54 protein-coding genes and 7 pseudogenes (1 of these 61 running past the window's edge) are annotated in these 56,669 nt (G+C 67.9%); 41 read left to right on the forward strand and 20 right to left on the reverse strand.

Annotated elements, in window-relative coordinates; translation table 11 throughout:
• Positions 1–146: 146 nt before the first annotated feature.
• From BW737_RS18515 to dnaE, 10 genes and pseudogenes are all read left to right on the forward strand, one after another.
• Positions 147–401 (forward strand): laccase domain-containing protein, encoded by a 255-nt coding sequence (locus tag BW737_RS18515; RefSeq protein ID WP_257210745.1) that lies wholly within the window; start codon positions 147–149, stop codon positions 399–401.
• A complete protein-coding gene (locus BW737_RS18520) occupies positions 398–529 on the forward strand; it encodes a hypothetical protein (RefSeq protein ID WP_257210746.1) in 132 nt (43 codons plus the stop codon). The genes BW737_RS18515 and BW737_RS18520 overlap by 4 nt, the downstream gene beginning before the upstream one ends.
• Positions 520–993 carry a purine nucleoside phosphorylase YfiH/LACC1 family protein gene (locus BW737_RS18525; RefSeq protein WP_257210747.1) on the forward strand — a complete coding sequence of 158 codons (474 nt, stop codon included), beginning with the start codon at positions 520–522 and terminating at the stop codon, positions 991–993. The genes BW737_RS18520 and BW737_RS18525 overlap by 10 nt, the downstream gene beginning before the upstream one ends.
• Before the next feature lie 94 nt (positions 994–1,087).
• Positions 1,088–1,555 carry a cell division protein SepF gene (locus tag BW737_RS10975; protein WP_086615136.1) on the forward strand — a complete coding sequence of 156 codons (468 nt, stop codon included), beginning with the start codon at positions 1,088–1,090 and terminating at the stop codon, positions 1,553–1,555.
• Positions 1,556–1,575: 20 nt separating this feature from the next.
• Positions 1,576–1,863 (forward strand): YggT family protein, encoded by a 288-nt coding sequence (locus BW737_RS10980; protein WP_086615135.1) that lies wholly within the window; start codon positions 1,576–1,578, stop codon positions 1,861–1,863.
• 232 nt (positions 1,864–2,095) lie between these two features.
• Positions 2,096–2,698 (forward strand): DivIVA domain-containing protein, encoded by a 603-nt coding sequence (locus BW737_RS10985; RefSeq protein ID WP_180272205.1) that lies wholly within the window; start codon positions 2,096–2,098, stop codon positions 2,696–2,698.
• Between the two features lie 241 nt (positions 2,699–2,939).
• Positions 2,940–3,410 (forward strand): annotated as a pseudogene (gene lspA, locus BW737_RS10990) (signal peptidase II); the annotation flags it as partial.
• 29 nt (positions 3,411–3,439) lie between these two features.
• Positions 3,440–4,360, forward strand: a complete 921-nt coding sequence (locus BW737_RS10995) for an RluA family pseudouridine synthase (RefSeq protein WP_086615133.1) — start codon at positions 3,440–3,442, stop codon at positions 4,358–4,360.
• Positions 4,361–4,365: 5 nt separating this feature from the next.
• Positions 4,366–4,929, forward strand: coding sequence for a GNAT family N-acetyltransferase (locus BW737_RS11000; protein WP_086615132.1), 564 nt, complete (start codon positions 4,366–4,368; stop codon positions 4,927–4,929).
• 19 nt (positions 4,930–4,948) lie between these two features.
• On the forward strand, positions 4,949–8,554 hold the full coding sequence (dnaE, locus tag BW737_RS11005) for a DNA polymerase III subunit alpha (RefSeq protein WP_086615141.1): 3,606 nt from the start codon (positions 4,949–4,951) through the stop codon (positions 8,552–8,554).
• A 24-nt stretch (positions 8,555–8,578) separates the two neighbouring features.
• Here dnaE and BW737_RS11010 read toward each other — a convergent pair whose 3' ends face one another.
• The gene (locus tag BW737_RS11010) at positions 8,579–8,809 is read right to left on the reverse strand and encodes an RNA-binding S4 domain-containing protein (RefSeq protein WP_086615131.1); all 231 of its coding nucleotides are present in this window, start codon (positions 8,807–8,809) and stop codon (positions 8,579–8,581) included.
• A gap of 74 nt (positions 8,810–8,883) precedes the next feature.
• Here BW737_RS11010 and BW737_RS11015 point away from each other — a divergent pair, with 74 nt between their 5' ends.
• The gene (locus BW737_RS11015; protein WP_086615130.1) at positions 8,884–9,288 is read left to right on the forward strand and encodes a hypothetical protein; all 405 of its coding nucleotides are present in this window, start codon (positions 8,884–8,886) and stop codon (positions 9,286–9,288) included.
• Positions 9,289–9,358: 70 nt separating this feature from the next.
• Here BW737_RS11015 and BW737_RS11020 read toward each other — a convergent pair whose 3' ends face one another.
• On the reverse strand, positions 9,359–10,945 hold the full coding sequence (locus tag BW737_RS11020) for a xylulokinase (protein ID WP_086615129.1): 1,587 nt from the start codon (positions 10,943–10,945) through the stop codon (positions 9,359–9,361).
• Between the two features lie 277 nt (positions 10,946–11,222).
• Here BW737_RS11020 and BW737_RS11025 point away from each other — a divergent pair, with 277 nt between their 5' ends.
• A complete protein-coding gene (locus BW737_RS11025; RefSeq protein WP_086615128.1) occupies positions 11,223–11,984 on the forward strand; it encodes a hypothetical protein in 762 nt (253 codons plus the stop codon).
• A 134-nt stretch (positions 11,985–12,118) separates the two neighbouring features.
• Here BW737_RS11025 and BW737_RS18530 read toward each other — a convergent pair whose 3' ends face one another.
• Positions 12,119–12,427, reverse strand: coding sequence for an ADP-ribosylglycohydrolase family protein (locus tag BW737_RS18530; RefSeq protein WP_257210748.1), 309 nt, complete (start codon positions 12,425–12,427; stop codon positions 12,119–12,121).
• The gene (locus BW737_RS11030) at positions 12,355–13,224 is read right to left on the reverse strand and encodes an ADP-ribosylglycohydrolase family protein (protein ID WP_086615126.1); all 870 of its coding nucleotides are present in this window, start codon (positions 13,222–13,224) and stop codon (positions 12,355–12,357) included. The genes BW737_RS18530 and BW737_RS11030 overlap by 73 nt, the downstream gene beginning before the upstream one ends.
• A 148-nt stretch (positions 13,225–13,372) precedes the next feature.
• On the opposite strand from BW737_RS11030, the gene BW737_RS16995 reads away from it, so the two are divergent.
• The 11 genes and pseudogenes from BW737_RS16995 to BW737_RS11075 all read left to right on the forward strand — a co-directional run bounded on the left by BW737_RS16995 (position 13,373) and on the right by BW737_RS11075 (position 26,471).
• Positions 13,373–14,182, forward strand: coding sequence for an oxidoreductase (locus tag BW737_RS16995; RefSeq protein ID WP_218961902.1), 810 nt, complete (start codon positions 13,373–13,375; stop codon positions 14,180–14,182).
• The gene (locus tag BW737_RS17000) at positions 14,179–15,369 is read left to right on the forward strand and encodes an FAD-dependent oxidoreductase (RefSeq protein ID WP_218961903.1); all 1,191 of its coding nucleotides are present in this window, start codon (positions 14,179–14,181) and stop codon (positions 15,367–15,369) included. The genes BW737_RS16995 and BW737_RS17000 overlap by 4 nt, the downstream gene beginning before the upstream one ends.
• A 109-nt stretch (positions 15,370–15,478) precedes the next feature.
• A complete protein-coding gene (locus BW737_RS17005; RefSeq protein ID WP_218961904.1) occupies positions 15,479–17,014 on the forward strand; it encodes a glycoside hydrolase family 3 N-terminal domain-containing protein in 1,536 nt (511 codons plus the stop codon).
• Between the two features lie 77 nt (positions 17,015–17,091).
• Positions 17,092–17,835 (forward strand): hypothetical protein, encoded by a 744-nt coding sequence (locus BW737_RS17010; protein ID WP_218961905.1) that lies wholly within the window; start codon positions 17,092–17,094, stop codon positions 17,833–17,835.
• A 65-nt stretch (positions 17,836–17,900) separates the two neighbouring features.
• Positions 17,901–19,255: pseudogene (hisD, locus tag BW737_RS11045) on the forward strand (histidinol dehydrogenase).
• 267 nt (positions 19,256–19,522) lie between these two features.
• Entirely contained in the window at positions 19,523–19,771 is a 249-nt protein-coding gene (locus BW737_RS11050) for a hypothetical protein (protein WP_086615125.1), read from the forward strand.
• Positions 19,768–21,144, forward strand: a complete 1,377-nt coding sequence (locus BW737_RS11055; protein ID WP_086615124.1) for a glycosyltransferase — start codon at positions 19,768–19,770, stop codon at positions 21,142–21,144. Before BW737_RS11050 ends, BW737_RS11055 begins: the two co-directional genes overlap by 4 nt.
• Positions 21,141–21,824, forward strand: a complete 684-nt coding sequence (locus tag BW737_RS11060) for a hypothetical protein (RefSeq protein ID WP_086615123.1) — start codon at positions 21,141–21,143, stop codon at positions 21,822–21,824. The genes BW737_RS11055 and BW737_RS11060 overlap by 4 nt, the downstream gene beginning before the upstream one ends.
• 109 nt (positions 21,825–21,933) lie before the next feature.
• Positions 21,934–23,097, forward strand: a complete 1,164-nt coding sequence (gene wecB / locus BW737_RS11065) for a non-hydrolyzing UDP-N-acetylglucosamine 2-epimerase (RefSeq protein WP_086615140.1) — start codon at positions 21,934–21,936, stop codon at positions 23,095–23,097.
• A complete protein-coding gene (locus BW737_RS11070) occupies positions 23,098–25,008 on the forward strand; it encodes a DUF2334 domain-containing protein (protein WP_086615122.1) in 1,911 nt (636 codons plus the stop codon).
• Positions 25,009–25,235: 227 nt separating this feature from the next.
• On the forward strand, positions 25,236–26,471 hold the full coding sequence (locus tag BW737_RS11075; RefSeq protein ID WP_086615121.1) for a hypothetical protein: 1,236 nt from the start codon (positions 25,236–25,238) through the stop codon (positions 26,469–26,471).
• Between the two features lie 182 nt (positions 26,472–26,653).
• On the opposite strand, the pseudogene BW737_RS11080 reads toward BW737_RS11075, so the two are convergent.
• Positions 26,654–28,982: pseudogene (locus tag BW737_RS11080) on the reverse strand (RecQ family ATP-dependent DNA helicase).
• Positions 28,983–29,172: 190 nt separating this feature from the next.
• Between BW737_RS11080 and BW737_RS11085 the strand changes: the two are divergent.
• The 12 genes and pseudogenes from BW737_RS11085 (at position 29,173) to BW737_RS17015 (ending at position 39,694) form a co-directional block, all read left to right on the forward strand.
• Complete coding sequence (locus BW737_RS11085; protein WP_086615120.1) at positions 29,173–30,369, forward strand: cobalamin-independent methionine synthase II family protein; 1,197 nt, start codon at positions 29,173–29,175, stop codon at positions 30,367–30,369.
• A 33-nt stretch (positions 30,370–30,402) separates the two neighbouring features.
• Positions 30,403–32,070: a cation:proton antiporter gene (locus BW737_RS11090; protein ID WP_086615119.1), complete on the forward strand. Its 1,668-nt coding sequence runs from the start codon at positions 30,403–30,405 to the stop codon at positions 32,068–32,070.
• Positions 32,071–32,114: 44 nt separating this feature from the next.
• Positions 32,115–33,310: pseudogene (locus BW737_RS11095) on the forward strand (histidinol-phosphate transaminase).
• Entirely contained in the window at positions 33,307–33,906 is a 600-nt protein-coding gene (gene hisB, locus BW737_RS11100; protein WP_086615118.1) for an imidazoleglycerol-phosphate dehydratase HisB, read from the forward strand. The pseudogene BW737_RS11095 and the gene hisB overlap by 4 nt, the downstream one beginning before the upstream one ends.
• The gene (locus BW737_RS11105; protein ID WP_257210749.1) at positions 33,906–34,691 is read left to right on the forward strand and encodes a hypothetical protein; all 786 of its coding nucleotides are present in this window, start codon (positions 33,906–33,908) and stop codon (positions 34,689–34,691) included. Before hisB ends, BW737_RS11105 begins: the two co-directional genes overlap by 1 nt.
• A complete protein-coding gene (gene hisH, locus BW737_RS11110; RefSeq protein ID WP_086615117.1) occupies positions 34,688–35,353 on the forward strand; it encodes an imidazole glycerol phosphate synthase subunit HisH in 666 nt (221 codons plus the stop codon). The genes BW737_RS11105 and hisH overlap by 4 nt, the downstream gene beginning before the upstream one ends.
• A 40-nt stretch (positions 35,354–35,393) precedes the next feature.
• Complete coding sequence (gene priA, locus BW737_RS11115) at positions 35,394–36,134, forward strand: bifunctional 1-(5-phosphoribosyl)-5-((5-phosphoribosylamino)methylideneamino)imidazole-4-carboxamide isomerase/phosphoribosylanthranilate isomerase PriA (protein ID WP_086615116.1); 741 nt, start codon at positions 35,394–35,396, stop codon at positions 36,132–36,134.
• A 71-nt stretch (positions 36,135–36,205) separates the two neighbouring features.
• A pseudogene (locus BW737_RS20025) lies at positions 36,206–36,972 on the forward strand (SseB family protein).
• 320 nt (positions 36,973–37,292) lie between these two features.
• Positions 37,293–37,919: a translation initiation factor IF-3 gene (gene infC, locus BW737_RS11125; protein ID WP_257210757.1), complete on the forward strand. Its 627-nt coding sequence runs from the start codon at positions 37,293–37,295 to the stop codon at positions 37,917–37,919.
• 116 nt (positions 37,920–38,035) lie between these two features.
• Positions 38,036–38,230, forward strand: coding sequence for a 50S ribosomal protein L35 (rpmI, locus tag BW737_RS11130; RefSeq protein ID WP_086615114.1), 195 nt, complete (start codon positions 38,036–38,038; stop codon positions 38,228–38,230).
• 30 nt (positions 38,231–38,260) lie between these two features.
• A complete protein-coding gene (gene rplT / locus BW737_RS11135) occupies positions 38,261–38,641 on the forward strand; it encodes a 50S ribosomal protein L20 (protein ID WP_073333160.1) in 381 nt (126 codons plus the stop codon).
• A 453-nt stretch (positions 38,642–39,094) separates the two neighbouring features.
• The gene (locus tag BW737_RS17015; protein ID WP_420835745.1) at positions 39,095–39,694 is read left to right on the forward strand and encodes a TrmH family RNA methyltransferase; all 600 of its coding nucleotides are present in this window, start codon (positions 39,095–39,097) and stop codon (positions 39,692–39,694) included.
• Positions 39,695–39,716: 22 nt separating this feature from the next.
• On the opposite strand, the gene BW737_RS11145 is transcribed toward BW737_RS17015, so the two are convergent.
• From BW737_RS11145 to BW737_RS11155, 3 genes are read right to left on the reverse strand one after another with little or no spacing between them, the layout of a single operon-like run.
• Positions 39,717–40,373: a toll/interleukin-1 receptor domain-containing protein gene (locus BW737_RS11145; RefSeq protein ID WP_086615113.1), complete on the reverse strand. Its 657-nt coding sequence runs from the start codon at positions 40,371–40,373 to the stop codon at positions 39,717–39,719.
• Positions 40,366–40,794, reverse strand: a complete 429-nt coding sequence (locus tag BW737_RS11150; RefSeq protein WP_143233378.1) for a hypothetical protein — start codon at positions 40,792–40,794, stop codon at positions 40,366–40,368. Before BW737_RS11150 ends, BW737_RS11145 begins: the two co-directional genes overlap by 8 nt.
• Positions 40,761–42,764 (reverse strand): TIR domain-containing protein, encoded by a 2,004-nt coding sequence (locus tag BW737_RS11155; protein ID WP_086615111.1) that lies wholly within the window; start codon positions 42,762–42,764, stop codon positions 40,761–40,763. The genes BW737_RS11150 and BW737_RS11155 overlap by 34 nt, the downstream gene beginning before the upstream one ends.
• Positions 42,765–43,071: 307 nt before the next feature.
• Between BW737_RS11155 and BW737_RS11160 the strand changes: the two genes are divergently transcribed.
• From BW737_RS11160 to BW737_RS11175, 4 genes and pseudogenes are all read left to right on the forward strand, one after another.
• Positions 43,072–43,839 (forward strand): amino acid ABC transporter ATP-binding protein, encoded by a 768-nt coding sequence (locus tag BW737_RS11160; RefSeq protein WP_086615110.1) that lies wholly within the window; start codon positions 43,072–43,074, stop codon positions 43,837–43,839.
• A gap of 84 nt (positions 43,840–43,923) precedes the next feature.
• Positions 43,924–44,916, forward strand: coding sequence for a glutamate ABC transporter substrate-binding protein (locus tag BW737_RS11165; RefSeq protein WP_086615109.1), 993 nt, complete (start codon positions 43,924–43,926; stop codon positions 44,914–44,916).
• 122 nt (positions 44,917–45,038) lie between these two features.
• Positions 45,039–45,665 carry an amino acid ABC transporter permease gene (locus tag BW737_RS11170; RefSeq protein ID WP_099330377.1) on the forward strand — a complete coding sequence of 209 codons (627 nt, stop codon included), beginning with the start codon at positions 45,039–45,041 and terminating at the stop codon, positions 45,663–45,665.
• Positions 45,662–46,515: pseudogene (locus tag BW737_RS11175) on the forward strand (amino acid ABC transporter permease). The gene BW737_RS11170 and the pseudogene BW737_RS11175 overlap by 4 nt, the downstream one beginning before the upstream one ends.
• Positions 46,516–46,803: 288 nt before the next feature.
• Here BW737_RS11175 and BW737_RS11180 read toward each other — a convergent pair.
• Positions 46,804–47,163, reverse strand: coding sequence for a DoxX family protein (locus BW737_RS11180; protein WP_086615108.1), 360 nt, complete (start codon positions 47,161–47,163; stop codon positions 46,804–46,806).
• Entirely contained in the window at positions 47,160–47,771 is a 612-nt protein-coding gene (locus BW737_RS11185; protein ID WP_086615107.1) for a TetR/AcrR family transcriptional regulator, read from the reverse strand. Before BW737_RS11185 ends, BW737_RS11180 begins: the two co-directional genes overlap by 4 nt.
• 260 nt (positions 47,772–48,031) lie before the next feature.
• Here BW737_RS11185 and BW737_RS11190 point away from each other — a divergent pair, with 260 nt between their 5' ends.
• Complete coding sequence (locus BW737_RS11190) at positions 48,032–49,111, forward strand: inositol-3-phosphate synthase (RefSeq protein WP_086615106.1); 1,080 nt, start codon at positions 48,032–48,034, stop codon at positions 49,109–49,111.
• 88 nt (positions 49,112–49,199) lie between these two features.
• On the opposite strand, the gene BW737_RS11195 is transcribed toward BW737_RS11190, so the two are convergent.
• From BW737_RS11195 to BW737_RS11205, 3 genes are all read right to left on the reverse strand, one after another.
• Entirely contained in the window at positions 49,200–49,595 is a 396-nt protein-coding gene (locus BW737_RS11195) for a type II toxin-antitoxin system VapC family toxin (RefSeq protein ID WP_086615105.1), read from the reverse strand.
• Entirely contained in the window at positions 49,592–49,855 is a 264-nt protein-coding gene (locus BW737_RS19525) for a type II toxin-antitoxin system prevent-host-death family antitoxin (protein WP_180272200.1), read from the reverse strand. Before BW737_RS19525 ends, BW737_RS11195 begins: the two co-directional genes overlap by 4 nt.
• Positions 49,856–49,943: 88 nt before the next feature.
• Positions 49,944–50,336: a MarR family winged helix-turn-helix transcriptional regulator gene (locus BW737_RS11205; RefSeq protein ID WP_086615103.1), complete on the reverse strand. Its 393-nt coding sequence runs from the start codon at positions 50,334–50,336 to the stop codon at positions 49,944–49,946.
• A gap of 134 nt (positions 50,337–50,470) precedes the next feature.
• Here BW737_RS11205 and BW737_RS11210 point away from each other — a divergent pair, with 134 nt between their 5' ends.
• Positions 50,471–50,809: a hypothetical protein gene (locus BW737_RS11210; protein WP_338063914.1), complete on the forward strand. Its 339-nt coding sequence runs from the start codon at positions 50,471–50,473 to the stop codon at positions 50,807–50,809.
• Between the two features lie 88 nt (positions 50,810–50,897).
• Here the strand turns inward: BW737_RS11210 and BW737_RS18540 are convergent, their stop codons facing one another.
• The 7 genes and pseudogenes from BW737_RS18540 to BW737_RS11235 form a co-directional block, all read right to left on the reverse strand.
• Complete coding sequence (locus tag BW737_RS18540) at positions 50,898–51,839, reverse strand: hypothetical protein (RefSeq protein ID WP_257210751.1); 942 nt, start codon at positions 51,837–51,839, stop codon at positions 50,898–50,900.
• A 107-nt stretch (positions 51,840–51,946) separates the two neighbouring features.
• A complete protein-coding gene (locus BW737_RS18545; RefSeq protein ID WP_257210752.1) occupies positions 51,947–52,480 on the reverse strand; it encodes a hypothetical protein in 534 nt (177 codons plus the stop codon).
• 23 nt (positions 52,481–52,503) lie between these two features.
• Positions 52,504–53,364 carry a MerR family transcriptional regulator gene (locus tag BW737_RS11220; protein WP_086615101.1) on the reverse strand — a complete coding sequence of 287 codons (861 nt, stop codon included), beginning with the start codon at positions 53,362–53,364 and terminating at the stop codon, positions 52,504–52,506.
• Between the two features lie 217 nt (positions 53,365–53,581).
• Positions 53,582–54,085 carry a hypothetical protein gene (locus BW737_RS18550; RefSeq protein WP_257210753.1) on the reverse strand — a complete coding sequence of 168 codons (504 nt, stop codon included), beginning with the start codon at positions 54,083–54,085 and terminating at the stop codon, positions 53,582–53,584.
• Positions 54,082–55,086 carry a hypothetical protein gene (locus BW737_RS18555; protein WP_257210754.1) on the reverse strand — a complete coding sequence of 335 codons (1,005 nt, stop codon included), beginning with the start codon at positions 55,084–55,086 and terminating at the stop codon, positions 54,082–54,084. Before BW737_RS18555 ends, BW737_RS18550 begins: the two co-directional genes overlap by 4 nt.
• Positions 55,083–56,041, reverse strand: a pseudogene (locus BW737_RS11230) (ABC transporter ATP-binding protein). Before BW737_RS11230 ends, BW737_RS18555 begins: the two are co-directional and overlap by 4 nt.
• A 70-nt stretch (positions 56,042–56,111) precedes the next feature.
• Positions 56,112–56,669, reverse strand: partial view of a MerR family transcriptional regulator gene (locus BW737_RS11235; RefSeq protein ID WP_086615100.1) — the 3' portion only. It continues 291 nt past the right edge of the window; 558 of the gene's 849 nt are visible here — the last part of the coding sequence; the start codon falls outside the window, past its right edge — the gene reads right to left on this strand; it ends in the stop codon at positions 56,112–56,114.

The raw sequence follows: 56,669 nt of genomic DNA on the forward strand, positions 1-56,669 counted from the left end.
CCGGCCGTCCCCGCCCCACCACGGCGGAGGTGCCACCTACGTCGACGACACCCAGCCCGAGGCGGAGCCGGAGCTGACCGTGCCGCGGTCATCGGCGTCGACGCGAGAAGGACGACATCGACCTGCCCGACTTCCTGCGCTGAACCGTGGCGGAGGCAGTAGCGGACGCGCTGATCGCCGTCGACATGGGCGACGGCGCCCGCGGCTACTTCACCACCCGCGCGCCGGCACCGGCGGAGGAGGGCGGCCCGTATGCGGGCTTCAACCTCGCTCTCCACGTCGGTGACGACCCCGTCCGGGTCGAGGCCCACCGCCACCGCCTCGCCCGGGCGCTCGGCATCGCCTCCGATGCGGCGGAAGACGCATCCGGCGCCGACGGCCGGGCCGGCATCGCTGGATGAACCAGGTGCACTCCGCCCGCATCGCCGGCGCCCAAGCCGACGCCGCGCCCACCGCCGATGCGCTGGTACTGGATGTCCGTACGCCGCCCGCCGGCCCGAGGCGCCGGCGGCCGCAGCCGTGCTCGTAGCCGACTGCCTACCACTCCTGCTGGCCGGCGCCGACGGCACCGTCGTGGCCGCCGTCCACGCCGGCCGCCGCGGATTCCTCGCCGACATCGTCCCGGCGGTGGTGGCCGCCCTGGTCGCCGCCGGCGCGGAGCCGGACGGCATCCACGCCGCCATCGGTCCATCCATCTGCGGCGCCTGCTACGAGGTGAGCGCCGAGCTGCGTGCCGAGGCCGCCGCCCATGAACCCGCCTGTGCCTGCACCACCCGCTGGGGCACGCCCGGCATCAACCTGGCCGCCGGTGTGACCGCCCAACTCGAACGCGCCGGTGTGCGCCACATCCTCGATGTCCACCGGTGCACCTACGAGCAACCCGACCTGTACTCCTACCGGCGTGACGGCGTGACCGGTCGTCAGGCCGGAATTGTGCTTCCGACGCCGGTGTCGAAACCGGCAAGGCCATGCTGGCGCGCCGATATCCGATGACACGCCGCAGTGAATCAGCCGCCAGGCCGCCGGCTCCCGATACCGTCAACTACGTCCGGGCCGCAGGGAACCGGACGGACAAGGAGCAACTCTCATGAGCGCACTGCGCAAGATGACCAATTTCCTCGGCTACTCCGAGCCGATCGAAGAGGCCTACGTCGACGCCCCCGAGGACACCCACGTCGACTTCACTCAGGGCCTGGCCGACGACTACGCCGACGACGCCGGCAACGTCTACGAGGCCCCCTTCGAGGAGACACCCGCTGCTGCGGCGGCCCCGGATCTGCGTCGCATCGTCACCGTGCACCCGTCCACCTATAACGAGGCCCGCGTGATCGGCGAGTCCTTCCGGGATGGCGTACCGGTCATCGTCAACCTCACCAACATGAGCGAGTCAGACGCTCGCCGCATGGTCGACTTCTCTGCCGGGCTCGTCTTCGGCCTGCATGGGGCGATCGAGCGGGTCACCCCGCGGGTGTTCCTGCTGACCCCGACCTCGGTCGAGATCGACGACGGCGATAGCGCCGAGGACGCCCACGGCCGCTTCTTCAACCAGAGCTGATCGGGCCGGCTGCGCTGCCTATGGTCGCAATCATCTCGATCATTTCGAGCCTGCTCAACCTCTACGTCCTGATCCTGCTGATCCGCGTGGTGCTGGATTGGATCCAGCTGTTCGCCCGCAGTTGGCGTCCCACCGGCGTGGTGCTGGTCCTGGCCAATATCGTCTACGGGCTCACCGACCCGCCACTGCGGCAGATCCGCCGATTCGTGCCGCTGGTGCGCTTGGGCGGCGTCGGTATAGACCTGGGCTTCCTGGTCCTGTGGTTCGGAATCGTCATCATCCAGTATCTGCTCCTGCTGCTGGTGTGAGAATCCGACGGACCCGACAAAGCCGCAAAACATCACAATAATGACACAACGTCTCCGTCTATGTGATGGTAGCGTTATTACCAGGGCGGCTATGTAACGCCGATGTGACATCATGGGCGTGACATGCCCCTCCGAATATGGCCTGAACCTAGAGTTCAGGTATCCTGCCCGCATGAGTCGCCGGTCATCCGGTGCTCGTGGCATCTTCCGTAACGACACCGAGGTGACGACTATGACGCTGCTAACCGCAGACGACGTCCTCAATAAGAAGTTCCAGGCAACCAAGTTCCGCGAGGGATACGAGCAGGACGAGGTCGACGAGTTCCTTGACGAGGTCGTCGAGTCCATGCGCCAGCTCGAGGCCGAGAACGCCGACCTGAAGGCCAAGCTTGAGGCCGCCAACGCCCGCATCGCCGAGCTCGGGGAGGGCGCCCAGGCGGCGCCGGTCGCCGAGCAGGCGACTACGGTGGTTGAGCCCGTCGTCGAGTCGGCGCCCGTCGCCCCGGTCGCCGACGAGTCCCAGGAACCGGCCGCCGCCTCCGGCATGCTCGAGCTGGCCCAGCGTCTGCACGACGAGCACGTCGCCAACGGCAAGGCCGAGGGCGAGCGCATCATCGCCGAGGCCCGCGCTACCGGTGAGCAGGTTGTGCGCGAGGCCGAGGACCAGCGCAACCGCACCCTGGCCCAGCTGGAGAAGGAGCGTTCCGGTCTGGAGCACAAGATCGACGAACTGCGCCGCTTCGAATCCGACTACCGCACGCGCCTGAAGAGCTACCTGCAGAACCTGCTGAGCACCGTCGAGGACGGCAACGAGTCGGCCACGCCGAGCCTGTAGCGGCAGCGCCAACGCGTCAACAACGCCATGACATCCGCCGGTCGGGGCGGCGGGCCCACCGGGCCGCCGCCCCGACCGGTTGCGTGTGAATGACCGTGGCGAGCCGCGCCCACCCGTCGAGACCCACGAAGGACCATGAGCGAGACTCCCGAACCCGTCACGCCGATCCGGTCGCGCCGCCGAGACACCGGACCCGTCAGAGGCCGCCACGACGGCTCCCGCCCCGCGCCCGCACCGCCCCCTGGCGATCCTGTGGACGCTGGCGGCGGCTGTGGTGGCCGTGGACCAGTTGACGAAGGCATGGGCGGTGGCGGCCCTGTCGGACGGGCGCCGTGTGCACCTGCTGGGCGACTGGCTGACGCTGGTCCTGTTGCGCAATCCCGGTGCCGCCTTCTCCTTCGCCACCGGCCAGACCTGGATCTTCGCCCTGATCGCCATAGCCGTGACGGTGGTGGTCATCCGCGTCTCCCGGCGGCTGGGTTCCATGTGGTGGGCGGTTGCGCTCGGCCTGGTGCTGGGCGGCGCGGTGGGTAACCTCATCGACCGGCTGGTGCGTGCCCCCGGCGTACTACGCGGGCACGTCGTGGACTTCATCGACTACGGCGGCTGGTTCGTGGGGAACGTGGCCGACATCGCCATCGTCGGCGCCGCCGTCATCATCATGGTGCTGTCCCTGCGCGGTCGTGAGTTGGATGGTAGCCGCGCGGGCGCTGGGCGCGGTCGACACGCGGAGACCGACGCATGAGCCTGCGGCTGCTGCCCGTCCCGGACGGGCTGGTGGGCCAGCGACTGGACACCGCCCTGGCCCGCATGACCGGGTTGTCCCGTTCCAAGGTCGAGGCGCTGTGCGCGGCGGGCCGGGTACGCATCGACGGCGCGGCCGTGGACAAGGCCCAGCGGCTGGAGGCCGGCGGGATGATCGAGGCCGACCTGCCCGATCCGCGCCCGCCCGCGCCGGTCCCCACCCCGGTAGAGGGCATGGGCATCCTGTATGAGGACGCCGACATCGTCGTGGTCGACAAGCCCGCGGGCGTGGCCGCGCATCCGTCAGTAGGGTGGGACGGGCCGGATGTTCTTGGTGCGCTGCGGGCCATGCACATATCAGTGGCCACCTCCGGCGCCGCCGAGCGGCAAGGCATCGTGTCGCGGCTGGACGTGGGCACCTCCGGCGTCATGATCGTCGCCAAGGGGGAGCGGGCCTACTCGGTGCTCAAGCGAGCCTTCCGCGAGCACACCGTTGACAAGGTCTACCACGCCGTCGTCCAGGGACACCTGGATCCCTCCTCCGGCACGATTGACGCCCCCATCGGCCGCCACCCCGGCAGGGAGTGGAAAATGGCCATCATCGCCGGCGGGCGTGAATCCATCACCCACTATGACGTGATCGAATTCATGCCTCGCGCCAGCCTGGTGGAGGTCCACCTGGAGACCGGACGCACCCACCAGATCCGCGTCCACATGGCCGCCGTCGGCCACCCCTGCGTGGGAGACGCCACCTACGGGGCCGACCCCACCCTGAGCGCCCGGACCGGCCTGAGGCGCCAGTGGCTGCACGCCACCGAACTGACCATCGCCCACCCGATCACCGGGAGTCGGCTGACCTTCCACAGTGATTACCCCGACGACCTGGCCCACGCCCTGGACGTCCTTCGCCTGCCCTGAAGCCCATGCCGCCAACGACTGCACCTCACCCGACCGGCCACCCGCCGCTGCGCATCGAATCGTTGCGCGCCGTCGTCGCCCCTATCGACTTTGCCACCGTCCGCGGCGACGATGCCGACCCCGCGCTCGACGAGTTTCGCCGCGCGGTGGCGGACGTGCGCCTGGAAGTATTCGTCGACGAGCAGCGGGTTCCTCTCGCCCTGGAAATCGACGCCCGCGACTTCGCGGCCACCACCATCCACGTGCTTGCCCGCGGCGCCGACGGTGCCCCATTGGGAACGGCACGCCTGCTGTTGGAGCCCGACCACCCCGGGCAGGTGCATCTGGGACGCTTGGCCGTGCGGCGCGCCGCCCGTGGTACCGGTCTGGGAGCGCGCCTGGTCGCCGCCGTCGAGCAGGCCGCCCTGCAGAATGCGGCCGTTCAGGGCGCCGTCACCGTGGTGCTCTCGGCGCAGGAACAGGCCATGGACTTCTACCGACGCTGCGGTTACCACGTGATTACGGGGGAGCGCTACCTGGATGCCGGCATCTGGCATCAGGACATGGCCCGCACCCTGCATCGCTCCTAAGATGAGCCGCATGGCAGACATGAGCGTTGCGCAGACGGTGGGCGAGCAGACCGACGGCCAGGAGCCTTACGACGACTTCGTCCACCTGCACGTTCACACCGACTACTCCATGCTGGACGGCGCCGGCAAGATCAAGGACTATGTCGCCGAGGCCAAGCGGCTGGGCCAACGCGCCCTGGCCATCACCGACCACGGCTACATGTTCGGCGCCTATGAGTTCTACGCGGCCGCCAAGAAGGCCGGCATCAAACCCATCATCGGGGTGGAGGCCTACCTGACCCCGGGCACCTCCCGCTTCGACAAGACCCGCGTGTTCTGGGGGGATGAGTCCCAGCGCGCCGACGACGTCTCCGCCCGCGGCTCCTACACGCATATGACCCTGCTGTCCCACAACGACGAGGGCCTGCACAACCTCATGCGCCTGGACTCCTACGCCTCCCTGGAGGGGCAGTGGGGCAAGGCCCCCCGCATGGACCGTGAGCTCATCTCCCGCTACGCCAAGGGCCTGATCTCCTCCACCGGGTGTCCGTCCAGCGAGGTGCAGACGCGCCTGCGCCTGGGCCAGTGGGACGAGGCCCTGCGCGCCGCCAGCGAATTGCAGGACATCTTCGGCAAGGACTACTTCTACGTCGAACTCATGGACCATGGGTTGGAGATCGAGCAGCGCGTCACCAAGGACCTGCTGCGCCTGGCCAAGGCGATCAACGCCCCCCTGCTGGCCACCAACGACTCCCACTACGTGCGTCCGGAGGACCGCACCATCCAGGACGCGATGCTGTGCATCAACTCCGGTTCCGTGCTCTCCGACCCCGACCGCTTCAAGTTCGACGGCGACACCTACTACCTGCGTCCCGGCCGAGAGATGCGCGCCCTGTTCAAGGAGATGCCGGAGGCCTGCGATAACACGCTGCTGGTGGCCGAGCAGTGCAACGTCAGCTTCCAGACCGTCGACGAGGGCGCCTCCTTCATGCCGGTTTTCCCCGTTCCCGAGGGGGAGACCATGGAGTCCTGGTTCATTAAGGAATGCTGGAAGGGAATGGACCGCCGCTTCCACGGCGACATCCCGGAGGAGTGCCGTAAGCAGGCCGAGTATGAGATCGACGTCATCGTGCAGATGGGTTTCCCCGGCTACTTCCTGGTGGTGGCCGACTACATCAACTGGGCCAAGCGTCAGGGCATCCGCGTGGGGCCGGGTCGTGGCTCCGGCGCCGGCTCCATGGTCGCCTACGCCATGGGCATCACCGAGCTCAACCCGCTCAAGCACGGTCTGATCTTCGAGCGCTTCCTCAACCCCGAGCGCATCTCCATGCCGGATATCGACGTCGACTTCGACGAGCGTCGGCGCGATGAGGTCATCGAGTACGTCAAGCAGAAGTACGGGTCCGATCGCGTCAGCCAGGTGGTGACATACGGTGTCATCAAGGCCAAGCAGTCGCTCAAGGACTCCTCTCGGGTCATGGGCTACCCCTACGCGGTCGGCGACCGGCTGACCAAGGCCATGCCACCGGCCATCATGGGCAAGGACATCACCATCAAGGGCATGTTCAACCCCGAGGACCCGCGCTACGGGGAGGCGCAGGCCTTCCGCGATCTGCACGCCGAGGACCCGGACGCGCAAAAGATCGTCGAGCTGGCCGGCGGCCTGGAGGGCATGACCCGCCAGTGGGGCGTGCACGCCTGCGCCGTGATCATGTCCAGCCGCACCCTGACCGACATCATCCCCATGATGCAGCGGCTGCAGGACGGCGCCTTCATCACCCAGTTCGACTACCCGACCTGCGAGCATCTGGGTCTGCTCAAGATGGACTTCCTGGGGCTGCGCAACCTCACGGTCATTTCCGACGCCCTAGACAACATCGTTGCCAACGGCAAGGAACCGCTCGACATCGACCACATCGAGCTGGATGACCGGCCCACCTACGAGCTGCTGGCCCGTGGCGACACCCTGGGCGTCTTCCAGCTGGATGGTGGCGGCATGCGCACTCTGCTGCGCTTGATGAAGCCGGACAACTTCGAGGACATCTCCGCCGTCGGCGCCCTGTACCGCCCCGGCCCCATGGGGGCGGAGTCCCACACCAACTACGCCCTGCGCAAGAACGGTCTGCAGGAGATCATCCCCATCCACCCCGAGCTCAAGGAGGCTCTGGAGCCGATCCTGGGGACGACCTACGGTCTGATCGTCTACCAGGAGCAGGTCATGAAGATCGCCACCGACCTGGCGGGCTTCACCATGGGCAAGGCCGATGCGCTGCGCAAGGCCATGGGTAAGAAGAAGATGGACATCCTGGAGAAGATGTTCGTCGAGTTCGAGGCGGGCATGGTCGAGCGGGGCTTCTCCAAGGAGTCCGTCAAGGCCCTGTGGGACGTGGTGGTGCCCTTCGCCAAGTACGCCTTCAACAAGGCGCACTCAGCCGCCTACGGCGTGGTCTCCTACTGGACCGCCTACCTGAAGGCCCACTATCCCACCGAGTACATGGCGGCCCTGCTGACCTCGCAGAAGGACAACAAGGACAAGCTGGCCGTCTACCTGGGCGAGTGCCGTCACATGGGCATCAAGGTGCTGCCCCCGGACGTCAACGCCTCCCGGGCCCAGTTCTCCGCCGTCGGCGAGGACATCCGCTTCGGCCTGGGCGCCATCCGCAACGTCGGCGCCAACGTCGTGGACGCCATCGTGAAGGCCCGCGAGGACAAGGGCGACTTCACCAGCTTCGAGGACTTCCTCGACAAGGTCCCCGCGGTCGTGTGCAACAAGCGCACCATTGATTCTCTGATCAAGGCCGGCGCCTTCGACACGCTCGGCAAGTCCCGGCGCGCCCTGCACGCCTGCCACGAGGACTTCGTGGACGAGATCATCGGCGTTAAGCGCAACGAGGCCGCCGGCCAGTTCGACCTGTTCGCCTCCATCATGGGGGACGCCGCCGGCGAGGCCGATGCCGGCTTCGGCTCCGGCCCGGTCTTCTCCTCGGAGGTCCCCGACCTGCCCGAGTGGGACAAGAAGGAGAAGCTCGCCTACGAGCGCGACATGCTCGGCCTGTACGTGTCCGACCACCCGCTGCTGGGCCTGGAGAGTGCCCTGGCCAAGCTGGCAGACACCGAGATCTCCGACCTCATTGAGGACGACGACCGGCCCGACGGCGCCATGGTCACCATCGCCGGCCTGATCACCTCACTGACCCGCAAGACCACCAAGCAGGGCAACCTGTGGGCCATTGCCCAGATCGAGGACCTGGGCGGAAGCATCGAGGCGCTGTTCTTCCCCTCCACCTACCAGACGGTATCCACCATGCTGGCCCCGGACACCGTGGTGACCCTGCGCGGGCGCCTGAACCGCCGCGACGGGCAAGTAGCCCTTTACGTGCAGGAGATGACGGTGCCGGACGTATCCAGCGCCACGCATGAGGCGGTCACCATCACCCTGCCGACCAACCGCTGCACCGGCCCGCTGGTGGAGCAGTTCAAGACCGTGCTGGAGAAGCACCCGGGCATGTCCACCGTACGGTTGACGCTGACCAGCCCCGGACGCGAGGTGCGCACCCAGCTTGACAACTCCCTGCGGGTGGAGGCCTCGGCGGCCTTCTACTCCGATATCAAGGCCCTGCTGGGTCCGGGCTGCCTCAAACGCTGACGTACCGGCCGGCGGCGGGGCGCGTCACCCCACGATGGCGCCTGCCGCGCCCGTCGGCAGATCCACGATGACGACGTCGCCGGCGGCCAGGCGGTGCCCCCTCCGGGTTTCGACCGCGCCATTGACGGTGACATCGCCGGACTGGATGGCGATGCGCGCGTCGGCTCCGTCCTCTACCAGACCCGCGAGCTTGAGGAACTGCCCGAGCTTGATCTCACCGGCGACCGGAACGGAGGGCCACGAGGGGGTACTCATACTCCTATCTTGGCAGCTGCCAGCGGCTGGCAACGGGTGGACGCCCCGGCGTCCATCTCTGAGAGGATAAGCGCGTGTCATCATCTGCTTCCGCGAGTGCTTGCCCCGGGGCCTGGCGGCCCGCAGCGCAGGAACTCGCGCTGACCGTGGGGGAGCGCTATCCGGTGGGGGAGCGCAGCTACACGCTCACGCCGCGTCTGGCCGAGGCGGTGATGCGTTCACGCCAAGTGCTCATCGAGGTCGCCGCCCACCGTGAGGTCATAACCTACGGAGGACTCAGCGAGGCGATCGGTGGCGCCGTCCTGCCACGCCACATGGGGCCACTGATGCACATGCTCGGGCACGACTGCGCCGAGCGCGGCGAGCCGAGTCTGCCGGCGCTGGTAATCAACCAGGCCAAGGGCGAGGTCGGGACGGCCGACGACGCCTGGGCACCACCCGAGCGCAGCGCCTGTTGGGACTACTGGGCCCCGGTTTGACTGGGACGTCGGACGGAACCCGGGAGAGCGGCCCAGCAGCCGAATACGCTCGGGCCATTCACGCCGGTTCTCAAAACACTTCGGTGGCCGTGCGCTCCAGTGGCAGGGCGGTGACGAAGCGCTCGAGGTAGCGGTCGTACTCGGCGACCTCCTCGGGTGTGGGGGCGATGGTGATGACTTCCAGGTCGGCGAAGATGCGCTGCTCCAGGTAGTCGGCCAGCTGCATTCCGTCCCCCCACAGCAGGAAGCCGGCCAGCAGGGCCATGCCCCAGGCGCCGCCCTCCGCGGCGGCCTGGCCGACCGACACGGGCGTATCGAATGCGGCCGCCAAGACCCGCTGGGGGATTTCGGGAGTCTTGAAGATCCCACCGTGGGCGAACATGGAGTCGATCGGTGCGTCGGCGTTCTGCTTGAGAATCTTCAACCCGTAGGCCATGGAGGCGAAGGCGGCGAACAGGTGCGAGCGCATCAGGCCGGCGAGAGTGAAGCGGATACCGGGTTGGCGCAGCGTGAGCGGGCGCCCCTCGGGCAGGGAGACGATGGCGTCTCCGGACAGGAAGTTGTACGACAACACCCCGGCCTCGTCCATATTGCCCTTCGCAGCGGCGCCCAGGAGGATGTCGAACAGGGGGCCCCGCTGGATGGGGCGACCGATAGCGTCGGCGAACTGGGAGAAGACCTCCACCCAGGCGTTCAGGTCGGAGGTGCAATTGTTGGCGTGTGCCATGGCTACCGGCGCCCCGGATGGGGTGGCCACCAGGTCGATCTGCTCCACCAGACTGCGCAGTGGCTGCTCCAGCACGATCATGGCGAAGGCGCTCGTGCCCGCGGAGACATTGCCCGTGCGTGGGTGCACCGAGTTGGTAGCGACCATGCCGGTGCCGGCGTCGCCCTCCGGCGGGCACAGCCTCGCCCCGGGCTGCAGCGTGCCGGTGGGGTCGAGCAGGCGGGCCCCTTCGGGGGTAAGACGGCCGGCGTCCTGCCCGGCCAGCGCGATCTCGGGAAGGATGTCGGCCAGACGCCACGGCACCTGGACCAGTCGGTCGAAGGCGGCGAGCATGTCGGCGTCGAAGGAGTGTCCGTCCGGGCCGATGGGGAACACGCCGGAGGCCTCGCCCACGCCCAGGATGTGGCGTCCGGTGAGTCGGTAGTGGACGTATCCGGCCAGGGTGGTCAGGTGGGCGATGCGCGCCACGTGCTCCTCGCCGTGGGTGATGGCGTGGTGCAGGTGCGAGATTGACCAGCGCTGCGGGATGTTCAGCCCGAACAACTCCGACAGGGTGCGGGAGGAGTCCTGGGTGAAGGTGTTACGCCAGGTCCGGAAGGCCGTCAGCAACTCGCCGTTGTCGTCCAGGGGGAGATAGCCGTGCATCATGCCGGAGATGCCGATTCCCCCCACCTCGGACAGCGGCACGCCGTAGCGCTCCCGGTACTGTCCGGCCAGGTCGGCGTAAGCGGCCTGCAGGCCGGCGATGACGGCGTCAATCGAGTAGGTCCACACGCCGTCGACTAGCTCGTTTTCCCAGGTGAAGCCCCCATCGGCCAGCACGGCTCCGGTGGAGTCGATGAGAACGGCCTTGATGCGGGTCGAGCCGAATTCGACGCCGAGGGCGGTACCGGCCGGGTCGGTATCGGCGGGGGTGGTTGCTGTGGTCATGCGAAGCTCCGTTGCTGATCGGTGTATTGCTGCCTTGCCGCCGGACGCGACTTCGCGTCGGCGGCGCTCACGAGCGCCATGATAGTGGGGGCGACCACCGAATGTGAACGTTCACTGTTGGGTTGTCGGCGTGCGCGCGGGGTAGCCGTCCGGCGATTGCCGGCGTGCAACATTTGGTCCCGGCGTCCCACTCGTGGGGAGCGGTGAGCCCCGCCGCGCTCGCCGAGTCCCCGAAGTCCTCCGAATTCGTGTCGTACCCCCTGGTTACCGTCCACACATGACCGAGCCCAGTCCCGATCCGTACTCAACCGACCGCCGCGCCGATCCGCCCGGCGGTAGCGATCCGCCACCCTACGCGCCACCGGCCGTGCCCCGCCTGTTCGATATGGGGCTGGTCCTGCCGACGGCGCTGGTAACCCGCGCCGGCCCGCATACCGCCTTTGTGCGTGTCTTTCCCATGGAGGCGACGACGCAGGTGGCTGCGACCGCGTGGCGGGCCGGGTTTCGGCTGAGCCCACCCGCGCCCGAGACCGACTGGCTGCTCCTGACCGACGCCGGCGGCTTGACGGACAGGGGCCTGGGAGCGCTCGCGGATGCGCTCAACGCGGCGGGCCTGCGCGCCTTCGCTTACGCCGGCACCGGTCCGCTCGGCTCGCGCGTCGGAGAACACGGTCTGCCGCATCGACTCGGCGCACGGCGTCCCGTGGCGGCGGACGGCACCGTGTTCGTGGAGGTGGTGTTGCATGAACCCTGGTTCAACGAGGGTCCCGAACCGATTCCGGCTGCACGAACGATTATCTACGGCCCCACCGAGGATCTGGAACTGTTCCAGCAGACGGCCGCGGAGCGATTCGTCGTTGAGTCGGTGTCCGAGAGCGGGGGAGTGGCGGCTTTGTGGATCGACCACGCGGAGGTGGCGGCGGGGTTGACCAGCATCGAGACACTGGTGGAGGAGCTCGACGCCGCCCTGCGGGAATGCGGCCTACAAGGGCCCATACACATCATCGACCGGCGGGATGCGCCGGATGGCGCCGGGTAGCGCCTCGGGCCAAGGCGGCTGTCCTCCTGGAACCGGACGTCAATGATGACGAGGCCACGGGCGCGCAACCGACGTTGCCGCCGGCCGAGTCAGGTGGCGGCGGCCAGCAGGTTGGCCGCACGAGAACAGCGGCCTCAACGACTCAGCCCGGCGCTAGCCGTGGCCCGGGCCAGCCCACGCAGATCACGGGCGGCCCGTTCGGCGCCGTCCTGGCGGCGCGGCAGGCCGTGCACGGCCTCGACCCACTGCGGGTCGAGCGCGCTCGCACCCAGGTAGCTGCCCGCGATCGCACCGGTGATGGCCCCAACCGTGTCCTTGTCCCGGCTGGCCCGCACCGCCCGGTCCAGCAGCGCACTCATCCAGATTCGCGCTACCTCCTCGCGGTAGCGTCCCCCGGCCGCCCCGGTGCGGTGGCCGGCACGGTTGACGAAGACGAAGGCCAAGGTCGCATGTCCCAGTGCATGCACGGCGAAGCGTCGTCGGCAGGTGGCTCCTGATAGCGGCCTGCATCCAGAATCCCGCCGTCGAACAGGTCATGCCAGTACCTGCGGCGCGCGACGGGAATTAGGTCGAGGGTCGCCAAGGCATTGGCTCCGAAGTACGGCATGCCCTGCCAGGCCGGCGCCATGATGTTGGCGCGGATCAGCTCCGCCTGAATCACGCAGGCATCCCCGGCCAGCGGATCGGCATGCGTCAGCTCGGCCACCGCGCGGGCCGCGGCCGCCGTCGCCCGACGATCGTTCAGGCGCGTCAGGCCCACGACCCCGTTGCGCATGAGCGCTCCATTGCCCGCCGTCCGGCCGGTGCGAGCGTGCAGGGCCGCCGCGGCCGCCCGCATGCGCGCGGCGATTCCCGGCGCGGCGGCGGTACCGGCGACGGCGTCGAGCACCGCCCGGGTCTGGACGCCGACGTCGGTGGCGCCGTCAACACTCACCCACCGGCACCAGCCGCGTGCGATCTCATCCAGGGCCGCCTCCTCGGTAAGGTCCGCGCCCGTGGCAGCTACTTGAGCGATGTACAGGGCCATCTGGGTGTCGTCGCTCCACTCGCCCGGCGCATAGTCGCCGAAGCCGCCGCCGAGCAACTGCGCGGGCCCCTCCAGGGGGATAGCGCCCGGCTCGTAGGGCACCCCCATGACGTCGCCGACCGCCTGCGCCAGCAATACGCCCTCAACGCGGTCCAGCTGAGAATCGGTCAGGGCGACCACGGAGGCAGCGCTATGCGGACGAGCAGCTTTCATGGTGGAAGCATAGGGAGGTGCTTGGTGTTTGGGACGCGATGGTGAGGACGGGTTGCGTTTCAGCCAATGAGGACCTTAGGCAGTGGCGCTTCTAACAATTCGGTTGTGAACTGGAACGGGTTCAGTGTCGACACCCGAGGAGTCAGCCATGTCCACCGTCACCAGCACCACCGTCAACAGCCAGAGCACCGCACCGGACTGCGCCTTCCCCCATCTCCTGTCGCCCCTGACGATCGCCGGGCACGTCCTGCGCAACCGCACCCTCATGCCGCCCATGGGCACCGAGATGTGTACCGAGGACGGACTGTCCACCCCGCGCGAGGCCGCCTACTACGGGGCCCGCGCCGTCGGCGGCACCGCCGTCGTCATGACCGGCATCAACTTCGTCCAGTCCGACCTCGAGCCCGTCCACAAGGGCTTGGCGCGGGCCGACTCCGACGACTGCATCCCGGGCCTGCGCGGCATCGCCGACGCCGTCCACGCCGGCGGCGGCCTGGCCGCCCTCCAGCTCACCCCCGGCCTGGGCCGCAACAACCAGTACTACGACGAGCTCGGGATGGAGCCGGTCTCGGCCTCGGACAACACCTACTTCTTCGATCCCTCCCGCCGCTGCCGGGCCCTGACGACCGAGGAGATCCGTCTCATCGTCCAGCGCGTGGGCGAGGCCGCCCGCCGCGGGGCCGCAGCCGGCTTCGACGTTATCGACCTGCATGGCCACACCGGCTACCTCGTCGACCAGTTCATGAGCGCGGTGTGGAACCGCCGCACCGATGAGTACGGCGGCTCGCCCGGCAACCGCGCCCGCTTCGCCGTGGAGTGCCTGCACGCCATCAAGGACAACGCCCCCGGCTGCATTGCCTCCTTCCGCATCTCGGTCAACCACCGATTCGAGGGCGGGCGCACCTGGAGGAGACCCAGGCGCTCGTTCAGGCCCTCGAGGCCGGCGGGCTCGACATGATCCTGTGCGACGACGGCTCCTACGAGGCCATGGACTACGTCTTCCCGCCGTACTACCTCGGCGACGCCCCGATGTGGGAGGCCGCCGCCAGGGTCAAGGAGGTCGTCTCCATCCCCGTGGCCGCCTGCGGCTCCCTCACCCCCGAGATCGGCGAGCGGCTCATCGCCGAGGGCAGTGCCGACCTCGTGGCGCTGGGGCGCCCGCTGATCGCCGACCCCGACATCGTCGTCAAGCTCGAGCAGGGGCGCCGGGCCGACATCCGCCCCTGCATCCGCTGCAACCAGCTGTGCACCGGCAACGCCTTCTTCGGGCTGCCGGTGGCCTGCGCCGTCAACCCCGAGGCGGGTTTCGAGCTCGAGCGCGTCATCGAGCCCGGCAGCGTAACCGAGCCCAAGCGCGTCGTCGTCGTGGGCGCCGGCCCGGCAGGACTCGAGTTCGCGCGCGTCGCCGGGCTGCGCGGGCACCACGTCGAGGTTTACGAGAAGGGCGACAGTATCGGCGGTGTCCTCCTGCCCGCGGCGACCCCCGACTTCAAGCGGGAGCTGTTCCACATGATCGGCTGGTGGGAGCACCAGCTCGAGCAGATCCCCACGGTGAGCATCCACCTGGGCCACCAGATCACGGCCGCGGACGAGGTCCTCGCCGGCGCCGACGTCCTCGTCCTCGCCATCGGCTCGCACCCCTTCGTGCCTGAAGCGGTCGCCGTCGACCCCGGGGCGCGGCCCGTCGACGTGCTCGAGTTCCATCGCGGGGCGCCCCTGGGCAAGCGCGTCGTCGTGTGCGGCGGCGGTCTGTCGGGCGCCGACGCCGCCCTCGAGATCGCCAAGGCGGGCCACGAGGTCGTCATCCTTGAGATGGTCGAGGAGATCGCCGGGGACATGCTGATGCTCAACCGGATCTCGCTGCTGCGCGAACTCGAGGCGCACGGGGTTGAGATCCGCACCCGTACCCTGGTCAAGGAGATCACGCCCGCAGGCGTGCGCGTCACCGGGCCCGAGGGCGCCGAGGAGCTCATCGAGGCCGATACCGTCATCACGGCCTTCGGCCTCAAGCCCGCCAAGGGTGAGGGCGACACTCTCGCCACCGCGGTCCCCGGCGCCGAGATCATCCGGGTCGGCGACTGCGTCAAACCGGGCAAGGTCGGCGACGCCATCAACGACGCCTACGTCGCCGCGCTCGCTCTCTGAGCCGCAAGCCACCTGGGCCGAGGGCGCGTCGGCAGCGCGCGCCCTCGGCACGCCTGTGCCATGCTTGGCCGTGTTGGCAATGCCGTCGTCGCCCAGTGAAGGAGCGCCCGTGACCATCCCATCGACGCCCGGCTCGAATCCCGAATCCCGCCCCGGGGCCCCTGGCGATGCCGAGCCCCGCGTCACGCTCCACCCCCAGGACGATGGCCCCACCCTGGGGGTCACCTCGGCGCCCGTGATCGAGGTCGATGGCCACCTGTTCAAGGACCTGGCTCGCACCGGGAGACTGCTGCCCTACGAGGACTGGCGACTCCCCGCCGCCGAGCGCGCCGCCGACCTCGCCGCACGGCTGAGCCTGGAGCCCATCGCCGGGCTCATGCTCTACTCCCCCCACCAGCCCGTCCCCAACCCCGGCGTCGGCCCCTTCGCCGGCACCTACGGCGGCCGCACCTACCCGGATGCGGACGTGCCCGCGTGGGCACTGACCGACCAGCAGCGCGCCATGATCACCGCCGACCACGTCCGGCACGTGCTCGTCTTCACCCTCCAGGATGCGGACACGGCCGCCCGCTGGAACAACGCCATGCAGGCGCTCGCGGAGCTAGAACCGCTGGGTGTCCCGGTAAACACCTCAACCGACCCGCGTAACGGCGCCGCCGAGGCCGCCGGCGCCGAGTTCGCCACCTCCGCCGCCGACGTCTCGCGCTGGCCGGAGGGACTGGGCATGGCCGCCCTGTTCGACCCCGCCCGGGTGGCTGAGTACGCCGCCATCATTTCCCGCGAGTACCGGGCCCTGGGCATAACCACGGCGCTGGGGCCACAGATAGACATCGCCACCGACCCCCGCTGGATGCGGCTGCAGGACACCTGGGGGCCGCACTCCGGCCTGACGGCCGACTATGCGCGCGCCTACTGCGACGGCATGCAGACCACGCCCAACGGCGCCGGCGCCGCCTTCGGCCTGGCCTCCGCCCCTGCGGGCCTGCCGCCGGTGACCGCCTCCTACGCCGACCCCGGCTGGGGCAGCGCGTCGGTGTCGACCATGGTTAAGCACTGGCCCGGCGGCGGCACCGGCGAGGGCGGTCGCGACGCTCACTACGGCTTCGGCAAGTTCGCCGTCTACCCCGGTGGCAACGAGGCCGAGCACCTGCGCTCCTTCGACGCCGCCTTCCACCTGGACGGCCCCACCGTATCGGCCGGCGCCGTGATGCCCTACTACACGATTTCCTGGCACTACCGCACCCCCGACGGGCAGGTGCTCAACGGTGCCGGCGGGCCCACGCCGCCTCGCGCCAACGCCTACAACCGCGCCATCGTTCACGACCTGCTGCGCGAGCGCTACGGCTTCGACGGGGTGGTATGCACCGACTGGGGCATCACCGCCGACCCCGACCCGGAGATCGACCACTTCGGCCAGCGCTGCTATGGCGTGGAGGACCTGGACGTGGCCGGCCGCCACCAACTCGCCATCGACAATGGCGTAGACCAGTTCGGCGGAAACAGTGAGGCCGCCCCAATCATCGAGCCTACCGCCGCATCGCCGCCCGCGATGGCGAGGCCGCGGCCCGCGCCCGTTTCGAGGCCTCCGCCGCGCGCCTGCTGCGGGTCTTCTTCCGCACCGGACTGTTCGAGAACCCCTACCTAGACCCGGCCGGCTCCACCGCTGTCGTCGGCTGTGAGCCCTTCACCGCCGCCGCCCGCGCCGCCCAGCGCGACAGCCTGGTGTTGCTCAAGAACCAGCGCGCCGTAGCCGCCGGTGGCGGCGACGTGGACGACGCCGGGTCCGTGCTGCCGCTGGGCGCCGGCGTGCACCGCGTGTGGGTGCCTACCCGCCACGTGGGAGCTCAGCCCGGCTTCATGCGCGGGGGAGAGCCCGCCCGCGACGTCGATCCCTTCGACGCCGCCGCCTGTCCCTGGGCGCGTGCCGACGATCCGCGGCAGGCCGATGCCGCCGTCGTCTTCATTGAGAGCCCTCTGTCCAACCCCTACTCGACCGCGGATCGCGACGCCGGGGGCAACGGTTACCTGCCGCTCACCCTCCAGTACCGCCCCTACACCGCCGCCGCGGCCCGCCCCCGCTCCCTGGCGGCCGGAGACTTCCGCGAAACCGGCGACCGCGCCTACCGCGGCAAGACCAACCGGGCCGCCAATGAGACCGATCTCGACGCCGTCATCGCCGCCCGTGAGGTGTTGGGGGAGCGCCCCGTCATCGTGGTGGTGCGCATGCACAACCCGGCCGTGCTGGCCGAGCTTGAGCCTACGCCGACGCCATCGTGGTGGACTTCGGTGTGCAACAACAGGCCGTGTGGGAGCTGTTGGCGGGCGTTTTCGAGCCCAGCGGGCTGCTGCCGATCACGCTGCCGGAGTCCATGGAGGCCGTGGAGGCACACTGCGAGGACCTGCCCTTCGACTATGCCGCCTACACCGACGCCGTCGGCCACGCCTACGCCTTCGGTTTCGGTATGAACTGGTCCGGCGTCATCGAGGACGCTCGCACCCGCCGCTACCGGAGCCGGTAGGCTCTCCCCATGCTGCTAAACCGCGTCGACCTGCGTGACTCGAATCTGACCGCCAGGGAACTGGCAGCGGCCCTGCCGCGCGCCGACCAGGATGTCGCCGCCGCGCTGGAGGCCGTGGCTCCCACCATTGCCGATGTGCGGGAGCGTGGCGCCGCCGCCCTGCGGGATGCCGCGGAGCGTTTCGACCACGTGCGGCCGACTCACCTACGCGTGCCCGCGGCAGCCCTGCAGGCGGCCCTGGATGGACTGGACCCGCAGGTGCGGGAAGCCCTGGAGCTGGCGATTGCCCACAACCGCGCGGGACACGTCGCCCAGCTGCCCGCTGAGCGCGCTACCGAGATCATTCCCGGCGGGCACATCATTCAGCGCTGGATCCCCGTGCGCCGGGTGGGCCTGTACGCGCCCGGCGGCCTGGCCGTCTATCCCAGCTCCGTGGTGATGAATGCGGTCGCCGCCCAGGTGGCCGGCGTGGAGCAGATCGCCCTGGCCTCCCCGCCTCAGGCGGAGTTCGACGGCCTGCCCCACCCCACCGTGCTCGCGGCCTGCGCGTTGTTGGGAATTACCGAGGTCTACGCGGTGGGCGGTGCCCAGGCCATCGCCATGTTCGCCTACGGCACCGAGGCTGCCGACGACGTCGATCGCGCCGACTCCCTGGCCGGCGGCGGCGACGGGCGCACCCTGTGCGAGCCGGTAGACGTCGTGGCCGGACCCGGAAACGTATATGTGGCCGCCGCCAAACGCGCCGTGCGCGGCGTCGTCGGCATCGACGCCGAGGCGGGCCCCACCGAGATCGCCGTCATCGCCGACGCGGCAGCCGACCCCGAGTACGTCGCTGCCGATCTGCTCTCGCAGGCCGAGCACGACCCAAATGCCGGGTCGGTGCTGATCACCGATTCCCTGCCGCTGGCAGACGCCGTGGATGCCGCGCTGGCCCGTCGCCTCGACGTCACCCGTCACCGTGATCGCGCCCGCACCGCCCTGACCGGAAGACAGTCCGGCATCGTGCTGGTGCGAGACCTCGACCAGGCCGTGCAGGTCGCCGACGCCTACGCCGCCGAGCACCTGGAAATCCAGACGGGCGACGCCGCCGCCGTAGCCCGCCGCATCCACAACGCCGGCGCTATCTTCGTCGGCCCCTACTCGCCGGTCCCGCTGGGCGACTACCTGGCCGGCTCCAACCATGTCCTGCCCACCGGCGGCACCGCCCGCTTTGCCGCCGGGCTGAACGTGATGGCCTACCTCAAGCCCGTCCAGCTCATCGACTACGACGCCGACGCCTGGCGGCCATGACCGCGCCGCTCACGGCGCTGGCCGAGTCTGAGAACTTGCCCGCTCACGGCGAGGCGGCCCGCGCCCGGCAGTGCTGAATTGGCGGTGTCCAGATACAGTTCTGGACTGGATGAAGCGACGAATGGCTTCGCCTACAGTATTTTAGTTGTCTTCACTCAATCAATAGGCGACCGCGGGATGATTGCAGTGTGACGAACGCCTATGTTTGCTAAAACGTGTTCTAGTTGGTATTTCGTCTTGATGTGCGTTATCCTTGGGGTAAGCGCTTGACGCCCTCGATTTCGGTGTAACCGCAAGGGGTGTTCCGGAGCGTGTATCCCCTGTCCCTGAGTTGCACGTGAGTCGTGATGTATAACACATTGTTCTCGGCCAAGTCCGTCGTCGGTGCCTGCGGGGTGGAGATCCTCGCCCGTATCCTGCTCGACCTGGCGGGCTTCGGTTTCCTGGTGATCGCCCTGTTGTTTATTGCTCTCAATCTGTACGGATCTCTCATCTTCCGCAGGACCCGCAGTTCCGTCGGGACTGGGGTGCCGCCAGTGTCGCCCCACGAAGTCGTCGTCCAACCCCGGGAGTCGGGAGTAGCTGCGGCATGAGCCTAGATCAGTTCAGGCAGGCCAGCGCCTCCGATGGCCTCGCGGCCGCTCTGGATACGGTCGGCTTCTGGGCTGCCGTTGTGATGGTGGCGGTGGCGTTGACCTACATGCTGGTACTGGCCTGCGGTGCCTACACTCTGGCCGGAAGGCGCAAGCGCGCCGGGCAACGGGATCGATTGTCGAGGCCGTTACAGCATCCTGTTGGGAAACCACTGCAGATCGTGGTACTGATGCCCTGCCTCAATGAAGCCGCGGTTATCGGGCCGTCGGTTGCACGTCTACTGGAGGACCCCAATCCGGCGCTGCACGTGCTAGTGGTTGATGATGGGTCGGATGATGCGACGAGCGACATCGTCGGCGCTATCGCCGACCCGCGCGTAGCGCTGCTGCGACGCGATCCGCCCAACGCCCGGCAGGGAAAGGGCGAGGCGCTGAACCACGCTATAGAGATCATTCGTGCGCGATACCGCGATATCGATCCCGAGTACGTCGTAGTCGGCGTGGTTGACGCCGACGGACACCTCGATCCCACCGCCTGGGATGTGGCGCGCGGTGCCCTCCGTGATCAGACCGTGGGTGCCGTCCAGCTCGGCGTGCGAATCTCGAACCGCCATGCCTCACTATTGGCACGAATGCAGGACATCGAGTTCGTCACCTTCACCTCAGTTTTTCAGCAGGGGCGCCGTCGCATGAGGAGCGTTGGCATGGGGGGAAACGCCCAGTTCGTGCGGCTGGCCGCGCTTAACGCGCTGGGAAGGCGTCCCTGGACACGATCCCTGACGGAGGATTTCGACCTGGGTATCCGGCTCAATGGAACTGGATGGATCAACGAGTTCAGGGGTGACGCCGCAGTGCATCAGGAGGGCGTCACCTCCCTACGACGACTGATTCGCCAGCGTACCCGCTGGTTCCAGGGCAATCTGCAAGCCCGGAATCTGATGGGTTTCATCGCCCGACACCTACGGGGCCGTGCCCGTGCCGACACCCTGTGGCAGGTTCTGAGTCCGTATCTGCTGCTCGCCGGCTCCCTACTGGTCATCTCGTTCCTACTGATGTTGGGGCTGTGCGTGTCCAATGTGATTCGCGGCGTGCCTCAGCAGTGGTCTTGGGTTCCCGGTACATATCTGCTGGCCTTCGGGCCGTCATACCTATACGCGCTGGTGTACTGGCTGTATGAACGCGATGAGGGCGCAGGGCCTGTGCGCTGCGTGGCGTGGTGCCACCTCTTCGTGCTCTACGGTCTGCTCGCAGGGGTCTTCGGCTGGCGAGCGCTGGCGCGTGAGTGCTTGGGCAGGTCCGGATGGGCCAAGACCTCCCGTGAGGCGGAACACGCTTCCGTTCCCGAAGCAATGACTCAGGAGGCCCAAACATGATCAGTATTGCGGGCAGGTCACGTCGTTGCCGCCCGAACAAGTTGTTCGCCGCGGTATTGATAGTGGTTCTGGCCGCGACCATGATGGCCTCAGGGATCGTCAGGAGCGATGACATGCACTGCGGGGCTTGGGGGCTGATTTTCGACGGGTACGGCTCGGCGTCGTGCCGTGGCAATACGGTGAGCCTGAGTCCTGCCCCCGCCACGGCAGCGGCCGAGACCCACGCGGGGCTGGCCGCCTCACGTGAGGTCAGCGTCACCCCAGGCCAGGTAACGGCCTTCGAGGCGACCATGCTCACGCGCAGGCAGCTTCGGCAGGGCAGCACGCCCAATCCGTGGGAGGTTGCCTGGCTGATATGGAGTTATCAGGACAATGACCATTTCTATGCGCTCGTACTCAAACCTAACGGGTGGGAGGTGTCCAAACAGAACCCCGCCTATCCCGGCAAGCAGCAGTTCCTAGCCTCCGGCAACACTCCACGGTTCGCGGTGGGCCAGGAGCACCACGTGACCATAAGCATCGACACGACCGCAAAGGCCAGAATGACCGTTGCCATCGCGGTGGACGGTGAGCATCTGGTATCCGTCACAGACACCGATTCCCCCTACCGATCCGGTGCCGCAGCCGCCTACACCGAGGATGCCGACGTCGACGTGACGATAACGCCGACTAAGCCCTGAGCAGCTCTTTATATCCACAAAGTCGACCTCGTCCATACCCCTGAAATCCCTGAGGAGACACATGCGAAACATCTTCGCGAGTACCAAATCGGGTTCCCGCCCACGCGTGATGCTGGTGTACGGAACTCGGCCCGAGGCCATCAAGCTGGCACCACTGGTCCGCGCGCTGCAGCACGACGAGCGTTTCGAGCCGGTCGTTGTCGTCACCGGCCAGCATCGCGAGATGCTTGACCAGGTCAATGACTTCTTCGGAATCGTCCCAGACGCTGACCTTGACATCCACCGCCCCGGTCAGAGCCTGACCCAGATAACGGTAGGCACACTGGAGGGAGCGGAACGCGTCATTGAGCAGTTCAGCCCCAGTCTGCTGGTGGTCCAGGGAGACACCACTTCCGCATTCGCCGCTGGTTTGGCGGGTTTCTACCATCAGGTGCCGGTGGCACATGTGGAGGCTGGACTGCGCACCGGATCCATCGCCTCCCCATACCCTGAGGAGGCCAACCGGCGGCTACTGACGCAGATTGCCTCGCTGCACCTCTGCCCTACCGCACTGGCTCGCGACAATTTGCTGCAGGAGAACACGGATCCTGCAGACATCGTTGTTACCGGCAATACCGTCATTGATGCATTATTGGATGCCGTGGCCAGGCCGGTTGCGTTTACCGATACTGCCCTGGCTGACGCCACCGCCGATACCACTCGACGAGTGGTGCTGGTGACCGCGCATCGCCGTGAGTCATGGGGGCGGCCGATGCAGGCAATAGGTCGTGCAGTTGCCCGCGTGGCATGCGCGCACCCCGACGACCTCATTGTGCTGCCCGCCCACCGCAACCCGGAGGTGCGGGCGGCGATCCTGCCACATATCGAGGGTTTAGACAATGTGGTTGTCACCGAACCACTTGAGTACGGGCAGTTCTGCGCGCTCATGAACCGTGCCCACTTGGTGCTCACTGATTCCGGTGGCGTGCAGGAAGAGGCGCCGGCCCTTTCCAAGCCGGTACTGGTGATGAGGGAGAATACCGAGCGTCCGGAGGCTGTCGATTTCGGGGTGGCCCGACTCGTCGGCACCGACGAGGAGACGATTGTTGACGCCGTCGGCACCCTGCTGGACGACGCCGATGCTCACGCGCGCATGGCGAACGCGGCCAACCCGTACGGCGACGGACGGGCGTGCTTCCGCATCATCGCCGCCATGGCAGCGTTGACCGGTGTTGGCAAGCGCGTACCGGAATTCACCCCTGAAAGAAACGATTCCATCACCAAGGAGAAGTGAATGATGCCCCAATCCCTGAAGCGGCGACACGGCGCCGCCCTCGGCCTGACGTTGGCGGCAGCCCTGCTGGTGACAGCTACCACCGGACCTGCTGTGGGCGCAGTCGCGGCCGAGACTGCTCCGGTCGTATCCCCGGTGGACATCACTCAGGAGGCGGTGGTGGAGGCTCCGCCGGAGCCCATGGCGGCCGCCGAGCAGACATTGCCGCTGGTTGCCGCAGGCCTGATCGACGAGGAGGAACTTGCCCAACCGGTCGAGGCTGCCGACGCGGAGGCAGTGATACGCGACCTACCCGCCGATGTTGCGCTGCCGACCTCGGCCCGTACCTTTTCAACCACACAGGCCGGTCCGGCCCGCACTCTTGTGCTGTTCGACTCGACCGGTGAGTACGCCCATCTGGGCGAGTACTACGCTCTGGGCATGGGGATGCTGGCCTCGCACTCGGGCACGGTGACAACCCTGCCCGTGTCCGACTACACCGCGGGCCTGGCAGGCTCCTTTACCGCCGTCATCTACTCCGGATCGACCTATGACGAGCCGCTGCCCCGGGCCTTTATTGACGACGTCCTCACCGGTGACGTGCCCGTGCTGTGGACCGGGTTCAACATCTGGAAGCTGACGGCGGACACCCAGGATCGCGCCACCTTCACCACCCGATATGGATGGGATGCGGCCAACTCTTATATCGATTCCACCGACACGGTGAGCAGTGTGACGTATAACGGGCAGAACCTGACCCGCAATGCACTTAACACCGGTGGCATCCTCGCCCCCCACATCACCGCCCCGGAGCAGGTCACGGTGCTGGGGACCGCCAACTGCTCCGATACGGCGGGTGCGGTCACCGACTGCGCCTCCATCGCGCAGACCACCGGCAGTTCCTTCCCGTGGGCGGTGAAGTCCGCGAACCTGACCTACATCGGTGAGATCCCACTGTCCTACCTGGCGGAGACGGATCGGTACCTGGCCGCCGCGGACATCGTGCTCGACACCCTCCAGCCCGGGGCGGCCACCGTACGGCAGGCGGCCGTGCGCATCGAGGACGTCAGCCCCGCCACCACGGGCGCCGAGTTGCGCACCATCGTCGATTATCTTGTGGGTGCGGGAGTCCCGTTCCAGATCGCCGTCGTTCCGATCTACACCGACCCGAGCGGCGTCTACAACGACGCGGCCCCCGAAACCATCACTCTGGCGGACAATCCGGAACTGGTAGAAGTGCTCAGCTACGCCGTCGCCAATGGCGGTACCCTGATCCAGCACGGCACCACCCACCAGTTCTCCACCCTGAGTAATCCGTACAACGCGGTAAGCACAGACGATTTCGAGTTCATCCGCTCCTGGTGCACGGACGCCAACGACAACTCCGCCCCTGCGATCACCTGCCAGAACGACTCGTGGGTGCAGATCGGCGGCGAGCTGCCCGGCACCGATGCCGCCTGGGCAACCCAGCAGGTGCTTGAGGGGCGGGCACTGTTCGCCCAGGTGGGCCTGCCGGAGCCAACCGTGTTCGAGACGCCCCACTACGCGGCCACCGCTGCCGCCTACACCGGCATCGGCGAGGTCTACGGGGTCCGCTACGAGCGCGAGCTCCTGCATGCGGGTCTGCTCACCGGCAGCAGCGGCGGGGACTTCGACTACTACGGACAGTTCTTCCCCTACGCCGTCAACGATCCCTATGGCACTCACGTCTTGCCCGAGAACCTGGGCAACGTGGAGCTGGAGTCCTACAACCAGCACCCCCCGCGCCTGCCTGCGGATATCGTGGCCTCGGCGCGCGCGAACCTGGTGAACACCCACGCTACGGCCAGCTTCTTCTTCCATCCCTACTACGACGTCTCGCTCCTGAAGGAGATCGTCGAGGGCATTCGCGCCGAGGGCTATACCTTCGTATCCGCAATGGAGCTGAAGTGAAGTACGCAGACAACGAGCCGCAAGCCGATCACAACGGTGAGTCATTCGTTTCTGCGGCCGAGGACCGTCAAAGCCGTCGGTTGCGTCCGATGAGCCGGCGGCGTCTGGTGGGACTGGTGTCAGCGGCGGTAGGGGCCATCGGGGCCGCAGCTGTGGGTATTACACGAGTGTCGGGGGCACATGTCGCCGCGCATGCCACTCAGATAGGGGCCACTTCAGGCGGTCGAGTGCTGCTGGATGTCGCCGGCGCTGATGGAGCCTTGATGAAGCTAACCGGGCTGCTGAGTCGGCAAACCAACGGAGTTGGTCAGGAGGGCCGTGACGACGCCCTGGTGGATCCCGTTACGCTCGAACTGATCAGGCTGTCACCATTGGAATCACACTCCGAGTCAACGGCCTGTGTGGAGCTTCCCGACGGTCGGCAGACCTGCCTCTGCCTGTCGTGGCCTACTAGTCACGGATACTCCGCCCTCTTCGCCGACCTGCCTGGTCCAGGCCGCTACGCCCTTGCTGAACTCGCCGCTAGCGGTTTGCACCAGCGGCAGGACCAACTGGTTAACACGCTGCGCTCTGCGGGGAAGAACACCGAGCCGATTCAGACACTTCGATCCGATACCGCGCAGGCGCTTACGGACTGCAGTCACGCCGCAACACCCGTGGAGCGTGCGATCCTCGCTAACCAGGCTCTCGAGGCGGCGACTGCCGCTCAACTGGCGCTCGATGAGGCAGTTGCCGGGACCGGTCCCGACGACGCCATGCTGGGAGTTACCTTCACCGCCCCGCCGGAGACCGAGACGGTGGTCCAGGCGGTGTCGCCCTTGAAGGAGGCAGGCAGAAACGTTGTGGTGCGTATCGTCGTCAACGATACCGATGACTCCGAGGAACTTGAGGGATGGCGTCGGTGCGTTGCTCAACTGCGCGCCCAGGGCGCTAAGTACATGGTGCAAGTGTGCGATTCGCAGTTCCTCACGGACTTCAGTGACACCGAATGGGATCGGCGGCTTACGGTGCTGCGTCAGACTCTCCCCAACGCCGATGCCTGGGAGATCGGCAATGAGCTCGGAGGGGAGTGGACTGGGCCCGACGCCGTTACGCGTACACTTCAGGCGGCACGCGCCCTGGCAACCGATCCCGCGACCGCAAAGTCGACGCGAGTGCTCACGCTGTACTACCAGCTCGGCCAGGGCACGGCCACAGAGTCGGTCATGTCTTGGGCTGCGACAAATCTGAACGGCGAACTGGCTGAGCTGACTGATGTTGTCGGACTGTCTGTCTACCCACAGTGGCACCCGCTTGGTGCGGGCGCCAGAGGGTATTCGCCGCACTGGGCACACTCTTCGGGGATAAGCGCACGGCACTCACAGAGCTCGGTTACGGCGCTGAGGACCTGGATGACGGCCCGTGGTGGTTTGGTTCCGAATCAGACACCGACGCGGGCCGCTCCGCGGTTGCACGCCATCTGACTGCCGCTGCGCTTGCCCAGCCCCGCTCCTGGGGGGCGCCCCTGTGGTGTACTACCTTCAGGACGAGGCGCTCGCACCTGCCACCCCGGGAGCGCAGTCCCAAGTGTCGGTGCCTGCGGAGCCGTCGGGCGGTGTAGCGCAAGACCTGGTGGAGGCTGCCGGCACCGCGCAAGAGAGTTGACTCAGCGCCGGGCCAATACGAACGGGAATACAGCTACGGCCCCGGCTTGTCGCAATAGCATGGCCGCGACGGCGAGAGTCCAGCCGGAGTCGGTCCAGTCATCCACCAGCACGACTCGGGCACCTCGTAGCCGCGCCCGCGCCCGCGGCGACCATCCCTCCAGCGTCAGGGAACGGGCGACGTCGGCGAGCCGGAAGGCGGAGCCCACATCGTGTCGACCCCGATCGCCGCGCACCCCGATGACCCCCAGCGGCACGGCCCCCAGGCGCTGGGACAGCGCATGCCCCAGGTGGCGCACGAGTTGCGGGCGAGTACGCGAGTCGATTACCACCACGGCCAGATCGCCCGTGGGCCCGGCGGCGCCGTCCGGCCCGGTTTGGGCCCCATCTCGGCGGCAAGCCGGTCGGCCACCTCCAGCGCAGGGGCGCGCAGGGGCGGCGGCACCTCGCCGTCGGCATCGGAAGCAAACAGCTCGCGCAGGGACGCGGACACGCCCAGGCCGTCCAGGCGCCCGACGGCGAATCCCGGCTCCGGCCGGTCGGCCACGGCGATGGCGCCCTTGAACTCAGGCAGGTCCAAACGGTCCATGCCGACGGGCCAACGCTTACGGGGCTCAATCACGACGCCACGCGGGCCAGCGCCCGACGGGCTGCGGAAATCTCCCGCTCCTCCGGCACCTGGAGCAGGCTCAGCCCGCCGCACAGGTCGCAGGCGCCGCACCGCCATTCGGCGGTCAGTTCCGGGTCGTCCAGCACCCGCCGCAGGAAGGCCATACGGCAATCGGGCGCGGCCAGGGCCTCATAGCGCTCCATCAACTCCTGCTCGGCGCGCCGGGCCTGCTCGACGCGCGCATACCGCGCCGCGTCATAGTCCCAAGGCAGCCCGGTCGCCTCCCAGCCACCACGCACTCGCCGTACCGCGCCGTCGACATCGAGGACCTTGAGCATGGACTCCAGGCGGTTGCGCCGCAGTGGAACCACGGTTTCCAACGCGTTCGTGCTCAACGGCCCCGTATCCGCCCGGCCGGCGGCATCCAGCACCGCGAGTACCTCGCGCACCGCCTCCTCGGGCGGGAAGCTCTGGGTGCCGAACCAGTCCCAAATGGCGCGGTCCTCGGCTCCCGGCAGGAGGATCACCTCGGCGCGCTCGACCCCGCGCCCCGCCCGACCGACCTGCTGGTAGTAGGCCACCGGCGAGCTCGGCGCCCCCATATGCACCACGAAGGCCAGATCCGGCTTGTCGAAACCCATACCCAGTGCGCTGGTGGCCACCAACGCCTTGACCCGGTTGCCCTTGAGCTCCTCCTCCAGACGCTCCCGCTCCGCGGAATCCGTGCGCCCCGTATAGGCGGCGACCTGCAGTCCCTCCTCACGCAGCCGCTCGGCCACCTCACTCGCCGCCGAAACCGTCAGGCAGTACACAATGCCGGAGCCGGGCGTGGCTCGCAGGTAGTCGGTCAACCAGGCCAGACGTGTGGCGGCATCCGGCAGGCGCCGCACCCCCAGGTGCAGGGAGTTGCGTGCCAGCGTGCCGCGCAGCACCAGGACTCCGCCCCGATCGGGAGCCGACGCCGGGGTGTCGGCTCCCGACCGGGGCGGGGCGCCCAGCTGCTCGGCGACATCGGCTGTGACTCGAGCATTCGCCGTCGCTGTGGTGGCCAGCACCGGGGTGTCCGGCGGCAGCTCCGCCAGCAGGGTGCGGATGCGCCGGTAGTCGGGGCGGAAGTCATGCCCCCAGTCGGAGATGCAGTGCGCCTCGTCTACCACCACCAGGGCGGCGTCCGCCGCCAGCCGGGGCAGCACCTCATCCCGGAAGCCGGGGTTGTTGAGGCGCTCGGGGGACACCAACAGCACATCCGCCTTGCCGCACCGCACCTGCGCCTCGATCTCGGGCCACTGCGGGGCGTTGACGGAGTTGATGGTCAGGGCGTTGATGCCGGCGCGGCGGGCGGAGGCCACCTGATCGCGCATGAGTGCCAGCAGCGGGGAGACGATCACCGTCGCGCCGGCGCCCGCCCGGCTTCCGGGAAGGGGGAGGGGCCCGCCCGGGCGCCAGGTGCCCCACCCCTCCCGCAGCAGCACGGTGGCCACGAAGTAGACGGCGGACTTGCCCCAGCCGGTTCGTTGCACCACCAGCGCCCGCCGCCGCTGCACGACCAATGCCTCGATGGCGCGCCACTGGTCCGCGCGCAGTCGTGCGTCCGCCCGCCCGACCAGGTCGCGCAGCACCGCCTCGGCGCGCTCACGGATCGGAGCGCCTATGGCCGAGACGGTTCCGGTCGCCGCAGGTACGGGCGTTGCGGGTGTGCTGGCTGAGGCGGGCCGGTTCATACCAACCACGCTAACCCGGGCGTGCTTGCGGAGAAGGTGCCAAGTGCTAGGCGGATCTTGATAGGGTGTGTTCGCACCATCCAGAGCGGCCGAGAGACCTGGCTCGTCGACGCCGCAGCAACCACGTCATCCGGAACTTAGGATCTCCGCTGGCGCGGTGCTCCAGCCAGGACCGATGGAAGGACCTGAAATGGCCACGCAAATCCGCACCACCCATGTAGGCTCCCTGCCCCGCACCGAGGCACTGCTGGAGGCGAATGCCGCACACGCGGCCGGCACGCTTGACGACGCCGGGCTCGCCGCGGTCGTGAGCGAGCAGACCGACGCCGTCGTCGCCCGTCAGACCGAGATCGGCCTGACGATCGTCAACGACGGCGAATACGGCCACGCCATGACCGAGAAGGTCGACTACGGGGCCTGGTGGTCCTACTCCTTCAGCCGCTTCAGCGGCCTGGAGCTGCTCGACCAGCTTCCCGAGCGCAAACCCACTCCGGCCGGCAAGCTCGAGCTGGACGCCATGACCGACCGCCGTGACTGGGTCGCCTACGCCGACGCCTACGCCGACCCCACCTCCGGCATTCACCTCGCGGATCGGCGCCCCTGGGTGTTCCCGGTGGTTACCGGCGAGATCCGCTACACCGGGCAGGCGACGGTCGCCCGCGACATCGCGGCCCTCACCCGCGGCTTGGAGCGGGTCGGCAAGCCGCTTAGCGAGGGCTTCGTCGCCTCCATCAGCCCGGCCGCGGCAGCGCGCGTGGGCAACTACTACTACGAAGACGACGAGGCCTGCGTGTGGGCCTGGGCCGAGGCCCTCCGCGAGGAGTACAAGGCCATTACCGACGCCGGACTGACCGTCCAGATCGACGCCCCCGATCTGGCCGAGTCCTGGGACCAGTTCGTCACCGAGCCGGCGCTGGAGGACTACCGCCGCTTCTCGGCGGTACGCATCGAGGCGCTCAACCACGCCCTGGAGGGCATCGACCCCGCCCAGGTGCGCTACCACGTGTGCTGGGGCTCCTGGCACGGGCCGCACTCCACCGACCTCGGCTTCGACAAGATCGTCGACCTCGCCCTGTCCGTCAACGCCAACGGGCTGAGCTTCGAGGCCGCCAACGTCCGCCACGAGCACGAGTGGAAGATCTGGCAGGACACCGAGCTGCCGGACGGCAAGTACCTGATCCCGGGCGTCGTCTCTCACGCCACCAACGTGCTGGAGCACCCCGAACTGGTAGCCGACCGCATCGAGCGCTTCGCCCGGCTGGTCGGCCCCGAGCGCGTGGTCGCCTCCACCGACTGCGGCCTGGGCGGGCGCGTGCATGCCCATATCGCCTGGTCCAAGCTCGCCTCCCTGACGGAGGGCGCCCGGCTGGCGTCCGCGCGTTTCTGAGCCTCCTTCCACGCCGCGCCGTAGGGTGCGGCCGTGGAACTACTCATCATCGCGGTGGCGGGCCTACTCGTCATCGCTGCCGGCAACCAGCTCGCCCCCAGGGTGGGGGTGGCCTCTCCGCTGCTGCTGCTAGCACTCGGCATCGGGATCGGTTTCCTGCCGTTCGTCTCGGCGATCGAGTTGGATCCCGACATCGTCCTCGAGATGGTGCTGCCCCCGCTGCTGTTCTCCACCGCCGTATCCATGCCCGTGATGGACTTCCGACGCGAGCTGCGCGCCGTCGCCGCGCTCGCGGTCGGGCTGGTTGCCATCAGCGCCGGCATCATCGGTCTGGTAGTACATGCCGTAATGCCCACCATCGCCCTGCCCTGGGCAGTTGCCCTGGGGGCGGTGCTGAGCCCCACCGACGCCGTCGCCATCACCATCGCTCGCGGCTCGGGCGTCTCCCAGCGGATAATCACCATCCTGGAGGGGGAGGGGCTGTTCAACGACGCCACCGCGCTGATCCTGTTGTCCTCGGCCACGGCCGCAGGCATTGCTCACAGCACCGACGCCTTGCATCCCGCCGCGCTGGTCTCCGGCTTCCTCACCTCGCTGGCCCTCGCCCTCGCCATCGGCTGGGCGGTGGGGGAGTGCAGCATCCGGATTCGCTCCCGCATCACCAACCCGACGGCGGACACGGTCATGTCCTTCACCATCCCCTTCCTGGCGTCCCTACCCACCGATTATCTGGGCGGCTCCGGGCTGGTCGCCGCCGTCGTCGCCGGCCTGGTCATCTCCTACCGCCGGCCGCGACTGCTGCCGCCCGCGCACCGCCTGACCGCCCAGCAGAACTGGCGCACCATCGAGCTGATTCTGGAAGGCGGCATCTTCCTGGTCATGGGGCTGCAGGCCTACGGGATCGTCCAGGACGTGATCGACGGCGGTGTCGGCCTGCGCAACGCCGTGCTCCTGGCCGCCGGAGCCGGTGCCCTGGCCGTCCTGGTGCGGGTGGCCTGCGTGGCGACGTTGCTGGTCTGGCTGCGCCGCGTGCGTCATCGCCACCGCCGGCACCTGGAGGAGCAGCGCCAGCGCCTGGAGCAGTTCGAGGCACGCCTGGAGCATGCACGTGACATCGACGACGAGCTGCTGGCCAAACACGGCCTGTCCCCGGAGCAGTGGCACCAGGCGGTCATCGGTTGGCGCGACCGCCTGGAACGCGGTCAACGGCGCCAGCGGCGCCGAGGAGCCGACCTGGACTACTTCACCGCCGATCCCCTCGGGCCGCGCGAGGGCGCGGTAATCGTGTGGGCGGGCATGCGCGGCGCCGTCACCCTGGCCGCCGCCCAGACCCTTCCCCTGACAACGCCCGCCCGGCCGCTCCTACTGCTGGTGGCCCTGCTGGTCGCCGGTGGATCGCTGATCATCCAGGGGCTCACCCTCAGCGGCGTCATCAGGCTGGTGCGCCCGCGCATGGCCTCCCACACTGCCGACGACGCCGAGCGCGAGCGGCTGATCCGACTACTGGGCGACGCCGCCGCCCGCCAGCACGCCGACACGCTCACCCCCGCCGAGGCGCGCGAGCTCGCCATCGAGACCATCCGCGTGCAGCGCCACGCCCTGCTCGACGCCCGCGACGAGGGCCTGTTCTCCTCCAACAGCCTGGAGTACGCGCTCGAACGGTTAGACGCCGAGGAAATCCTGCTGACGACCGCAGACTAGGACGCGTGTCGGGAAGGGCCGGACTCCGCGTAGACTCACGCGGCGTGACCGGTCTTCCACTGCGGCCCGATCTACAGGGCTGTGAACCCTACGGCGCGCCCGAACTGGACGTGCCGGTACGCCTCAACGTCAACGAGAACCCCTACCCGCCCAGCCCGGCCGTGGTGGCGGACATCGCCGCCGCCGTGGGCGAGGCGGCCGCCGGGCTCAACCGCTACCCGGACCGGGACTTCCCCGCCCTGCGCTCCGCCCTGGCCGACTACCTGGCCGCCGAGTCGGGGGTGCGGTTGGACTGGCCGCAGATCTGGGCGGCCAACGGCTCCAACGAGGTCATGACGCACGTGCTGCAGGCCTTCGGAGGGCCGGGGCGCAGCTGCCTGTCCTTCACCCCCACCTACTCCATGTACCCCGAGTACGCCCGCGACACCTTCACCCGCTACGTCACCGGGCCCAGGGGCGAGGACTTCACGCTGGACGTCGACACCGTTGCCGCGGCCATTGAACGCGAGCGCCCCGCCGTGGTCATCCTCGCCAGCCCCAACAACCCCACCGGCACCGCTCTGCCGCTGACCGACGTCGCCGCCGTCCTGGAGGCGCCCGTGGCCACGGCCCCGATGACATGCCCTCCGGCACGGGGCCCGCGGACTGCGTGGTGGTGATCGACGAGGCCTACGGCGAGTTCCGTCGGCCGGGTGTGCCCAGTGCGCTGGAGCTGCTGGCTCGCACCGACGCCGCCGGTGCTCCCCGCTACCCCCACCTGGCCGTCTCGCGCACCATGAGCAAGGCCTTCGGCATGGCGGGACTGCGGCTGGGGTACCTGGCCGCATCCCGCGAACTGGTGGACATGCTGCGCATCGTGCGCCTGCCCTACCACCTGTCCGCCGTCTCCCAGGCGGCCGCGCTCGCCGCCCTGAATCACCGCGAGGAGCTGATGAGCCAGGTCGCCTCCCTGCGCGATGAGCGCGATGCCCTGGTGGCATGGCTGCGCGCGCAGGGGTGGACCGCCTACGACTCCGACGCCAACTTCGTGCTGTTCGGCCCCTTCGCCGACCGGGAGGCGGTGTGGCAGGGACTGCTGGATCGGGGCGTGCTCATCCGCGTCGTCGGGCCGGAGGGATACCTGCGGGTATGCGTCGGCACGCCGGAGGAGATGGAGCGCTTCCGCACCGCCCTGCTCGCCGTCACCGGAAAAACGACCGGACAAGCCGCCAATCAGGCCAACGAGGAGAAGAACGCATGAACCGCACCGCCCGCATTGAACGCGCCACCAGTGAGTCCTCCGTCGTCGTCGAGCTGAACCTGGACGGCACCGGACGCACCGATATCTCCACCACCGTGCCCTTCTACGACCACATGCTCACCGCCCTGGGTAAGCACTCGTTGATCGACCTGACCGTGCGCGCCACTGGCGACACCGACATCGACGTCCACCACACCGTGGAGGACACCGCCATCTGCATCGGCGAAGCCCTGAAGACCGCTCTGGGGGACAAGCGCGGCATCCGCCGCTTCGGCGACGCCCTCGTGCCCCTGGACGAGGCGCTGGCGCAGGCCGTTGTCGACATCTCCGGCCGCCCCTACCTGATGCACGACGGGGAGTCTGAGGCCTTTGTGCATCACCTCATCGGCGGACACTTCACCGGCTCCATGGTCCGTCACTGCCTGGAGGCGATCGCCTACCATGCCGGCATCTGCCTGCACGTGCGGGTGATCTCCGGGCGCGATCCCCACCACATCGCCGAGGCCGAGTTCAAGGCTCTGGCTCGCGCCCTGCGGACCGCCGTCGAGCCCGATCCCCGCGTGGAAGGCATCCCCTCAACCAAAGGTGCTCTGTAATGCGTGACGACCACTCCGCCGACTCCGCCGGCCGCCCCGACGACGAGCCCGATATCGACGCCGAGTTCGCCGCCATGATGCAGGGCCTGGACTTGCCCGCCGACCTCTCGGACACTCCGGAGGCCACCGGACCGGTCTCGCCCAACGACGTGCCGCACAACATCTACGGTTCCGCCGACACCGCCCGCCCCCACGCGGTCAAGGTCGCCGTTGTGCTCACGCCCCTGGCCAGCGCCGAGGCCCTGGCCGCCCTGTGCTCCGTCGGCGGCCTGGACTGCACGGTGGTGCCCTCCTCATCCGGTGCCATCGCGGTCAAGGAATTCGTCTCGGCACACGCCGAGTGGGACATAGCCGAGCTCCTGGGCGGCGCCGAGACCGAGCCTGCCGAGGCCGCAGAGCTTGCCGCGGCGCTGTCGCGTCTGAGCCGCGTCGGCGTGGTGCTCATGACCGCCGACCTGGCCACCGACGTCGGCACCGAGGCGGGACTATCGGGCACCATCACCGCCCGCCGCTACCAAAACGGGCAGGCCGGGGAGGAAACCAGCGCCGGACTGCTGCTGGCATCCGCCGACCAGACCCTGGAGGACATCCTGCTTGGAGCACTCCGGGCGGAGGAGGCGCCGGGCGCCCTCAAAACCAGCGAGGTCAAACCCGGCCGCATGATGCGCTGGCTGGGACGCGGTATGCGCGGGCGCCGCGCGGAGGCGACGGCAACCAGGGCGACCCGTCCGCGAACTGACATGCGGGCCGCGGGCGTCGCGGGTGTAGGTAGTCTGACCTCGTGAGGCAACCACACGTCGTCGTCCTGTCCTACGGAAGCGGAAACGTGCGCTCGGCCGTGCGCGCCCTGGAGCGCGTCGGCGCTCGCACCGAGTTGACCGCGGACCCGGATGCGGTGGCCAATGCCGACGGGCTTGTTGTGCCCGGCGTCGGTGCCTTCGCGGCCGTCATGGACCAGCTGTGTGCCGTCGACGCCCCCCGGCTGATCGACCGGCGACTGGCCGGCGGCAGGCCCGTGCTGGGCATTTGTGTGGGCATGCAGGTCATGTTCGCGGCCTCCACCGAGCACGCCGACGCCGCAGGCGCCGAGACGGTGCCCGGACTGGCGCAGTGGCCCGGCACCGTCTCCCGCCTCCAGGCCGACATCGTCCCTCACATGGGGTGGAGCCAGGTGCGCCCACCCGCCGACACGGTCCTGTTCGACGGGTTGTTCGACGCGTCCGGGTCCGAGCGCTTCTACTTCGTGCACTCCTATGCCGCCAAGACCGACCCGGCCACGCTGCTCGGCCTCGGTCGCACGCGCCCGCCCCGCACCACCTGGGCAACTCATGGCGAGGACTTCGTTGCCGCCGTCGAAAACGGGGCCCTCAGCGCCACCCAATTCCACCCCGAGAAATCCGGGGATGCTGGGGCGCAACTGCTGCGCAACTGGCTGACCACCCTCTGACCGCTGACCCACGAATCCCGCCACCCAAGGAGAACCGCACATGCTCACCCTTCTTCCCGCCGTCGACGTCGCCTACGGCAAGGCCGTCCGGCTGCTGCGCGGAGAGGCCGGCAGCGAGACCGACTACGGCAACCCCGTTGACGCCGCCCGCGACTGGGTGGCGGCCGGTGCACAGTGGATTCACCTGGTGGACCTGGACGCGGCCTTCGGACGCGGTACCAACGCCCCCCTGCTTGCCCGCATCGTCGGCGAAGTGGACGTCAAGGTCGAGCTCTCGGGCGGTATCCGCGACGATGCCTCCCTGGATCGGGCACTGGCCGCCGGGGCCGCACGCGTAAACCTGGGTACCGCGGCCCTGGAGGACCCCGAATGGACCGCGCGGGTCATTGCCGAGCACGGGGACAAGATCGCCGTCGGCCTGGATGTGCGCGGGACCACCCTGGCCGCCCGCGGCTGGACCCGCGAGGGCGGGGACCTGTGGGAGACCCTGGACCGCCTTAATGCCGCCGGCTGCGCCCGGTACGTCGTCACCGACGTCACCAAGGACGGTACTCTCATGGGGCCGAACATCAAGCTGCTGCGCGAGGTGTGCGAACGCACCAGTGCCCCCGTCGTCGCCTCCGGAGGCATCGCCCATTTGGACGACCTGCGCGCACTGGCGCGCCTGGAGTGTTACGGCCTGGAGGGCGCCATCGTCGGCAAGGCGCTCTACAACGGCAACTTCACGCTCCAGGATGCGCTCGCTGTCTGCCGCGGCGAACGGGACCAGGAGTCGCGCTGATGCCCGAGTCCCCCGACATTCCCGACGCGTCCGCGGAAGCAGACCGCCCAGAGTTGAACTCGGACCTGCAACTGGCAGCCGCCCTGGCAGCCCGCAACCGGCTGGAACAACTGCTGGCCGCCCCCACCCCCTTTGCCGCTGACGACGGTGCCCCCGACCCCGCCGTGACCGCAGCCCTGGAAGCGCAGGGTCTGCCTCGTCACGAATACCTGGACCGGTTGCTCGCCGCGCTGGCGGCCAGCCGGCTGATCGTGCCGGTTGCCGCCCACGCCGTCGGCGGTCCTGCGCGCATCCGGCTGGGCCGAAACGCGCCGGCCGTCCCCGTGCACGAGCCCCCACACCGCCGACCCCGCCGAGGACGCCGCCGACCTGGCCGTCCAGCTGCCCGACGGCCACCGCGCCCTGCCGGTGTTCACCTCGCGGCCGCCGTCGCGGCCTGGCGCGAGGATGTGCGTCCCGTGCCCGTGACCCCGCGCCGCGCCGCGGAGGTCGCCTGCCTGCAAACCGACCAGCTGTGGGTGCTGGACCCAGGCACCCGCGACCTGCGCCTGCCACGGCCCGCCGTGGTCGCCCTGGCCGGGGGAGAGGACTGGATCCCCTCCTGGCGCAACCAGCCGGTGCAGGCCGAGGTGGCCGCCCAACTGGGCGCCGTCGACGCGTCACCGGGGTGGCCTTCGCGCCCGGCGAGAGCGCCGAGCTGCGGGTATTCATCCGCGTGGACGCCTCCGCCGGCACGCCCGCCGTCGCCGCCACCTTGGAGCAGTGCCAGTACGTCATGGTCAACCCGGCGTGGGGCGAGCTCATCGACACCGTGGAACTGTGCCCCGTTCCCGCCTGACCGCTCCGGTCCCGGCATATGGGCAGGCTCACGTCCGCACTTTGCTCCCCGGCGGGCTAGAAGCGGGGCAGACCTGCTAGCATCGGGCACCGACCGGCCGGAGTCACCTCTCCGGCACGCAAGCGGAGAAATCCCACCTGGGTTCCCAAAGGGAGCCGGGTCATGCGAGGAGCAATCCTCGTGGTCGGCGGCGCCGCGGCGCCCGCGCGACCGTGCCCCCGGGCACATGAAAGGCCTTCGTGCGCGTATGCGGCGAAGGCCTTCTTCGTTGCGGCGGTCACCACTTCCAAGAGTGAGGAACAGTCATCAGCGAGCCCCGTATTAACGAACGGATCCGCGTCCCCGAGGTGCGGCTTGTCGGCCCCAGCGGTGAGCAGGTCGGCATTGTCCGGGTGGAGGACGCCCTCCGCCTGGCCGAAGAGGCAGGCCTCGACCTCGTAGAGGTCGCCCCCGACGCACGCCCCCCGGTGTGCCGGCTCATGGACTACGGCAAGTTCAAGTACGAGTCGGCCATGAAGGCACGCGACGCCCGGCGCAACCAGGCCAACACCCAACTCAAGGAGATCCAGTTCCGCCCCAAGATCGACGAGCACGACTACGCCACCAAGATGGGGCACGTCGAGCGCTTCCTCAAGGGCGGGGACAAGGTCAAGTGCATCGTCCGCTTCCGCGGACGCGAGCAGTCCCGCCCGGAGCTGGGCATCCGGCTGCTTCAGCGCGTTGCCGAGGAGGTCTCCGAGCTGGGCACCATCGAGTCCCATCCCCGTCAGGACGGCCGCAACATGGTCATGGTCCTGGCTCCTACCCGCAAGAAGGCGGAGGTCAAATCCGACCAACGCCGGCGCCGCGAGGCGGCCCGAGCTAGCCGTCGGGCCGAGAAGCAGGCCGCCAGGGCGGCCCGCGAGGCCAAGGCGAAGGCCGCCGAGGCGGCGAGCGGGGGCGAGTAACAGCCCCCAGCACCAGCCCGCCCGCGGCGGGCAAGTCACGACCCAGCCCCGTCACACGACGAGGTCCGCAGCCCCCGACCCAAGCGGCGCCGGGGACCGAGAATGAGGAAATAAACATGCCGAAGAACAAGACGCACTCCGGTGCCAAGAAGCGCTTCCGGGTCACCGGCAGCGGCAAGCTCATGCGCGAGCAGGCCGGCAAGCGCCACCTGCTGGAGGTCAAGTCCTCCCGCCGCAAGCGCAGGCTGTCCCAGGACCAGGCCGTTTCCCCGGCCGACGCCCGCCAGGTCAAGAGGCTGCTCGGTCGCTGACCGGCCCACAATACTTAAAGGAGTCATCACATGGCACGTGTGAAGCGGGCTGTTAACGCCCAGAAGAAGCGTCGTACTGTCCTGGACCGGGCCTCCGGCTACCGCGGTCAGCGTTCCCGCCTGTACCGCAAGGCCAAGGAGCAGGTCACCCACTCCGGCGTATACGCCTTTCGTGACCGTCGCGCCCGCAAGGGCGACTTCCGTCGCCTGTGGATTCAGCGCATCAACGCCGCCGCTCGCGCCGAGGGCATGACCTACAACCGGTTCATCCAGGGCCTCGGCCTGGCCGGTGTGGAGGTCGACCGCCGCATGCTCGCCGAGCTGGCCGTCAACGAGCCCGCCGCCTTCAAGGCGCTGGTGGAGACCGCCCGCAAGGCCCTGCCCGCAGACGTCAACGCCCCCAAGGCCTGAGTTCCGTCGGCGCGCGACACGGTCGCGTATCCAGCCGCCCGGGCGGCCTACGCACTTGAGACGGCTCCTCACCCGCGACTCCGCCAACCGGCGAGGCGTGGGGAGGGGCCGCCTCGTATTTCCCGGTAACCTGCCGCTCATGACCACGAGCGCGATCCTGAACAATCCCACGGCCACCCGTATTACCCGGGTGGCCGGACTGGTCCGCCGCTCCGCCCGCAGCAAGTACCGGCGCTTCGCGGTGGAGGGGCCGCAGGGCGTGCGCGAGGCCGTCATCTACGCGGCCGGGTGCGTTCTGGACGTCTACCTCACACAGGAGGCCGCCGAGCTTCACGCCGACATCGCCGAGGCCGCCGCACGGGCGGGCCTGTACACCCACCTGGTCACCCCCGAGGTCATGGCGGCCATGAGCGCGGACGCCCAGGGTGTACTCGCCGTCGTGAGGACCGACGCGTGGCGGCCCGGCCGGATTCGGGAGTCGGCGGGGGAGAAGCGGCAGCGGCCTCGCGCGCAGCGACGTCGGCGTCCGCCGCGCGCGAGGCCGATGTCTTCTCAGGTTCTGCCCTGGAGGCGGCGTTGTCAGGCGCGCGCCTGGTGGCGGTGCTCACCGAGACCCAGGACCCCGGCAACGCCGGCACCATCATTCGTGCCGCCGACGCCGCCGGCGCCGACGCCGTCGTGCTCGTCAAGGGCAGTGTGGACCCGACCAATCCGAAGGTCGTGCGCGCCACGGCCGGCTCCCTGTTCCACCTGCCGGTGCTGGCGGGCGTCGAACTGGACGAGGCGGTCCGCGCGCTGCAGACGGCGGGGCTGCGGCTGCTAGCCGCTGACGGGCACGGAACCATCAGCCTGTTCGACGCCGAGGCGGAGCTCGGCGCGCCGTCGGCCTGGCTGCTGGGCAACGAGGCCCGCGGGCTGGCGCCTGAGGCCCTAGACATGGCCGACACAGTGGTCTCGATCCCGATCTACGGCAGGGCGGAGTCTCTGAACGTGGCCTCCGCCGCCGCCATCTGCCTGTACGCCAGCGCCCGGGCGCAGGACCTAGGCCGATAACGGCAGAACGAAACGTCTTTGGTTATGTGTTCAACGGTCCGATACGCTTTTTCAGCCAGTCGAGCATAGCCACCTTTCGGCGATAATGGCCTTCACCTACCCACTCAAAAGCGTCCCTGACCTGACGGTTTGTTGTTGCGGCGTGCGTGACTCTGCTCCATTTTTCTGCCGACAAAGTCCCAGTCATTATCAACAGCTCGGCACACTCACGTGTTTCTCGAAAGCTATTAGAAGCCTCCAGGGCATTTAGTAGGCCGTCGACCAGAGCGTTGTGCGTGGTTTCCTGGTTGGCAAGCCACTGCACAACCTCCTTCGCGATCAACTCCGGCTGGTTGGGCTCCTGTGGGATCAGTGCCTGAGTGCGCGCGAGGAAACCCGCCGGGGACTCTCCGCCGGTGTACTGAATCCAAAGGATCGGCACGTGTCTTCCTAGTGCCCAGCCGATCTCCTGCTGACACCACGGGCGCGTCGAGTAGCCCTTCGTGCCTACGCTGACGAGTGCAGCGCTGGACTCCAATTCGGTACGGATTGCTTGTTCCCAGTCAGCCCCCGGAAGGATCGCATGCCGCGCCATGACGGCGTCAACGTGCACCTTCGAGAGCTCATCGTGCAGTTCCTGCGCTACCTGCCCACCGTCAGCGCTCTCGTTATAGCTGAGGAACACCTTCACGTTAGGCATCGGTGCCTCCGGCATTCGTGGCGCCGGCGCTGAGGCCACGCACAATCAAGCCAGCGAGCTCTGAAGCGCGCTGCGTGGTGGCCAGACGCTCCAGGTCTGCGGCATCCAGTCCCGTCAGAGCAGGATCGAACCCACTTGCAATCTCCTCGACGGCGTCGCGGTAGGCCGGCACCGCGCGGACGGCGGCGAGCGAAGCCTCCGACACCGGAATGCCCGCGCCAATCCCCAGCTCATGCGCCAGCACGGCGGCCGCGCCGCCGAAGCCGCCCGCGATGAACAGGGGCTGCCCGGCACGAACCGTGTACAGGGCCTCCTCAATGATCCCCGGAATGGCTCCCACGTAGCCGTCGGGAGTCGATTTAGAAGCCGGTACTGTCTTCCCTCCGATCAGCAGCCTGGCGTCGCAGAAGTGCGGCAGCACACCGCGCACAGTGTTATAAGCCGTGCGAGAACCTCGGGGTCGGAATCAGTCCACAACTGTGCGTCGTCAAGGTCAATCGGGCGCCCGTGTTCATCGACGACGTCGATTCGCCCAACAGAAGCGAGAGCTTCCGCAGTACGAGTGAGGTGCTCCAGCACTTCACGCTTCGACAGAACCATGCGAGGCACGGTCAGGGTGAACATGTCACCGGGATGAAGGCTTTGCCCGGCAGTGCGCGTACCGCTGTGCCGGTGTTGCTCCTGCTTCGCAGCCTCGACATAGCGCTCGACGGTATCGATTACCGCCGCCGTGAGATCCGGTGCATGAGTTCCGATGGCGCCCGCGTAAGTGATCCCACCGCCGGCCAGCAGCATCATCTGCGCGACCTCCGCTACCGCCAACTCCAGATGGCGGTCGGACAGGCCGCGCGCCCCCAAGTCCGGACTCTTCGCCATGGAGATCCCAAGCATGCGCGTGGCGAGTGGGCGCTCCAGCGCCAGATTCGAGTTGTTCAGCGATGGCTCGCCATCGCCCCATACGCCTCCCGCAGCGAAGAAGGTGCGGGGCGTGAGCAGATGCACCTGGTCACGCTCATACCCGGACAGCGCGCAGAGATCGACCATGATCTCGTGCTCCGGTGGCAGCAGTGGCGGGTCCGGGTGCAGGAGCCAGAGGTGGTGATCCTGAGGGAAAGCCTGCTTGTGCGCGGTCAGGAAACTCGTGAGCATCAACGGCTCCGGCGGATGCACGGGGGCCGCATCGAAGCCGTCATTGTTGGAGCCACTCTCCGCAGCTGCATCCAGGGAAGACGCGCCCAGCCGCGCCTCCACATCACGAGGAATCTCCTGGCACCGCCACAGGGCCCGCTTGAGCGCCTCGTCAACCAGACGATTCAACGCCGTGATCACCGCCCGCTCCTGCATGGTGGTCAGTGAGGCCGGGGACTCCAAGCCGCCTGCATCCCCGCCACGCTCCGTCGTCGAGTCCACCGGGTAGGCCACAGTCGGCACGTGGTCCATCAGGAATGATCCCCGCTGCTCGCCGCTGGTAAGCGAACTCAGGCACACAACGGGCATGTCCGCCTGCTTGGCCTCCAACACCTCGCGCTGTGTCCACTCCCGCGAGGCGTACTTGTCAGTGCGGACCATCAGCAGAGCACTGTGACTGGCACGATCGCGTATAGCGGCGTCCCACTCCTCCCCACCCTGGAGATCATGAAGATCAATGAATGTATCAAGCCGGGTCCGGTTGGCTAGAGCCTGAACCTTGGCAACCGGACCATGAGGAGTGACACCCACGTGGTCCGCCCGGGGGATGTCATCGCGGGCGTGAGACACGAAGACGGTGATTCTTTCAGGATCCCCCGGCTCTCGCAGCAGTTCCTGGACGATCGTCTGACCGAGATCGCGGGCCAGCGCTTCGTGGGCGGCTGCGGGATCGCCGTTGACGATCTGCTGCAGGCCGCGGCTGCCGGAAACCCCTTGGCACTCCAGCAGCCGGGCAACAGGAGTGCCCTGCGACTCGATGCGATTCTCGGGCATCACAGGCAGGACGAGGATCTTGCCGGGAGCCGCGTCGTCGTCCCGGAGGCGCAGCAGATCCTCCAGGTACTCGCGCCAGGGCCCTTTCTTCATACTGGCCTGTACCAGGTGCCGAGCAACCACCACGAGCACTACGGAGAACAATGCCGGAGAGTTCCCCACGGCGGGACTGCCACCGGCACTGCCGATCCGGGTTGTGATCGGCGGCGGCGTGTCGGATCCCGAGGCGGGCTCCGATCGCCCATAAACCTCGACTGCACCGCCCGCAAGCCCGGAGAAGACATCGGAGTGATAGTGGTCGAACAGGTCTTTGCGGATCTCCCCTCCGATCTCGTCTCTGGGATGCCAAACCACGAACACATCCAGGACGGTGGGGGAGGGAGCGGGCCGACGGGGAGCGACTGCGGTGTCGATGACATCAGGGGTCATGGCTGGATGGTAGTTCGCAACGCGGCTGTGCAGGCGCTTCTCTGACTACTGAATCTCGCCATGTCTCAACTATCGAGTCGACGCTGTGATGCCGCTCCCAGTGCGTCCGAATGCTGGATACCCGCGCACGTACTCCCGGGGTTCGGGTGCTACTGTGCAACCCGCGCGCCGCGCGATCCGCCCGGATCGCGGTCGGACGCTGCGAATCCAAACCGGAGGGAAACTGTGTTCATGCGAATGTGTTGCTGTTGCTGTCGTTGAGACAGTCCCCAGCCCCATTCGCCCTTTTATACGAGAAGAGGCTCCTATGCCTGCTCCCGCCAACCCTTCCTCCCCTGAGTACCCACTCGTGCGAATCAGTCACGTCAGCAAGTACTACGGCGACTTCAAGGCGCTCGACGACGTCTCCCTGGACATTCACCGCGGCGAGGTCGTAGCCGTCATCGGGGCATCCGGCTCCGGCAAGTCGACCCTGTGTCGCACCATCAACCGGCTCGAGACGATCCAGTCCGGCACCATAGAGATCGACGGCGAGCTCCTGCCCGAGGAGGGGCGGGAACTGGCCCGCCTTCGCGCCGAGGTGGGCATGGTCTTCCAGTCCTTCAACCTGTTCCCGCACCGCACCGTGCTAGACAACATCACCCTCGCGCCCACCCGCGTGCGCAAGGTGCCCAAGGCCGGCGCCGAGGCCCGCGCCCGGCAGCTGCTCGAGCGCGTCGGGCTGGCCGACCAGGCCGCCAAGCGTCCGCCGCAGCTGTCCGGGGGACAGCAGCAGCGGGTAGCCATCGCTCGTGCGCTGGCCATGGACCCCAAGATCATGCTCTTCGACGAGCCCACCTCCGCGCTCGACCCGGAGATGATTAATGAGGTGCTCGACGTCATCAAGGACCTGGCCGCCGAGGGCATGACCATGCTCGTGGTCACTCACGAGATGGGCTTCGCCCGCTCGGTCGCCGACCGGGTGGCCTTCATGGACGGGGGCCAGATCGTTGAACTTGGTGCACCGGCGGACTTCTTTGCCGCCCCGCGCACCGAACGGGCCCGCGACTTCCTATCCAAGGTGCTCAGTCACTGAGCCAGGTCGCTGCCTTAACATCACCTTCAATGTGCGACCGCCGAATACCAATCCACACCCCTGCCTGCTTCGAAAGGAATCAACATGTCCGTTCTTCCTAGCTTCTCTCGCCGCGGCCTGTTGACCGCCGCCGGCGCCGCCTCGCTCGCCGCGGTGCTGGCGGCCTGCGCCGACACCGGCGCCGACGGCCAGGCGATCGACGCCTCCGCCTCCTCCGGCGTCGACTATGACACCGTCATCAACTCCGGCCCGGTTGCCGCCGACGACGTCGTGGCCGCCTCCACCTGGGCCTCGGCCATCAAGAATGCGGGTGTGCTGAGCACCGGCGGCACCAAGACCTCCGAGGTGTTCTCCCTGGAAGATCCTGCCACCGGTGAGATCTCCGGCTTCGACGCCGCCCTGGCCCAGGCCCTTGCCCGCTACATCATCGGAGGGGACGATGCCCGCTCCCTGCTGAAGGTCACCCAGGTCACCTCCGACACCCGCGAGACCATGCTCGAGAACGGTCAGGTCGACGCCGTGTTCGCCACCTACACGATCACCCCTGAGCGCGCTGAGAAGATCGCCTTCGCGGGTCCTTATTACTCCTCGGGCCAGTCCGTGCTGGTCCGCGCCGACGAGTCCGGCATCAACGGCGTCGACGACCTGGCCGGGGTGAAGGTCGCCGTCCAGTCCAACTCCTCCTCCGGCCCCGCCCTGGACGAGGCCGCCCCCGAGGCTGAGCAGGTGCAGTTCACCGACCACGCCAGCTGCGTGGCCGCCCTGGAGGCCGGCCAGGTGGACGCATACGTCGTCGACCAGTCCCTCGAGCTCAGCGAGGTGCAGTCCAACGACGCCGTCAAGATCGTCGGCGAGCCCTTCACCGAGGACCCCTACGGCATTGGCCTGCCCAAGGACTCCGACGCCCAGGCCTTTGTCAACACCTTCCTGCAAACCATCTACGACGACGGCACCTGGAACGCCATCTGGGAAGCCACTATCGGCGCCATCATCGGCGGCGAGGCTCCCGAGCCACCCGTAATCGGCTCCGTCCCCGGTTCCGAGACGGACGCTGCGACGGCGCAGGCCACCGACTGATCCGGGCTGGTCGCTCGACCCGCCCTTAGAAGCACACGCATCGGGGCGGCCGGCCCATCCCGGGTCGGCCGCCCCGACATCCCGGAGGAGGTGCCCATGAATGTCATCACCGACAACCTCGCTTGATCGGCCAAGGGCTTGCTACAACCCTGACGATCGCCATAATCGGTTATGCGTGCGCGCTGTTTGTCGGCACGGTGATCGCGATCTTCCGCGTCAGCCCGATCCCGCCGCTGCGCGCCCTGGGCGCCGCCTGGGTGACGGTCGCCTGCAATATCCCCACCCTGTGCCTGATGATCCTCGCCGCCTTCGCGGCGCCCCGGGCGGGCGTGCCGCTGTCCCTGCTCGCCGCGGCGGTGACCGCCATCGTGTTCTCCGCCTCCGGATTCGTGTGCGAGACGGTGCGCTCGGGTATCAACTCCGTTTCTAAGGGCCAGATCGAGGCGGCCCGCGCCCTGGGCATGCCCTTCGGCCTGATCATCGGCACCGTGGTGCTCCCGCAGGCTCTCGCCCGCACCATCCAGCCGCTGGTAAACATCTTCATCTCCTGCCTGATCGGCTCCTCCCTGGCAGCCGCCATCGGCGTGCCCGAGCTGACCAATGTCACCCAGCAGCTCAATCTGCGCTACGCCCAGGCGGTGGTCACCTTCCTCACCTCGGGACTGACCTACCTGGCGATCGCCTTCCTGGCCACCAAGCTCGGCGGTCTGCTGGAGCGCCGCGTCGCCGGACGGGAGGTCCGCGCATGAGCGCTCTGACCGCACGCACTCCCACCCGCTCGGCCGGCGCCACCGACGCCGACCTGCTCTTCGACGCCCCCGGCCCCAAGGGACGACGCCGCATTCTCATCGGCTCGGTGCTCGTCACCCTGATCATCCTGGCGCTTGCAGCAGCGGCCTGATGCAACTCGATCAGGCCGGCCAGCTCGCCTACCCCAAGTGGCGCTACTTCCTGGGACAGTCCGTGGTCGGCTACCTCGGGCGCGCCCTGGCGGACACCCTGTTGGTCACCGCCGTTGGCGCCGCCCTGTCCTTCCCTCTGGGCATCGGCCTGGGCTGGGCGCGCATGAGCCGCGATGCGTTGGTACGCATGGTGGTCGGCGCCTGGATCGACACCATGCGCGCCATCCCCATGCTGCTGCTGATCTACTTCTTCCTGTTGGCGGTGCCGCGCTGGGGGCTTACCCTGTCACCCTTCTGGATGCTCACCGTGCCCATCGTCATGTGCTCCTCTGCGACCACGGCGGAGGTCTTCCGCTCCGGTGTGCTCGCCCTGGAACGCGGCCAGACCGAGGCCTCCCAGGTGCTCGGGCTGAGCGCGGGGCAGACCATGCGCCTGATCCTGGCGCCCCAGGCGCTGCGGCTGATGCTCCCGACGCTGATCACCCAGTTGGTGACCATCCTGAAGGACTCCTCGCTCGGATACGTGGTCGCCTACCTGGAGCTGATGTACGCCGGGCGTCTACTCACCTCGTCGGCGCGGGTGACCGCCCACCTCGACGTCTATCTGCCCGCCTACGTCATCATCGCGGTGATCTACGTGCTCATCAACTGGGCGCTGAGTGCTCTGGCGCGGCGCGTGGAGGCGCATACTCGCTGAGGCGGCCTGTTCGAGAGCCGATGGTGTCACTGGATGCACCACTTTTTGCGGTCGAGTAGTTAGGGCAGGTGCGTGTACCCCCTGGATATCGGGGGAGGAGCCTGATGCTTATGCGGAGCCGACCAGGAAAGTGGTGCATCTGGTGACAGGAGAGCGGCGTGGTCCCGGTAGCGGTACGCATATGGACTATGCGCGCCGCCTCCAGTAGCCCACCAGCGCGACGGGCCAGATGAGCATGGGCGCCTAGGCGGTAATCTGTGACTGATGCGGTGATGGCCGGGAGAGGGGCTAGCCGACGAATGACGCGATGGCGGTTGCAGTGGCCAGGGTTAGCATGCCCAGGCAGTTGATCCACAGCTCGCGGCCCATGAACCCTGCCCTGACGTGGGCGACGACGGCGCACAGGAAGTAGCAGATCACGCCTGTGTTGGCGGCGAGCGCGACTCCCGGCACGCGCAAACCGATAAGCAGGCCGACGGCCGCCAAGACCTTGATGACAATAAGAGTCCACCACCACTGCCGCGGAAATCCGACTCCGGTGAGGCAGTTACGGATGAAGGCAGGAGGTCGCAGCGACAAGGTGGCGTCACCCAGCAGTACAACTGCGAGGAGGACCACCAGCCACGGAAAGTGAGGGAGCAGTGTCATTGGTTGTGCTCCTCGGTGGAGGCTGTCAGGAGCGGGTGGACCGCGTCGCGCACCCGGCTGCAGAGTGCGTCCGTCCCGGCTCCCGGGATGGATACCCATTCGAGAAGTGCGCCCAGATAGGCAAGGTATGCAGTTGTGGCACGCTGTTTGGCGGCCGTTGTCGAGCAGTCGGTGGCCGCAGCAAAGATGTCTTGGAGTTCGTTGATCAACTCCTCCCGCAGTTCGCTGAAGACTCTCGAACTGTGAGCGCCGGAGATGAGCACCGCTCCGTAGGACCGGGCGAGGTCGGGGCTACTGGCGAACAAGTCGATGAAGGGAGAGAGGATGTCAAGGATCGCCTGTGCGCCATCGCCGCCACCTTCAGACTGCACTTGTGTGCGGCTGGTCGGAGGGTGACCGGTGTGTAGCGCCTCTATGCGTTCGTCAAAGCATGCAACCAACAGGCCGCTCTTATCTCCGACGTACATGACGCTTCCTACGCTGACGCCGGCGTCCGCCGCGATGTCCTTAATGGTCGTCGCGTTGAAACCTCTTTCCTCGAACAGTCTTCGGGAACTTGCTAGGACCTTGGCCCTGGTGGCAGCACGGGCTTCAATGCGCGTAGGCATGAACTCTCCTCCGGAGTGCTGTGAATGTGTTCGTTGAACGGGTTCGTTGAGTGTGTTCAGCAAGCGTATCGTGCGTCCGGCTTGAGTGCAATACCAACACCAACGATGAGTTGGGGGCGCCGAGGTGCTGGCCGCTGGTGCGTAGGCGCACACCACCGGCTGCCGCTATTCACGGGCGTGACATGCCCCAATCGAGGCGGATCATTAGTATCTCAGCCGTCAGATCCTCGAACGGTCCAATGGGCCGATTAGGAGAACAGATGAGCAAGATACGTGTCGCCATCGTCGGCGTGGGCAACTGCGCGTCGTCGCTGGTGCAGGGCGTCACCCACTACGCGGACGCCAAACCGACCGACACCGTGGGCGGCCTGATGCACGTCCAGTTCGGCGACTATCACGTCTCAGACATCGACTTCGTGGCCGCTTTCGATGTAGACGCCGCCAAGGTCGGACTCGACCTGGCCGACGCCATCAACGCCTCGGAGAACAACACCATCAAGATCGCCGACGTCGCCCCCACGGGGGTGAAAGTCCAGCGTGGCGTTACCCTCGACGGTTTCGGCAAGTACTACCGCGAGACCGTTCAGGAGTCTTCTGAACCCCCGGTCGACGTCGTCCAGGCGCTCAAGGACGCCCAGGTCGACGTCGTCGTCTCCTACCTGCCCGTGGGGTCGGAGGAGGCGGACCGCTACTACGCCCAGTGCGCCATCGACGCCGGCTGCGCCTTCGTCAACTGCCTGCCGGTATTCATCGCCTCCGACCCCGCCTGGGCGCAGAAGTTCACCGACGCCGGCCTGCCGATCATCGGCGACGACATCAAGTCCCAGATCGGCGCCACCATCACCCACCGGGTGCTGGCCCGCCTGTTCGAGGAGCGTGGCATCACCATTGACCGCACCTACCAGCTGAACGTCGGCGGCAACATGGACTTCAAGAACATGTTGGAGCGGGAGCGGCTGATGTCTAAGAAGATCTCCAAGACCCAGGCGGTTACCTCCAACGTCTCCAAGCAGTTCGCCGAGAAGGACATCCACGTCGGCCCCTCCGACTACGTCGGCTGGCTGGACGACCGCAAGTTCGCCTTCGTACGACTGGAGGGCCGCAACTTCGGCGGCGCCCCGGTCAGCCTGGAGTACAAGCTCGAGGTCTGGGACTCCCCGAACTCCGCCGGCGTGGTCATCGACGCCATCCGGGCCGCGAAGATCGGCCTAGACCGGGGCATCGGCGGCCCGCTGCTGTCCCCGGCGTCCTTCTTCATGAAGTCCCCGCCGCAGCAGCGCCCCGACGAGGAGGCGATGGAGTCCACCGAGGCCTTCATCCGGGGCGACGTCGAGCGCTGATCCGCGAGGTACACGCGCCGACCATATAAGCGGGGGTCGCGGCAGTGAAGACTGCCGCGACCCCCGCGGTATCGCTCCGCGTAAGGGATCACTTCGGGGCGGCCAACGCCAGCCCTCGCTGCACCGCGGCTTGCTGCATCTCCTGGTCGTAAGTGAGGAGCAGGTCGGAGCGTACGTCCAGAGCAACTGCGAGGTGGATCGAGTCTGCCGCGCGCAGCCCCGCAGAATCCCGCGATGCGTTGAGTAGGTGCTCCCGGGTTATGTCGATGAGTTCAACCCCAGACAACAAGAGCGCGGCGGCCTGCTCATCGAGTTGTCGGCGTCGCTTCGCGGCGCAGTGCAGTTCGGTGTGTAGCAAGAACGAGGAGCACAGGAACATGCCGTTCGCGGTCTCCTCGGTCAGCCAGGTGGCTAAAGGATCTGACTCGACTTCCTCGACGAGAAGCTTGAGTGCTGCGGAGGTGTCCAGGTAGCAAATGGTCATTGCTCACCGCGCAAGTCGTCCAATACATCTTTTGAGCTGAGGCCTCGCGCGCGTTTGAGGGCGTTGAAGTCTGTGGGGACTGCGGGGCGCGTGGCCCCTTGCCGCCGCAGTAGCGCCAGGCGGTCCTGGGTGATAGGCACAAGCTCGGCTACGGGACGTCCGTTGTTGGTGATCTCGAAACTCTCGCCTGCTTCTACTCGGCGGAGGATAGCGGCGCTGTCGTTACGGAGCTCGCGGTGCGGAATCGTAGTCATAGTCATCACTCCGTAGCAAGCGTAGCATGTATCGCGTGCTCGAGTATCCGATGCGGGATGTGGTCCCCGGCGGCGATCAAATCCCGTGACTGTGCTACGGATTCCGGTCTTGGCATGTGTCGAGCTCCGTCAACAGTGTGCTCAAGGCGGCCCGGCCTGCGGGGGAGAGAACGCTGCGGACATCGGCGTCCAGCGCTTCGGCCGCCGCAACGGCGCTTGCGAGCAGCCGCCGCCCCTCGGGGGTGATTTCGATCTTGTGAGCCCTGCGATCGCTGCGACTGCGGGTCTTGCTTACGGCCCCGAGGTCCACGAGTTGGTCCACTAGCGTGACCACCAGGCTCGGTGCCACGTGCAGCCGGGTCGCGATGTCGCGCTGTGAGGATGCCAGCCCGGCTTCAACGACGGCCAGCAGGCCTACCTGCTTGGGAGTCAGTCCGGTCGGCGCGATCTGCTCGGCGAAGCTCTTGGTGATCTGTGCGCCGACCATGCCCAACTGGAAACAGGCGGCGGACAGGATCGCCTCGCCGCCTCGATCCTCTTTTGGCTCCACAAAGAAGATGATACTGTACTGAATCGTTCACTACTGAACGATTTAGGTGGGTGGTTTGTATGCCGTGGTGGTTGGCGCTTCTGAACTCCGTCATGGGAGCCGTATCGGTGATTGTTGCTGTCGCGGCGTTGCTCCGCCCGGGGCTACTGGTTCCGGGCAGCACAGGCACCGATGTTGATCGCTTCTATCCGGCGATGTATGCGGCCAGGGCGGTTCCGCTCGGTGTCGTGGTTGCGGTGATCGTCTGGCTGACGCCCGTGTATCCGCTGACTCAACTCGTCTTGGCCGTTGCCGCACTCGCTCAACTCGGTGACGTAGTGAATGGCCTAGCGTGTAGGCAGCCCGGCATGGCAGGCGGTGCCGTTGTCGCGGCCGCATGCCACCTAGCCGGAATTGCTGCGCTTCAGTAAGCAGTGCCGGAGTGGCGGAGCCGATCGGATGCCATGCGCCGGGTGCGTATCGGTCAAGACGCAGGCGATCTACCGGTCAAGACGCCGATCAGATACCTGGCAGGTCGCGACGCTGGTAGGCGGCCAGGCCGACGGCGCTGCCGACCACGCCGATGACCGCCTGCACCGCCAGTGGCACCCAGTCGGGATCGCCGACGGCGTCGAGGTGGTGCCCCAGCACGCTCAAGTCGCGTGCCCACTGCGGCAGCTCTAACAGCCCGCCGAAGAAGCGTGTGAACACGCTCCAGGCGATTACCGCCCATACGATCCCGAAGCGTCGTGGCGCCACGCCGGCCACGGCCAGGGCGATGCCGATCGTCGCCAGCAGGCCCGGCAGCTGGCTGACGGTGAACACGAAGGCCCGCTCCACCGCGTGGTCCTCGGTGAGTTGTGAAGCCGTCGCAGCGGCTAGCACGCCGCCTGAGAGCACCAGCAGCCCGGTCGCCTCCACTAGCGCCATGCCGCCCTGAGTCATGAGCAATCGGGTGCGGGAAATCCCGATGGCGGTCTTGAGCTCAATCAGCCCGGCCCGATTCTCCAAGACGAGGGTGTGCACTCGCTGCGCAGCGGCCACCGCCACAAGCAGAGCGGTAATAATCGTCAGCAGCGACAGATACTGCTCCACCTGACTGCCTTCGGCCATCTTCCTGACGTAAGAACCGGTTGCCGACCCCGGTGCCAGCAGTTCCACGATGCCACCGGTCATGGCGCCGAACAAGGCGGATGTCGCCACCACGGTCGCCGCCCAGATGGCGCCGCCCCGCAAAGCCAGTCGCGCCAGCAGATCGGTGTAACCGTGCACTCGCCAGCGGCGTCTGTTGGTCGACCTATCGGGTAGGTAGCCGTCTGCGTACTCTCGCTGGGCGTACAGTGCGCCCGCGACAACCACCAGCATCACGCACAGCGCAGCGCACACCATCAGCGGGACGGCATGGTCATCGGTGTAGGGATGTACGAGGTCGCGCCACGCCAATGGGCTGAACCACCGCATCCAACCGGCACCTGACTCATCCGCCAGTACCCGCAGGGCGAAGGCTCCGCCCAGGCCGACCAGGGTGAGTCCGCGTGCGTGGACCGCTTGTCTACACAGCTGACAGATCAGGCTGACAGGGCGATGAAGGCCCAGCCCGCATTCGCCACCGATCCTGCCAGCGTCCACGCCCCGGGAACCGTAAGCTCCGCGACGAGGTGGGTCAGACCGGTCAGAATCACGCCAACACCGAGCGCGAGCATGGCGATCGCACCCCAGCTCACGACAACCGGTGCTACAAAGGGCACCCACCGGCCGATCCCCACCGCGAGCTGCAACTCGACCAGGCCATCGTCCTCATCGGCGCGCATCGCCCTACAGGTCAAGAGCACTGCCATCAGACTTACGCAGATCAGCAGATAGGTGCCGGTCTCCCACTGCACGAGCTGGCCGATCCGTCCCGGTTTTGGCAGTACGCCGTACAACAGGCGGGTGCCGGGCATTTCACGCATCCCGTTCACGAGCAATTCCCGGGTCCGCATGGAGGGGTACACGCGCTCGTAAGCCGGGGGAGTGACGGCAACCAGCAACCACAACGGAAAACACCAAGCGAGTACCTGCAACCGCAGACGTCGCCACAGCACACGCGCATAGGTGCCCAAGCCCCGCAGGTCCACCGGCGCGGTCACAGCACGACTCGCTTTTCGCCCGCAGAGTGGTGGATTGCGGCCGCGAAGTCGGGATCGGCCAACATCAGATCTAGAAGCTCACCGGTGAAAACCCGGTGGATCCGAAGCGGGTAGCTGACGGTCGACAACACCCCGACTAGGTTCCACACGGCTCGTCCGAGGGCACCGTCCGGCAGGTCGTTCAGCACCGTCAGGGTGCTCTCCTTGTGCCGCAGCGCCAGTGCCCAGGTCTCCTGCGCCAACTCGACCGCGCCCCCCTGATCGGTTTGATCGAGGTGGGCGAACGCACATACCTGCTGTGCGCATGCGTCGCGCTCCGTGGCGTCGAGTTCTTCAACGAAGCGGCCTGCGCTGGCCGGAATCATCCCGCGCGAGGCGAGCGCCATCATGAGCCGTCGCTCGCGGGCCAACACTTCCAGCGCGCCGCCCCAGGCAGAGGGTTCCATGTCATGCAACCGGACGGCCACCTCGTCATAGAACCGGGCGAGCACGGTGGGCAGTGGTGACAGGACACCGCCGTCGGCCACCTGAGCAATGAGCTCGTCGATGCGATCTGCCTGCACGCGCAGTACCTGTTGCCGCTCCTCGATGTTCCGGCGAGCCGACTGCAAGTCACACAGTATCGACTCGCGGTCGGTTCCTTGCTCGTCGGCGTCGAGCATCTGGGCCACTTCCATCAGAGACAGACCGCTGTCAGCGAGCCAGCGGATCCGCAGAAGGCGGGCCAGGTGCTCGACGCCGTAGTCGCGCCTGCCTCGGCCCGCCGTCGGTGGTACCGGCAGCAGGCCGAGGCGGTGATAGTGGCGCACCGCACGCGTGGTCGTGCCGGCGAGGTCAGCCATCTCCTTGACGCGCATGCCCACATCCCAACAAGCGACCCTGCGTCGCTGTCAATCGCGGGGCATTCCCCGCCGAAGGTGGCTGCGTCGGTCCCGGGTCAGCCGACTCCACCCAGGTTTCGGCGTCGGTAGGCCACCAGGCCGACCGCGGTGCCGACCACGCCGATGGCCGCCTGCACCGCCAGCGGCACCCAGTCGGGATCGCCGACGACGTCGAGGTAATGCCCCAGTACGCTCAGGTCCTGGGCCCAGGTCGCAGGTCCATCATGCCGCCGAGCAGCCGCGCGAAGGCGCTCCAGGCGATTACCGCCCACACGACGCCGAATCGCCGTGGCGCCACGCCGACCACGGCCAGGGCAATGCCGATGGTCGCCAGCACTCCGGGCAGCTGGCTGACGGTGAACACGAAGGCCCGCTCCACGGCATGATCCTCAGTGGTCTGCGTAGCCGTGACGGCGGCGAGCACCGCTCCACAGAGCACTAGCAGAATCGTCCCCACCACCACCGCGGAGACGGCCTGTACCAGGAACAAGCGCCGGCGCGGCACTCCGACGGCCGCCTCGGCCTCCACCAGCCCGGCGTGCTCATCGGCGGCGAGTCGGCCCGCCTGCTGCACTGCGGCCACCGCGATCAGCAGCACCATCATCACGGTCATCAGCGACATGAACTGTTCCATCATGTCGGCACCGGCCTGCACCAGCATGTTCACGTATTCGGCGATGCGGTCGTCCCGCATCATGTCAGGATGCCCTCGGTCATAGAGCCGAATAGCGCTGAGAAACAGGTAATTGCTGCGACCCATGCCAGTGTTGTGCGTGTCGACAGGCGCGTGAGTAGGTCGGCGTAGCCGTGGATCCTCCAGCGGCGCCCACTGGTGGCCCGGTCGGGCAGGTAGCCGTCGGCATACTCCCGGTGGGCGTACAGTGTTCCGGCTATTGCCACTAGTGCCCCGCATATTGCGGTGCACACGGCCAGTGGCACGGGGTCGTCGTCGGTGTAGGGGGCGACCAGGTCGCGCCAGCCCAGCGGCGTGAGCCACCGCAGCCAGGTGACCTCCCATTGGTCGGCCGCCACCCGCAGCATGAAGGCCATCCCAACACATGCCAGTGCCAGCGGGCGGGCACCGGCGGCGCTGCGCGCCAACTGGCAGACCACGGCGGCCAACCCCGAGAATCCCCAGCCGACGACGGCGGTGACCCCGGCCAGTGCCCATCCGCCCGCTTGGCCAAGCCCCTCGATCTCCTGAGCCTCGGCCGCCAGAGTACCGCCCGCCAGGATGGCCAGGACGCCGATCGCCGCCCAGATCACCAGCACCGGGGCGAGGAAGGGCACCCACCTCCCGGTGCCAGTGTCCCGCAGCAGCTCGGTCAGGCCCTCGTCCTCATCCGCGCGCAACAGGCGGCAGGTCAGCAGCACCGCCATAAGCGCGGTGCACACCAGCAGGTAGGTGCCGCCCTCCCATTGCACCAGTTGGCCGATGGTGCCCGGGTCGGGAAGCTCGCCGTACAGCAGGCGCGTGCCCGGGGAGGCCCGTAGCGCCTCGACCACCGCATTGCCACTCGCACCACCGGCGTCCCCGGCGCCGCCGGATTCGGAGAAGTAGGCGTCCTGATAGGCCGGTGCGAAGGATGCCATGCCCAGCCACAGGGGCAGGATCCAGGCGAGCGCCTGCACACGCAGCCTACGAGCGGTCAGCCGCAGCGCGCGACCCAAGCCGCGCAGGTCGTCGTGGGCGCTCATCCGCGCACCTCCTCGTAGTGACGCAGGAACAGATCCTCCAGGCTCGCGGGTCGCAGATCACGTCGGTGGCTCCCTGCGCGGCGACCGCCGCCAGCACCTGGGGGACCCGGGCGGAACCCACCTGCACGCTCAGACGGCCGTCCTCCACAGACAGATCGTCTTCCAGCTGCGGCAGCGACGCGGCTATGCCGCGCAGCAGATCCGCGTCGCCGCCGACCTCGATCTGGGTACGGGCCAGCTGCTGCAGCCGGGTCAAGTCGCCCTGCTCCACCACCCGCCCGTCCTTGATGATCGTCACGGCGCTGCACAGGCGCTGCACCTCGGCGAAGATGTGGCTGGATAAAAGCACGGTGCGCCCCTGGGCCGCGGCCCGGGTCACCTCATCCATGAAGACCTGCTCCATCAGCGGGTCCAGGCCACTGGTCGGCTCATCGAGAATCAGCAGGCTGGTCGGCGCGGCCAGGGCCGCCACCAGCGCCACCTTCTGCCGGTTGCCCTTGGAGTAGGTACGCACCTTCTTGGTCGGGTCCAGGGCGAAACGCTCGATCAGCTCGTCCTCCCGGGCGCGGTCCCGCCTGCCGCGCAAGCCCGCCAGCGCGTCGAGCGCCTGCCCGCCGGTCAGATTCGGCCACAGCGCCACATCCCCGGCCACGTATGACACCTCCCGATTGATCCGGGGCGCCTCACGCCGGGGATCGCGCCCCAGCACGCGCACCCGGCCGCCGTCAGGGCGGTACAGGCCCAGCAGGGTGCGGATGGTCGTGGACTTGCCCGCCCCATTCGGGCCGAGGAAGCCATGCACCTGTCCGGCGGTGACCTCCAGGTCGAGTCCGTCCAGGGCGGTGAAGCGCCCGAACCGCTTTACCAGGCCCTCTACGCGGATTGGGACGTCGATACCGGGCGGGTTCGTTGTGCTCGCTGCGGCCGCGCGGGCATTTCCGTGGCGTGAGGTCATCAGCGGTGTCCTTTCGTGAGGGTGCGGTTCGGGGAACGGGATCAGGTACGGGACGGGGAAGGGAATCCGCTCACAGCACTGGCTCGTCCCCCGCCAGGCGGCGAATGACGGCGGCGAACTCCGGGTCCGCCAGGACCAGTTCCAGGAAACGGTCGAGGTACAGATGCTGTGCTGGACCGGTATAGGTGTCGGTGATCATCTGGGTCAGCCGCCAGGTGGTGCGCCCCGGAGACCCGGTCGGAAAGTCGGAGAACGCGGCCAGCGCCGTACGGCGGTGTCGAAGGGTGTACTCCCAGGTCTCCTCGGCCAGGTTGAGGGCCGCGGCGCGAGCGGCGTCTCCGTGCAGCTGTTCCAGGCGGGCGATCTCGGCATAGATGCGTACGCCCGCCTCCCACTCCGCGGCATCCAGCTCCGCCAAGAAGGTGCCGATGCTGTCGGGGACCAGACCCAGTGCGGCCAGCGCCGTCACCACCTGCCGCTCGGCCCGCAGCCCGCGGAGGTTCAGGCCCGTCTCCTCAAGCCGCGTCTGAACGGCGTCGTAGAAGCGCACCAGCAGCTGCGGAATCGGCTCCAGCCCCTCCCCGTCCTCCACTCGGGCGATCAGTTCGTCGATGCGCGCCTCCTGCGC

The sequence above is a fragment of the Actinomyces ruminis genome, from assembly GCF_002154335.2.
Taxonomy (GTDB): Bacteria; Actinomycetota; Actinomycetes; order Actinomycetales; family Actinomycetaceae; genus Actinomyces; species Actinomyces ruminis.

What these genes read in the sequence shown, in the direction of transcription:
- BW737_RS18550 (WP_257210753.1), bottom strand. Translation starts at nt 54,085, where the DNA reads ATGATGCGGGACGACCGCATCGCCGAATACGTGAACATGCTGGTGCAG.
- BW737_RS18555 (WP_257210754.1), bottom strand. Translation starts at nt 55,086, where the DNA reads ATGAGCGCCCACGACGACCTGCGCGGCTTGGGTCGCGCGCTGCGGCTG.
- BW737_RS11105 (WP_257210749.1), top strand. Translation starts at nt 33,906, where the DNA reads ATGCGTGACGACCACTCCGCCGACTCCGCCGGCCGCCCCGACGACGAG.
- BW737_RS17000 (WP_218961903.1), top strand. Translation starts at nt 14,179, where the DNA reads ATGATCCTGTGCGACGACGGCTCCTACGAGGCCATGGACTACGTCTTC.
- BW737_RS11165 (WP_086615109.1), top strand. Translation starts at nt 43,924, where the DNA reads ATGTCCGTTCTTCCTAGCTTCTCTCGCCGCGGCCTGTTGACCGCCGCC.
- BW737_RS11160 (WP_086615110.1), top strand. Translation starts at nt 43,072, where the DNA reads ATGCCTGCTCCCGCCAACCCTTCCTCCCCTGAGTACCCACTCGTGCGA.
- BW737_RS10980 (WP_086615135.1), top strand. Translation starts at nt 1,576, where the DNA reads ATGGTCGCAATCATCTCGATCATTTCGAGCCTGCTCAACCTCTACGTC.
- dnaE (WP_086615141.1), top strand. Translation starts at nt 4,949, where the DNA reads ATGAGCGTTGCGCAGACGGTGGGCGAGCAGACCGACGGCCAGGAGCCT.
- BW737_RS16995 (WP_218961902.1), top strand. Translation starts at nt 13,373, where the DNA reads ATGTCCACCGTCACCAGCACCACCGTCAACAGCCAGAGCACCGCACCG.
- BW737_RS11030 (WP_086615126.1), bottom strand. Translation starts at nt 13,224, where the DNA reads ATGAAAGCTGCTCGTCCGCATAGCGCTGCCTCCGTGGTCGCCCTGACC.
- BW737_RS11180 (WP_086615108.1), bottom strand. Translation starts at nt 47,163, where the DNA reads ATGACACTGCTCCCTCACTTTCCGTGGCTGGTGGTCCTCCTCGCAGTT.
- BW737_RS11085 (WP_086615120.1), top strand. Translation starts at nt 29,173, where the DNA reads ATGGCCACGCAAATCCGCACCACCCATGTAGGCTCCCTGCCCCGCACC.
- priA (WP_086615116.1), top strand. Translation starts at nt 35,394, where the DNA reads ATGCTCACCCTTCTTCCCGCCGTCGACGTCGCCTACGGCAAGGCCGTC.
- BW737_RS11190 (WP_086615106.1), top strand. Translation starts at nt 48,032, where the DNA reads ATGAGCAAGATACGTGTCGCCATCGTCGGCGTGGGCAACTGCGCGTCG.
- BW737_RS18520 (WP_257210746.1), top strand. Translation starts at nt 398, where the DNA reads ATGAACCAGGTGCACTCCGCCCGCATCGCCGGCGCCCAAGCCGACGCC.
- BW737_RS11145 (WP_086615113.1), bottom strand. Translation starts at nt 40,373, where the DNA reads ATGCCTAACGTGAAGGTGTTCCTCAGCTATAACGAGAGCGCTGACGGT.
- BW737_RS11205 (WP_086615103.1), bottom strand. Translation starts at nt 50,336, where the DNA reads ATGGTCGGCGCACAGATCACCAAGAGCTTCGCCGAGCAGATCGCGCCG.
- BW737_RS10985 (WP_180272205.1), top strand. Translation starts at nt 2,096, where the DNA reads ATGACGCTGCTAACCGCAGACGACGTCCTCAATAAGAAGTTCCAGGCA.
- BW737_RS10995 (WP_086615133.1), top strand. Translation starts at nt 3,440, where the DNA reads ATGAGCCTGCGGCTGCTGCCCGTCCCGGACGGGCTGGTGGGCCAGCGA.
- BW737_RS11185 (WP_086615107.1), bottom strand. Translation starts at nt 47,771, where the DNA reads ATGCCTACGCGCATTGAAGCCCGTGCTGCCACCAGGGCCAAGGTCCTA.
- BW737_RS11000 (WP_086615132.1), top strand. Translation starts at nt 4,366, where the DNA reads ATGCCGCCAACGACTGCACCTCACCCGACCGGCCACCCGCCGCTGCGC.
- rpmI (WP_086615114.1), top strand. Translation starts at nt 38,036, where the DNA reads ATGCCGAAGAACAAGACGCACTCCGGTGCCAAGAAGCGCTTCCGGGTC.
- BW737_RS10975 (WP_086615136.1), top strand. Translation starts at nt 1,088, where the DNA reads ATGAGCGCACTGCGCAAGATGACCAATTTCCTCGGCTACTCCGAGCCG.
- wecB (WP_086615140.1), top strand. Translation starts at nt 21,934, where the DNA reads ATGCTGGTGTACGGAACTCGGCCCGAGGCCATCAAGCTGGCACCACTG.
- BW737_RS11055 (WP_086615124.1), top strand. Translation starts at nt 19,768, where the DNA reads ATGAGCCTAGATCAGTTCAGGCAGGCCAGCGCCTCCGATGGCCTCGCG.
- BW737_RS11025 (WP_086615128.1), top strand. Translation starts at nt 11,223, where the DNA reads ATGACCGAGCCCAGTCCCGATCCGTACTCAACCGACCGCCGCGCCGAT.
- BW737_RS11155 (WP_086615111.1), bottom strand. Translation starts at nt 42,764, where the DNA reads ATGACCCCTGATGTCATCGACACCGCAGTCGCTCCCCGTCGGCCCGCT.
- BW737_RS18540 (WP_257210751.1), bottom strand. Translation starts at nt 51,839, where the DNA reads ATGCGGTGGTTCAGCCCATTGGCGTGGCGCGACCTCGTACATCCCTAC.
- BW737_RS11010 (WP_086615131.1), bottom strand. Translation starts at nt 8,809, where the DNA reads ATGAGTACCCCCTCGTGGCCCTCCGTTCCGGTCGCCGGTGAGATCAAG.
- BW737_RS11195 (WP_086615105.1), bottom strand. Translation starts at nt 49,595, where the DNA reads ATGACCATTTGCTACCTGGACACCTCCGCAGCACTCAAGCTTCTCGTC.
- rplT (WP_073333160.1), top strand. Translation starts at nt 38,261, where the DNA reads ATGGCACGTGTGAAGCGGGCTGTTAACGCCCAGAAGAAGCGTCGTACT.
- BW737_RS11070 (WP_086615122.1), top strand. Translation starts at nt 23,098, where the DNA reads ATGATGCCCCAATCCCTGAAGCGGCGACACGGCGCCGCCCTCGGCCTG.
- BW737_RS11020 (WP_086615129.1), bottom strand. Translation starts at nt 10,945, where the DNA reads ATGACCACAGCAACCACCCCCGCCGATACCGACCCGGCCGGTACCGCC.
- BW737_RS19525 (WP_180272200.1), bottom strand. Translation starts at nt 49,855, where the DNA reads ATGACTATGACTACGATTCCGCACCGCGAGCTCCGTAACGACAGCGCC.
- hisB (WP_086615118.1), top strand. Translation starts at nt 33,307, where the DNA reads ATGAACCGCACCGCCCGCATTGAACGCGCCACCAGTGAGTCCTCCGTC.
- BW737_RS11220 (WP_086615101.1), bottom strand. Translation starts at nt 53,364, where the DNA reads ATGCGCGTCAAGGAGATGGCTGACCTCGCCGGCACGACCACGCGTGCG.
- BW737_RS11060 (WP_086615123.1), top strand. Translation starts at nt 21,141, where the DNA reads ATGATCAGTATTGCGGGCAGGTCACGTCGTTGCCGCCCGAACAAGTTG.